General features: G+C 71.5%; 54 protein-coding genes and 2 pseudogenes (1 of these 56 running past the window's edge). 25 read left to right on the forward strand and 31 right to left on the reverse strand.

Going from position 1 to position 55599, the window contains the following annotated elements; all coding sequences use genetic code 11:
- The 5 genes and pseudogenes from ACFY1E_RS20045 to ACFY1E_RS20065 all read right to left on the reverse strand — a co-directional run.
- A pseudogene (locus ACFY1E_RS20045) lies at positions 1-311 on the reverse strand (hypothetical protein); the annotation flags it as partial.
- Positions 308-3139, reverse strand: a complete 2832-nt coding sequence (locus ACFY1E_RS20050; RefSeq protein ID WP_389077586.1) for an SNF2-related protein — start codon at positions 3137-3139, stop codon at positions 308-310. The pseudogene ACFY1E_RS20045 and the gene ACFY1E_RS20050, both read right to left, overlap by 4 nt.
- Positions 3140-3239: 100 nt before the next feature.
- A complete protein-coding gene (locus tag ACFY1E_RS20055; RefSeq protein ID WP_389077588.1) occupies positions 3240-3821 on the reverse strand; it encodes a sugar kinase in 582 nt (193 codons plus the stop codon).
- Positions 3818-4966, reverse strand: a complete 1149-nt coding sequence (locus ACFY1E_RS20060) for an ROK family glucokinase (protein ID WP_389077840.1) — start codon at positions 4964-4966, stop codon at positions 3818-3820. The genes ACFY1E_RS20055 and ACFY1E_RS20060 overlap by 4 nt, the downstream gene beginning before the upstream one ends.
- 142 nt (positions 4967-5108) lie before the next feature.
- Positions 5109-5858, reverse strand: a complete 750-nt coding sequence (locus ACFY1E_RS20065; protein WP_389077842.1) for a GntR family transcriptional regulator — start codon at positions 5856-5858, stop codon at positions 5109-5111.
- A 117-nt stretch (positions 5859-5975) separates the two neighbouring features.
- Between ACFY1E_RS20065 and ACFY1E_RS20070 the strand changes: the two genes are divergently transcribed.
- Entirely contained in the window at positions 5976-6998 is a 1023-nt protein-coding gene (locus tag ACFY1E_RS20070) for a Gfo/Idh/MocA family oxidoreductase (protein WP_389077589.1), read from the forward strand.
- A 31-nt stretch (positions 6999-7029) separates the two neighbouring features.
- Here ACFY1E_RS20070 and ACFY1E_RS20075 read toward each other — a convergent pair whose 3' ends face one another.
- From ACFY1E_RS20075 to ACFY1E_RS20090, 4 genes are all read right to left on the reverse strand, one after another.
- Positions 7030-7530, reverse strand: coding sequence for a hypothetical protein (locus ACFY1E_RS20075; protein ID WP_389077591.1), 501 nt, complete (start codon positions 7528-7530; stop codon positions 7030-7032).
- 32 nt (positions 7531-7562) lie between these two features.
- Entirely contained in the window at positions 7563-8747 is a 1185-nt protein-coding gene (locus tag ACFY1E_RS20080) for a cytochrome P450 (RefSeq protein WP_389077592.1), read from the reverse strand.
- A 70-nt stretch (positions 8748-8817) separates the two neighbouring features.
- Complete coding sequence (locus tag ACFY1E_RS20085; protein ID WP_389077594.1) at positions 8818-9498, reverse strand: response regulator; 681 nt, start codon at positions 9496-9498, stop codon at positions 8818-8820.
- Positions 9499-9545: 47 nt separating this feature from the next.
- On the reverse strand, positions 9546-10799 hold the full coding sequence (locus ACFY1E_RS20090) for a histidine kinase (RefSeq protein WP_389077596.1): 1254 nt from the start codon (positions 10797-10799) through the stop codon (positions 9546-9548).
- Positions 10800-10967: 168 nt separating this feature from the next.
- Between ACFY1E_RS20090 and ACFY1E_RS20095 the strand changes: the two genes are divergently transcribed.
- Positions 10968-11168 carry a hypothetical protein gene (locus ACFY1E_RS20095; RefSeq protein WP_389077598.1) on the forward strand — a complete coding sequence of 67 codons (201 nt, stop codon included), beginning with the start codon at positions 10968-10970 and terminating at the stop codon, positions 11166-11168.
- A 58-nt stretch (positions 11169-11226) separates the two neighbouring features.
- Here the strand turns inward: ACFY1E_RS20095 and ACFY1E_RS20100 are convergent, their stop codons facing one another.
- From ACFY1E_RS20100 to allB, 6 genes are all read right to left on the reverse strand, one after another.
- Positions 11227-11622 (reverse strand): ribonuclease domain-containing protein, encoded by a 396-nt coding sequence (locus tag ACFY1E_RS20100; RefSeq protein WP_389077601.1) that lies wholly within the window; start codon positions 11620-11622, stop codon positions 11227-11229.
- An 85-nt stretch (positions 11623-11707) separates the two neighbouring features.
- Positions 11708-12613, reverse strand: a complete 906-nt coding sequence (locus ACFY1E_RS20105; RefSeq protein ID WP_389077603.1) for a DMT family transporter — start codon at positions 12611-12613, stop codon at positions 11708-11710.
- Positions 12614-12704: 91 nt separating this feature from the next.
- Entirely contained in the window at positions 12705-13331 is a 627-nt protein-coding gene (locus tag ACFY1E_RS20110; protein WP_389077604.1) for a dihydrofolate reductase family protein, read from the reverse strand.
- Between the two features lie 117 nt (positions 13332-13448).
- On the reverse strand, positions 13449-14264 hold the full coding sequence (locus ACFY1E_RS20115; protein WP_389077607.1) for an AIM24 family protein: 816 nt from the start codon (positions 14262-14264) through the stop codon (positions 13449-13451).
- 194 nt (positions 14265-14458) lie between these two features.
- Positions 14459-15574, reverse strand: coding sequence for an allantoicase (alc, locus tag ACFY1E_RS20120; protein ID WP_389077609.1), 1116 nt, complete (start codon positions 15572-15574; stop codon positions 14459-14461).
- Positions 15575-15626: 52 nt separating this feature from the next.
- Positions 15627-16967 (reverse strand): allantoinase AllB, encoded by a 1341-nt coding sequence (gene allB / locus ACFY1E_RS20125; protein ID WP_389077612.1) that lies wholly within the window; start codon positions 16965-16967, stop codon positions 15627-15629.
- Between the two features lie 265 nt (positions 16968-17232).
- On the opposite strand from allB, the gene ACFY1E_RS20130 reads away from it, so the two are divergent.
- Both ACFY1E_RS20130 and ACFY1E_RS20135 read left to right on the forward strand, forming a co-directional pair.
- Positions 17233-18039 (forward strand): IclR family transcriptional regulator, encoded by an 807-nt coding sequence (locus ACFY1E_RS20130; protein ID WP_389077614.1) that lies wholly within the window; start codon positions 17233-17235, stop codon positions 18037-18039.
- A gap of 92 nt (positions 18040-18131) precedes the next feature.
- Positions 18132-18347 carry a hypothetical protein gene (locus ACFY1E_RS20135; RefSeq protein WP_389077616.1) on the forward strand — a complete coding sequence of 72 codons (216 nt, stop codon included), beginning with the start codon at positions 18132-18134 and terminating at the stop codon, positions 18345-18347.
- A 19-nt stretch (positions 18348-18366) separates the two neighbouring features.
- Here the strand turns inward: ACFY1E_RS20135 and ACFY1E_RS20140 are convergent, their stop codons facing one another.
- A complete protein-coding gene (locus ACFY1E_RS20140) occupies positions 18367-18654 on the reverse strand; it encodes a DUF5955 family protein (RefSeq protein ID WP_389077619.1) in 288 nt (95 codons plus the stop codon).
- Between the two features lie 215 nt (positions 18655-18869).
- Here ACFY1E_RS20140 and ACFY1E_RS20145 point away from each other — a divergent pair, with 215 nt between their 5' ends.
- The gene (locus ACFY1E_RS20145; protein WP_389077621.1) at positions 18870-19469 is read left to right on the forward strand and encodes an NTP transferase domain-containing protein; all 600 of its coding nucleotides are present in this window, start codon (positions 18870-18872) and stop codon (positions 19467-19469) included.
- A gap of 202 nt (positions 19470-19671) precedes the next feature.
- Entirely contained in the window at positions 19672-21297 is a 1626-nt protein-coding gene (gene aceB, locus ACFY1E_RS20150; RefSeq protein ID WP_389077624.1) for a malate synthase A, read from the forward strand.
- A 12-nt stretch (positions 21298-21309) separates the two neighbouring features.
- On the opposite strand, the gene ACFY1E_RS20155 is transcribed toward aceB, so the two are convergent.
- Both ACFY1E_RS20155 and ACFY1E_RS20160 read right to left on the reverse strand, forming a co-directional pair.
- The gene (locus ACFY1E_RS20155; RefSeq protein WP_389077626.1) at positions 21310-21600 is read right to left on the reverse strand and encodes a SelT/SelW/SelH family protein; all 291 of its coding nucleotides are present in this window, start codon (positions 21598-21600) and stop codon (positions 21310-21312) included.
- Positions 21597-22511, reverse strand: a complete 915-nt coding sequence (locus tag ACFY1E_RS20160; RefSeq protein WP_389077844.1) for a HipA family kinase — start codon at positions 22509-22511, stop codon at positions 21597-21599. Before ACFY1E_RS20160 ends, ACFY1E_RS20155 begins: the two co-directional genes overlap by 4 nt.
- Positions 22512-22645: 134 nt before the next feature.
- Here ACFY1E_RS20160 and ACFY1E_RS20165 point away from each other — a divergent pair, with 134 nt between their 5' ends.
- Complete coding sequence (locus tag ACFY1E_RS20165; RefSeq protein ID WP_389077628.1) at positions 22646-23218, forward strand: YbhB/YbcL family Raf kinase inhibitor-like protein; 573 nt, start codon at positions 22646-22648, stop codon at positions 23216-23218.
- On the opposite strand, the gene ACFY1E_RS20170 is transcribed toward ACFY1E_RS20165, so the two are convergent.
- The gene (locus ACFY1E_RS20170; RefSeq protein ID WP_389077847.1) at positions 23203-24873 is read right to left on the reverse strand and encodes an IucA/IucC family protein; all 1671 of its coding nucleotides are present in this window, start codon (positions 24871-24873) and stop codon (positions 23203-23205) included. The two genes, ACFY1E_RS20165 and ACFY1E_RS20170, sit on opposite strands and share 16 nt — an antisense overlap.
- A 93-nt stretch (positions 24874-24966) precedes the next feature.
- Here ACFY1E_RS20170 and ACFY1E_RS20175 point away from each other — a divergent pair, with 93 nt between their 5' ends.
- Genes ACFY1E_RS20175 through ACFY1E_RS20185 form a run of 3 tightly spaced genes read left to right on the forward strand, consistent with a single transcriptional unit; the run spans position 24967 to position 28606 of the window.
- Complete coding sequence (locus ACFY1E_RS20175) at positions 24967-26481, forward strand: IucA/IucC family protein (protein ID WP_389077630.1); 1515 nt, start codon at positions 24967-24969, stop codon at positions 26479-26481.
- Between the two features lie 44 nt (positions 26482-26525).
- Positions 26526-27797: a VWA domain-containing protein gene (locus ACFY1E_RS20180; protein WP_389077633.1), complete on the forward strand. Its 1272-nt coding sequence runs from the start codon at positions 26526-26528 to the stop codon at positions 27795-27797.
- Entirely contained in the window at positions 27797-28606 is an 810-nt protein-coding gene (locus ACFY1E_RS20185) for a hypothetical protein (protein WP_389077635.1), read from the forward strand. The genes ACFY1E_RS20180 and ACFY1E_RS20185 overlap by 1 nt, the downstream gene beginning before the upstream one ends.
- Positions 28607-29173: 567 nt before the next feature.
- On the opposite strand, the gene ACFY1E_RS20190 is transcribed toward ACFY1E_RS20185, so the two are convergent.
- Positions 29174-29800 carry a winged helix-turn-helix transcriptional regulator gene (locus ACFY1E_RS20190; RefSeq protein ID WP_389077638.1) on the reverse strand — a complete coding sequence of 209 codons (627 nt, stop codon included), beginning with the start codon at positions 29798-29800 and terminating at the stop codon, positions 29174-29176.
- Positions 29801-29887: 87 nt separating this feature from the next.
- Here ACFY1E_RS20190 and ACFY1E_RS20195 point away from each other — a divergent pair, with 87 nt between their 5' ends.
- The 6 genes and pseudogenes from ACFY1E_RS20195 to ACFY1E_RS20220 all read left to right on the forward strand — a co-directional run bounded on the left by ACFY1E_RS20195 (position 29888) and on the right by ACFY1E_RS20220 (position 34562).
- Positions 29888-31096: a pyridoxal phosphate-dependent aminotransferase gene (locus ACFY1E_RS20195; RefSeq protein WP_389077640.1), complete on the forward strand. Its 1209-nt coding sequence runs from the start codon at positions 29888-29890 to the stop codon at positions 31094-31096.
- Positions 31097-31164: 68 nt separating this feature from the next.
- Positions 31165-32322 carry a serine hydrolase domain-containing protein gene (locus ACFY1E_RS20200; protein ID WP_389077643.1) on the forward strand — a complete coding sequence of 386 codons (1158 nt, stop codon included), beginning with the start codon at positions 31165-31167 and terminating at the stop codon, positions 32320-32322.
- A gap of 62 nt (positions 32323-32384) precedes the next feature.
- A complete protein-coding gene (locus tag ACFY1E_RS20205; RefSeq protein ID WP_389077645.1) occupies positions 32385-32984 on the forward strand; it encodes a histidine phosphatase family protein in 600 nt (199 codons plus the stop codon).
- A gap of 240 nt (positions 32985-33224) precedes the next feature.
- Positions 33225-33338 (forward strand): annotated as a pseudogene (locus tag ACFY1E_RS20210) (histidine phosphatase family protein); the annotation flags it as partial.
- Positions 33339-33429: 91 nt separating this feature from the next.
- Positions 33430-34062: a hypothetical protein gene (locus ACFY1E_RS20215; RefSeq protein ID WP_389077648.1), complete on the forward strand. Its 633-nt coding sequence runs from the start codon at positions 33430-33432 to the stop codon at positions 34060-34062.
- A gap of 77 nt (positions 34063-34139) precedes the next feature.
- On the forward strand, positions 34140-34562 hold the full coding sequence (locus ACFY1E_RS20220; protein WP_389077650.1) for an acyl-CoA thioesterase: 423 nt from the start codon (positions 34140-34142) through the stop codon (positions 34560-34562).
- A gap of 27 nt (positions 34563-34589) precedes the next feature.
- On the opposite strand, the gene ACFY1E_RS20225 is transcribed toward ACFY1E_RS20220, so the two are convergent.
- Positions 34590-35444, reverse strand: coding sequence for an NAD(P)H-binding protein (locus ACFY1E_RS20225; RefSeq protein WP_389077653.1), 855 nt, complete (start codon positions 35442-35444; stop codon positions 34590-34592).
- 96 nt (positions 35445-35540) lie between these two features.
- On the opposite strand from ACFY1E_RS20225, the gene ACFY1E_RS20230 reads away from it, so the two are divergent.
- Both ACFY1E_RS20230 and ACFY1E_RS20235 read left to right on the forward strand, forming a co-directional pair.
- Positions 35541-36338: a helix-turn-helix domain-containing protein gene (locus tag ACFY1E_RS20230; protein WP_389077654.1), complete on the forward strand. Its 798-nt coding sequence runs from the start codon at positions 35541-35543 to the stop codon at positions 36336-36338.
- Positions 36339-36392: 54 nt separating this feature from the next.
- Positions 36393-37007, forward strand: coding sequence for an exonuclease (locus ACFY1E_RS20235; protein ID WP_389077656.1), 615 nt, complete (start codon positions 36393-36395; stop codon positions 37005-37007).
- On the opposite strand, the gene ACFY1E_RS20240 is transcribed toward ACFY1E_RS20235, so the two are convergent.
- The 10 genes from ACFY1E_RS20240 to polX all read right to left on the reverse strand — a co-directional run bounded on the left by ACFY1E_RS20240 (position 36961) and on the right by polX (position 48135).
- On the reverse strand, positions 36961-37581 hold the full coding sequence (locus tag ACFY1E_RS20240; protein ID WP_389077657.1) for a TMEM175 family protein: 621 nt from the start codon (positions 37579-37581) through the stop codon (positions 36961-36963). The genes ACFY1E_RS20235 and ACFY1E_RS20240 overlap by 47 nt on opposite strands.
- A gap of 64 nt (positions 37582-37645) precedes the next feature.
- Complete coding sequence (locus tag ACFY1E_RS20245) at positions 37646-39010, reverse strand: nucleobase:cation symporter-2 family protein (RefSeq protein ID WP_389077659.1); 1365 nt, start codon at positions 39008-39010, stop codon at positions 37646-37648.
- A gap of 217 nt (positions 39011-39227) precedes the next feature.
- Positions 39228-40607, reverse strand: coding sequence for an 8-oxoguanine deaminase (locus ACFY1E_RS20250; RefSeq protein ID WP_389077662.1), 1380 nt, complete (start codon positions 40605-40607; stop codon positions 39228-39230).
- A gap of 139 nt (positions 40608-40746) precedes the next feature.
- Positions 40747-41670: a factor-independent urate hydroxylase gene (pucL, locus tag ACFY1E_RS20255; protein ID WP_099932192.1), complete on the reverse strand. Its 924-nt coding sequence runs from the start codon at positions 41668-41670 to the stop codon at positions 40747-40749.
- Positions 41671-41674: 4 nt separating this feature from the next.
- Entirely contained in the window at positions 41675-42067 is a 393-nt protein-coding gene (gene uraH / locus ACFY1E_RS20260) for a hydroxyisourate hydrolase (RefSeq protein WP_389077665.1), read from the reverse strand.
- Between the two features lie 4 nt (positions 42068-42071).
- Complete coding sequence (gene uraD / locus ACFY1E_RS20265) at positions 42072-42584, reverse strand: 2-oxo-4-hydroxy-4-carboxy-5-ureidoimidazoline decarboxylase (RefSeq protein ID WP_389077667.1); 513 nt, start codon at positions 42582-42584, stop codon at positions 42072-42074.
- Positions 42585-42722: 138 nt separating this feature from the next.
- Positions 42723-43091, reverse strand: a complete 369-nt coding sequence (locus tag ACFY1E_RS20270; protein ID WP_115909993.1) for a helix-turn-helix domain-containing protein — start codon at positions 43089-43091, stop codon at positions 42723-42725.
- Positions 43088-43348, reverse strand: coding sequence for a thiamine-binding protein (locus tag ACFY1E_RS20275; RefSeq protein ID WP_389077670.1), 261 nt, complete (start codon positions 43346-43348; stop codon positions 43088-43090). The genes ACFY1E_RS20270 and ACFY1E_RS20275 overlap by 4 nt, the downstream gene beginning before the upstream one ends.
- Before the next feature lie 187 nt (positions 43349-43535).
- A complete protein-coding gene (locus tag ACFY1E_RS20280; protein WP_389077672.1) occupies positions 43536-46175 on the reverse strand; it encodes a glycosyl hydrolase in 2640 nt (879 codons plus the stop codon).
- Between the two features lie 208 nt (positions 46176-46383).
- On the reverse strand, positions 46384-48135 hold the full coding sequence (gene polX, locus ACFY1E_RS20285; protein ID WP_389077674.1) for a DNA polymerase/3'-5' exonuclease PolX: 1752 nt from the start codon (positions 48133-48135) through the stop codon (positions 46384-46386).
- Between the two features lie 85 nt (positions 48136-48220).
- On the opposite strand from polX, the gene ACFY1E_RS20290 reads away from it, so the two are divergent.
- The 7 genes from ACFY1E_RS20290 to ACFY1E_RS20320 all read left to right on the forward strand — a co-directional run.
- Complete coding sequence (locus ACFY1E_RS20290; RefSeq protein ID WP_389077677.1) at positions 48221-49237, forward strand: lytic transglycosylase domain-containing protein; 1017 nt, start codon at positions 48221-48223, stop codon at positions 49235-49237.
- A 234-nt stretch (positions 49238-49471) separates the two neighbouring features.
- Positions 49472-50485, forward strand: a complete 1014-nt coding sequence (locus tag ACFY1E_RS20295) for a sigma-70 family RNA polymerase sigma factor (RefSeq protein WP_389077679.1) — start codon at positions 49472-49474, stop codon at positions 50483-50485.
- Between the two features lie 554 nt (positions 50486-51039).
- Positions 51040-51987 carry an ABC transporter ATP-binding protein gene (locus tag ACFY1E_RS20300; RefSeq protein WP_389077683.1) on the forward strand — a complete coding sequence of 316 codons (948 nt, stop codon included), beginning with the start codon at positions 51040-51042 and terminating at the stop codon, positions 51985-51987.
- Complete coding sequence (locus ACFY1E_RS20305; protein ID WP_099932182.1) at positions 51984-52754, forward strand: ABC transporter permease; 771 nt, start codon at positions 51984-51986, stop codon at positions 52752-52754. The genes ACFY1E_RS20300 and ACFY1E_RS20305 overlap by 4 nt, the downstream gene beginning before the upstream one ends.
- Positions 52755-52757: 3 nt before the next feature.
- A complete protein-coding gene (locus ACFY1E_RS20310) occupies positions 52758-53561 on the forward strand; it encodes an MlaE family ABC transporter permease (protein WP_389077685.1) in 804 nt (267 codons plus the stop codon).
- Between the two features lie 5 nt (positions 53562-53566).
- Positions 53567-54802, forward strand: a complete 1236-nt coding sequence (locus ACFY1E_RS20315) for an MCE family protein (RefSeq protein ID WP_389077687.1) — start codon at positions 53567-53569, stop codon at positions 54800-54802.
- Positions 54799-55599, forward strand: the 5' portion of a protein-coding gene (locus tag ACFY1E_RS20320; RefSeq protein WP_389077690.1) for an MCE family protein. 237 nt of this gene lie beyond the right edge of the window; 801 of the gene's 1038 nt are visible here — the first part of the coding sequence; it begins with the start codon at positions 54799-54801; its stop codon lies off the right edge, out of view. The genes ACFY1E_RS20315 and ACFY1E_RS20320 overlap by 4 nt, the downstream gene beginning before the upstream one ends.

Below are 55599 nucleotides of genomic sequence, written 5' to 3' on the forward strand. Positions count from 1 at the left end.
GCCTCACGCTCCGCGCTCGCCGCCGCGTCAGTGCCTGGTGTGCCGCTGGACGCGGCGGCGTCCGGCAGAGGGCCGGGGGCGACACGGCGCAAGGCCGCGCGGGCGGCGTCGGCGGGCCTTGCCTCGCTGCCCTGCGAGGCCTGTTCCTGCCCGGGGGGCTTCTGCGTCGCCGGCTCCTGGTCCGCGTCCCGCTCGGCTGCGGGTTCGCGGCCCGCGGTGCTCCCCTGCCCCGGGCCTCCGGTGCCGGACCTCTCCCGTTGCCGTGCCTCCCTCAGTGCCCGGCGGGCCTCGTCGGCCGGGCCCGGGGTCATGTCGGCCTCCGGAGGGTGACCAGGTCGGTGAGTTCGCGGTCGGTCAGTTCGGTGAGGGCCGCCTCGCCGGAGCCGAGGACGGCGTCGGCCAACGCCCGCTTGGACTCCAGCATTTCGGCGATGCGGTCCTCGACCGTGCCCTCGGTGATGAGGCGATGGACCTGGACCGGCTGGGTCTGCCCGATGCGATAGGCGCGGTCGGTGGCCTGTTCCTCGACCGCCGGGTTCCACCAGCGGTCGAAGTGGATGACATGGCCCGCGCGGGTCAGGTTCAGGCCGGTGCCGGCCGCCTTCAGCGACAGCACGAGTACGGGGGTCGCGCCGCTCTGGAAGCGGTCCACCATCCGTTCGCGCTCCGGAACCGGCGTACCGCCGTGGAGCAGGTCCACCGGGACCGCCCGGGAGGCCAGGTGCGCGGTGATAAGGCGGGCCATCCCCACGTACTGGGTGAACACCAGCGCCGAGCCGTCCTCCGCGAGCAGCGTGTCCAACAGCTCGTCCAGGAGGGCGAGTTTGCCGGAACGCACGAGCAGCCGTTCGCCCTGGGCGGCCTCCTCCTTGAGATACAGCGCGGGGTGGTTGCAGATCTGCTTCAGCGCGCCGAGCAGCTTGAGCACCAGGCCCCGCCGTGCGATGCCGTCCGAGGTCTCGATGGCCAGCATCGACTCCCGCACCACCGCTTCGTAGAGGGCGGCCTGTTCGCGGGTGAGCGGCACCGGATGGTCCGTCTCCGTCTTGGGCGGCAGCTCCGGGACGATGCCGGGGTCGGACTTCTTGCGGCGCAGCAGGAAGGGACGCACCAGACGGGCCAGGCGGGTCACCGCCTCCTCGTCCTCGCCGTTCTCCACGGCGCGCGCGTGCCGGGCGCGGAAGGATTTCAGAGGGCCGAGGAGTCCCGGTGTGGTCCAGTCGAGCAGGGCCCAGAGTTCGGAGAGGTTGTTCTCCACGGGGGTGCCGGTGAGGGCCACGCGCGCCGGGGACGGGATGGTGCGCAGGGCCTTCGCCGTTGCCGAGTACGGGTTCTTGACGTGCTGCGCCTCGTCCGCGACGACCATGCCCCAGCGCTGCTCGGCCAGTCGGGGTGCCGCCGTCCGCATCGTGCCGTAGGTGGTGAGGACGAAGCCGTCGGTCAGGTCGTCCAGGGTGCGGTCCGGGCCGTGGAAGCGGCGGACGGGGACGCCGGGCGCGAACCGGGTGATCTCCCGCTGCCAGTTGCCGAGCAGGGAGGCCGGGCAGACGACCAGGGTCGGCTCGCTGCGGGCGCGCTTGAGGTGGAGCGCGATGAGGGTGATCGTCTTGCCGAGCCCCATGTCGTCGGCGAGGCAGCCGCCCAGCCCGAGGGAGGTCATGAGGTCCAGCCAGGCCAGGCCCCGGAGTTGGTAGTCGCGGAGGGTGGCGTGCAGCTCCGGGGGCGGTTCGGCGGGGCGCACCCCGGCCGTCAGACGGTCACGCAGGGCCGCCAATGCGCCGACCGGTACCGCCTCGACCGTCTCGCCGTCGACCTCCGCGCTGCCGCTGAGCGCGACCGAGAGCGCGTCGACCGGGTCGAGCAGGCCCAGTTCGCGCTTGCGGGCCTTGCGAACCAGGGCGGGGTCGACCAGGACCCAGCGGTCCCGCAGCCGCACCACCGGGCGGTGGGCTTCGGCGAGGGCGTCCATCTCGGCCTCGCTGAGCGGGTCGCCGCCGAGCGCCAACTGCCAGCGGAACTGCAGGAGTTCCTCGCTCTCGAAGAAGCCGGTGCCGTCGGTCGCGGAGCCCGGCGCGGGCCGTACCACCGCGGCCGCGCTCAGGTCCTGGGCGAGGTCCCGGGGCCAGTGCACGGCGACCCCGGCGGCCGCGAGCCTCGTCGCCGCCACGCCGAGCAGTTCGCCCAGCTCCTCGTCGTACAGCGGCAGGACGTCGGGCACGTCCTGCTCGGAGAGCCGGTCCAGCGGCGGCCAGATCCGGGCCGCGCGCCGCACGGCGAGGGCCGCGTCCACACGTGCGCGCGGGCCGAACGCCGCGTCCGCCTCACCCGCCCACAGGGCCGCCGCGTCGGTGATCAGTGTGGGGTCGGCGAGGCTGTGCACCTGGACGATCGCGGCGCCCGCGGTGCGCACTCCCTCGTCCCGGTCGAACAGCTCGTACGCCGACAGGTCGAGGCGGAGTGAGATGCGCACGCCCGCGTCCATGCCGGCGGCGACCTCGGCGGCCCAGTCGTGGGCTTCGGGCAGGCGCTGCGGGCGGCGGTCGGCGAAGGGCCTGCCGGAGGCGTGCGGGGCGGCGGGGGTGCGCGGGAGGGTGTCGGCGACCGCGTCCAGGAAGGAGCGCATCAGCGCCGCCGGCTCGGGCAGCCGCAGTGGGCCCGGTCCGGGCAGCGGGACCGCATGGCCCTCGTACGGCAGGGCCGCGGCGACCGACCGGATGTGCGCGATGTCGTCGGGGTCCAGGGGGCCGGCCCGCCAGGCGTCGTGCCCGGTGGGCGTCAGGCCGGGCAGCAGGCGTCCGCGGGCGATCAGCCGCAGTGCGTGCAGTGCGGCCGCGCCCCAGCAGGCGGTGGCGGGGTGGGCGGCCGGGTCGCGCCGGGCGCGAACGAGATGGGGCAGTGCCTCGCCGACCGGGAGGGAGAGCGCGGGCGCGGTCCTGCGCCGTACTCCCGCGCCGTGCGGTCGTACGACCGTGAGCTCGGTGTCCCCGGCGGTCAGCGGGCCGCCCTCCGGGTCCCAGAAGGCGATCCGGCCGTCCCGCGGCAGCGGGGCGGGCAGGAAGACGGCCGCAAGCCGGACGGGCACGGACTCCCCCGCGCCCCGCTCCCCCGCTCGCGCGGCCATCGCGGCCGTGTCGCTCATACGACCTGTCACCTCCCGTCCCGTGAGTCGGATCAGACGTCTTCGACTCTACGGGCGGGGTCTGACAATCCGCTCCGGGGACGGTCCCGGGCCCGCCGCGTCACGGAACCGTGCGGGAGACGACGTAGAAGAACGGGTTCTTCCTGTTACCCAGGCTCATCATCACGTACTGGGTGGGCTTGGGTGCCTTCTGCTCGTGGACCAGGCCGTACCAGGGGCCCGGGCTGGTGAAGTCCCAGCCGGTGATCTTCTGGTCGCGGGCGCTGATGGTGATCTCGCCCCGCTTCAGATCGGCACGGGTGACGCCCATGTCGTGCAGGAAGACGTCGAGGTTGCGCAGGGGGGTCTGGAACTGGACGTAGAGACGGCTGGTCTTCCAGTTGTTCGTCTCATAGCTGGCGACCTTGCCCGAGGGGTGCGGCATCGGCACCTGGTAGAGGCGGCGCTGCACCTGCGACGGCCAGCCCTTGGTCAGACCGGTCGCCGCGTACTTGGCCTCCTTGTCCTTGCCGCTGTCGCGGCTCTGGTTGGCGGAGATCACCAGATAGCCGGCCGGTACGCCGATGAGCAGCACGATGATGAGCAGGGTGAGCGCCCTGCGGCGGATCTTGTGCCGGCGGTCCTCGGCCGGCTTCTGCGGCTCGTCCGGGGGCAGGGCCTGACGCGGCAGCGAGGCGGTCATGCGCTGTCCCGGGCGGAGCGGCGGGTCTCCAGGTACCGCCCGTAGCGCTCGTGCCGCTCGACCCTGCGCCGATTGGCGCGGCGGAAGCGGCGGGCGACCAGCCGGGCGAGGTCGGCGGCGCCGACCATGCCGGCCTCGGGGCCGAGCTGGGCGCGCGCGATACGGGCCTCGGGGCGGTAGCCGCGGCCGGTGAGCTGACGCTTGAAGGCGTCCCGGGCGGGCCCGATCAGCAGGTCGTCGGCTGCCGAGACGCCGCCGCCGATCACGAAGCAGGACGGGTCCAGGGCGGCCGCCAGGTTCGCGATGCCGACGCCCAGCCACTGCCCGATGTCCTGCAGCAGCTCGATGCACATCGCGTCACCCTCGCGGGCCAGCTCGGTAATCATCGGGCCGGTGATGTCGGCGATGTTGCCCTTGACGTGCTCGATGATCCCGTACGCCACCGGGGAGTCGGCGGCGGCCAGTTCCTTGGCCTCGCGGACCAGCGCGTTGCCGGAGCTGTACTGCTCCCAGCAGCCGCGGTTGCCGCACGGGCAGCGGTGGCCGCCCGGCACGACCTGCATATGACCGAACTCACCCGCGACGCCGTACTTGCCGCGCTTGACCTGGCCGTCCTCCAGGATCGCGCCGCCGATGCCGGTGCCCAGCGTGATCATGACGAGGTGGTCCTCGCCGCGGCCGGCGCCGAAGCGCCACTCGGCCCAGGCGGCGGAGTTCGCGTCGTTGTCGACCAGGACCGGTACGGCCAGACGGCCGGCGAGGCGGTCTCGCAGCGGCTCGTTGCGCCAGGACAGGTGGGGGGCGAACAGGATGCGGTTGCGGTCGGCGTCGACCCAGCCGGCCGCGCCGATGCCCACCGCGTGCACGTCGTGCCGGTCGGAGAGGTCCAGGACCAGTTCGACGATGGTGTCCTCGACGACCTTGGGGCTCTTGGACTTGTCCGGGGTCTCCGCGCGGAGCTTCTCCAGGATGTTGCCGTCGGCGTCGACGACGCCCGCCATCACTTTTGTGCCGCCGATGTCGATGCCGACCGTGGGCACGCGGGGTGCGGTCAGGTGGGAGCGGCGCTCCCGGGTGCCGACGGTACGGAGCGCGGGGGCACGCCTGGACCCTATGGGGGCGGTGAAGTTGCCGTAGGTGCTCATCAAGGCCCGATTCTGCCTCACCGTGGGTAAGGGTGCTGTGCGGGGGAGCACAGGGAGGCGCCGTGTGTGGCGAAGGCCGCAGACCCAACGGGTTTGTCCTGACATTGCGACGAACCAGGGCCGGCTCCCGACCCCCGGCCCCTCAGGACCGTACGAGCAACTGGAACTCGAACGAGTAGCGCGTCGGGCGGTAGGTGTGGGTGCCGTACTCGACCGCGCGGCCCGTGTCGTCGAAGGTGACGCGCTGCATGGTGAGCAGGGGGGCGCCCTCGGCCTCTGCGAGGCGGTCGGCCTCGGCGGCCGTGGCGGCGCGGGCACCGATCGTCTGGCGGGCGCTGTGCAGGGTGATCCCGGCGGCGCGCATCATGCGGTAGAGGCCCGTGGCCTCCAGCTGTGCGGTGTCCAGGTCGAGCAGGCCCGGCGGGATGAAGTTGCACAGGTACGCCATCGGCTCACCGTGGGCGAGACGCAGGCGCTCCACGCGGTGGACGTCACTGTCCTCGGCCACGTTGAGGGCCGCGGCGACCTCGGCGGTCGCGGGTACGAGCGTGTTGACGAGCACCTTGGTGGCGGGGCGCTGGCCGGCCGCCTCCAGGTCGTCGTAGAGGCTGGACAGCTCCAGGGGGCGCTTGACCTGGCTGTGCACGACCTGCGTGCCCACGCCGCGGCGGCGCACCAGGAGGCCCTTCTCGACGAGCGACTGGATGGCCTGGCGGACGGTGGGCCGGGACAGGCCGAGCCGGGCGGCCAGCTCGATCTCGTTGCCCAGCAGGCTGCCGGGGGTGAGCGCCCCGTGCTCGATCGCCGCTTCGAGCTGCTGGGACAGCTGGAAGTACAACGGCACCGGAGAGCTCCGGTCCACACTGAGCTCGAGCGACGCGGTCGGGTCCACTTCTGGTTTCGGCACGGGGCGAGCGTAGCTCCACGAGTTGTTGACGGGAAGTTGTGTAGTTCGATTGTCCGGACATATGCATTGACAGCGTACGCACTGAACCCTCACTTTGTTTTCATGCGCATCGGGGTCATCGGTACGGGCCGGATCGGCACCATTCATGCGAAGACGCTCAGCCGCAACCGCGACGTGGGGTCGCTGATCCTCACGGATGTGGATCCGGCGCGGGCCCAGGAGCTCGCGCTCCGCCTCGGGGAGACGGCTGCGCCGGGGGTCGACGAGATCTTCAAGTGGGGCGTGGACGCCGTGGTGATCACGACGGCGACGTCGGCCCACGCCGAACTGATCGGTCGGGCAGCACGCTCGGGGCTCCCGGTGTTCTGCGAGAAGCCCATAGCGCTGGATCTGCCCGGCACCCTGCATGCCATCGGCGAGGTCGAGGCGGCCGGGACGATTCTGCAGATGGGCTTCCAGCGCCGCTTCGACGCGGGATACACGGGCGCGCGCAACGCGGTGCTCGCGGGCCGGCTCGGGCGGCTGCACACCGTACGGACCGTGACGTCCGACCAGGTGCCTCCCGCGCCCGGGTGGCTGCGGCTGTCCGGCGGGCTGTACCGGGACGCACTGATCCACGACTTCGACGCGCTGCGCTGGGTGACGGGACACGAGGTCGTCGAGGTGTACGCGGCCGGGTCCGACGCGGGGCCGCCGATGTTCCAGGAGGCGGGTGACGTGGACACGGGGGCCGCGCTGCTCACGCTCGACGACGGCACCCTCGCCACGGCCACGGCGACGCGGCTGAACGGCGCCGGCTACGACGTCCGCATGGAGCTGGCCGGCGAACGCGACCAGATCGTCGTCGGCCTGGACGACCGTACGCCGATCGCGTCCACGGAGCCGACCGGCCCACCGGCCGCGGACAAGCCGTGGTCCGGCTTCCTGGAGCGCTTCGGGCCCGCCTACGAGGCCGAGCTGGCCGCGTTCGTCGAGGTGGTCCTCGGCCGGCGCCCCAACCCCTGCGACGGCCGCGAGGCCCTGCAGGCACTGCGCATCGCCGAGGCCTGCGAGGTCTCCCGACGGGAGCGCAGACAGGTGGCGCTCGCGGAGATCCCGGGCCGCGCCGAGTCCGCGTTCAGATGAGCGGAGATTCCGGAGCGGGCGGAGCCGGCGTTCAGGTGAGCAGGCGTATCGCGGGAGCCGCGGCGTCCGTCGCCATGAGGGACTCGCAGTGGGCGCACCTCAGTTCGTACGGCCGGACCAGATTGGTCTGGATGCTGTTCGTACCCGACTCCTTGGTCTCCGGGCAGTAGTAGCGCAGGTTCAGACGCACCCAGGGGTGGCTGGTGGGCGCCATCCCCCGTCTGCTGTCCCTTACGTCCTCGAAGGGGGCCCACCAGAAGTCCACCAGGGCCCGCAGTGCGAGCCGCTCGGAACCGGAGGTCGTGTCGTACGCGGCGATCCGGCCCGCGGTGTAGTGGCTGCGGAAACCGCTGCGGCTGCCGGAGCACAGCGCCCGTTCGGCGCCGCGCTCGTAGACCGTGGTGCGGCCGGTCCGCTCGCAGATGAAGCAGTCCACGCTGAACTCGAGCTTGGAACTCCAGTGCAGCTGGTGGACGTTGTCGCCGCCGAGCGGTCCGGTCAGCTCGGCGGTGATCTCCGCGGTGCGCAGCACGCATGCTCCCTGGGAACGTCCGGATCGATGTTCTACCAGCGCACCGGCAGGCTGCGCACCCCGCGCATCAGCATGCCGGGGAGCCAGTCGCCCGGTGGGGCGTCGAGGGCCAGGCCGGGGGCGCGTTGCAGGAGGGTGCGGATCGCCGTGCGGGCTTCGAGGCGGGCCAGGGGGGCGCCGAGGCAGTAGTGGATGCCGTGGCCGAAGGCCAGGTGGCCGCGGGTGTCACGGTGGATGTCGAAGTGGTCCGGGGCTGGGCAGCGCAGTCCGTCGCGGTCGGCGGCGGTGAGGCCGACCATCACGAAGTCGCCCTTCTCGACCCGGGTGCCGCCGATCTCCAGGGGTTCGGCTGCGAACCGGAACGTGGCGTTCTCCACCGGTCCCTCGTAGCGCAGCGTCTCCTCGACCACGCCGTCGACGAGGCTCAAATCGGCGTGTACGGCGGCAAGTTGGTCCCGGTGGGTGAGCAGGGCGTGGACCGCGTTGCCGATCAGGTTGACCGTCGTCTCGTGCCCGGCGATGAGCAGGATGAAGGCCATGCCGCGCAGTTCGCCCGGGGAGAGCCGGTCGCCGTCCTCGGCGGTGGTGCGGATCAGGTCGCTGAGCAGGTCGCCGCTCGGCCCGGCGCACCGCTTGTCCTCGATCAGCTCGGTGAGGTACTCGGCGAGCCGCACGAAGGCGTCGTGCTCGCTGTCCGCGCTGGTCGGCGCGACCGCCTCGGTCGACATCCTGCGGAACTGCGTGCGGTCCATCTCCGGTACGCCCAGCAGCTCGCAGATCACGGTGATCGGCAGCGGGTACGCGAAGGAGTCCACCAGGTCGGCCCGGCCGCGCGGCAGCATCTCGTCGAGCAGTTCGTCGGTGATCTGCCGGATCCGCGGCCGCAGTTCCTCCACGCGGCGCATGGTGAAGGCCCTGGAGACCAGTGCGCGCAGACGCGTGTGCTGCGGCGGGTCGGCGCCCAGGAGGTACTTCCCGATCAGCTCCTCGTCGAGGAACACCATGCCGATCCTGCTGCCGTCCTTGGCCAGCCGCGGGTCGGCGAGCGCCGCGCGTGCCTCCTCGTATCCGACGACGAGCCAGGTCTCGTGGTGCTCGTCGGGCGCGGGCAGCCGCACCCGGTGCACCGGCCCGCGCTCGCGCAGTTGCGCGTACACGGGATGCGGGTCCTCGCGGAAGCCGTCGCCGAACTCCCCCAGGTCGATCACTTCCACCATGCTCTCCCCGTCCCGCCCCGTCCCCCGTCCGGGATCGCCCCGGTGCACCGACAACGCCCGGCGGACGCCGTCAGTGCCCGTTCCCCTCCGATTCCTCCAGGAGACCCGCGTCGTACGCCAACAGGGCGACCTGCACACGGTTGTTGAGGTCGAGCTTGGCCAGGATGCGGGAGACATGGGTCTTGACGGTGGCGACGCTCATGAAGAGCGTGGCGGCGATCTCGGCGTTGGACAGGCCGCGGCCGACCGCGACGGCGACCTCGCGTTCGCGGTCGTTGAGGGTGTCGATGCGCACGCGCGCGTGCGTGCGCCGGGTATCGGCTCCGGAACCCGCGGCGTGCTCCATCAACTGCCGCGTGACCGTGGGCGAGAGCACGGGGTCGCCCACCGCGACCCGGCGCACGGCGTCGACGATCTCGGCGGGCGGGGTGTCCTTCAGGACGAACCCGGCGGCACCCGCGCGCAGTGCGCGCAGCACCTGTTCGTCGGCGTGGAAGGTGGTGAGGACCACGACCTGCGGGGCGTCCTTGCGGTGCCGCAGCCGTTCGGTGGCCGTGAGGCCGTCCACCGACGGCATCCGGATGTCCATGAGGACCACGTCGGGGCGGGTGCGGTCGACGAGTTCCTCGACCTCGGCGCCGTCGGCGGCCTCGCCGACGATCTCGATGTCCTCGGCGCCGCCCATCATCAGGGACAGCCCGGCCCGCACCAGGGGGTCGTCGTCGACGAGGAGCAGTCTGATCGCAGTCATGGGCCTTACGTAATCACGGTGGGCGGGGCCGCCGCGCCCGGGTCGCGTCATCCCCAGGGCAGCCAGGCCCGCACCCGGAACCCGCCGTCCGGCTCCGGCCCGTGCTCGAGCCGGCCGCCGGTCAGGGTGGCCCGTTCCGTCAGCCCGATCAGCCCCTGCCCGGAGCCGGGCACGGCGGGCACCTCCCCCTCCGGGGCGGGATTGCGTACGTCCACGACGAGACCCTCGCCCGGGGCTCCCGTGACGGAGACGGTGACCTCGGTGCCGGGGGCGTGTTTGCGGGCGTTGGTCAGGGCCTCCTGGGCGATGCGGTACGCGGTGCGGCCGACGGAGGAAGGGACGTCGGCGGGGTCGGTGACGCGGCTTGCGAGGGTGACCTTCATGCCGGCCTCGCGGCACTCGGCGACCAGCCCGTCCAGCGCGGCGAGCGTCGGCTGCGGGCGGCCCGCGTCGTCGGGCTCGCCCGCCCGCAGGACGCCGATGATCTCCCGCAGGTCCTGGAGGGCCTCGTGCGCGCTCTCCCGGATGACGCCGGCCGCCCGCGCGACCTCCTCCCGGGGCGCGTCGGGCCGGAACTCCAGGGCGCCCGCGTGCACGCTCAGCAGGGTCAGCCGGTGCGCGAGGACGTCGTGCATCTCGCGGGCGATGGCCTCGCGGGCCAGCCGCTGCGCCTGCTCGGCGCGCAGCTGCGCCTCCGTCTCGGCACGCCGGGCGCGGTCGCGCAGGCTCACCATGAGCTGGCGCTTGGACCGTACGAACATGCCCCAGCCGATGACGGTGAGGGTGAGCAGCTCGGCGAACGCGACCGCGCCCGCGTACGGCAGGTCGGGGTCCGGGCGCATCCAGAAGAACAGCGGGATCAGCGCGAGGGAGATGCCACCGATCCAGGCGACGTACCGGAAGGGCCGGTGCACGGCGAGGGTGAAGACGGCGACCATCCCGGCGCCGCCCGCCGTGTTCGACAGGAGGCCGACGGGGATCATCGCGACGGCCAGCCCGAGCGGCCACCGGCGGCGCGCCCACACCGCGGCGCAGGCCAGCGCACCGAGCAGCTGGTCGACCACGGCGAGGGCGTGCGGGGTGTGCGTGTCGCGGTGCAGGGTGTCCGCGGCCGCCAGACCGATGGCCACGGCGAGCAGGAAGCAGGTGAAGTCGACGACCCAGTCCCGCGCGGTGCGCCGGGGCCGCCCGGACCGCCCGGCGTCGAGGTCGATCTCGTGCAGCAGCGCCGACGGGAAGAGCCATCTGCGGCCGATGACCCCCGCGGCCGGTGTCGGCTTGTCATCCCTCACGGTCGACAAATCTACGCAGTGCGGCGCGCCGCCACCCCTCCGCGCGGAGGATCCCCGACCAAAGTTGCACCACCGGAGACTTTCGGCGCGCGCCGCCGCTGGACGGTGGACTTCCGGCAGGCACGACTCGCCCCGCGGCCGATGTCTGTGGGGGGTCCGCGGGGCGAGGGTCGGAGGATGAAGCAGCTGCTGGAGCTACTCGGATTCATCGCCCTGGTGCAGGGCGGGCTGGGCCTGGTGCACGAGTTCACCCACTGGCATGTGGGCCTCGTGCAACGGCTCGGCTTCCTCGACGGCTACGGGGTCTACGCGAGCGTCGCTCTGGTGGTGCCGGCGCTTGCGCTGTTCGCCGCCGCGGAGAGCCGGAAGTCCGGATGAGCGCGGACCGGACCTCCGGCGCACCCTTGCCTCGGAGCGACCGAGCGGGGGAAGTCGCTCAGCAGCCGAAGTCGATCAGGTCGAACGTGGCGTAGTGGTCCGAGGTGTAGTAGTCCTCCTGGGTCTCCTCACCGGTCACGATGCGGCGGGCACCGCGCGTGGACGAGCCGGGGGTGATGACCGTGTACTCGTGGTAGTAGCCGGAGGGCTGGCTCGGCAGGACGCCTTCACGGTTCGAGAAGACGGTGCCGTCCTGCGAGTACGGGTAAGGCCCGCCCTGGTCGATCAGGTCGAGGGTGTCGTGCGCCTGGGAGGGCAGCGAGTTGTAGCAGATGCTGCCGACGGAGTCGGCCGCGGCGTCCGCCGTGGTGGCGGTGACGGCGCCGCCCACGAGGAGGGCGGACAGCAGAACGGCTGCGGCACCGATGCGAGTGGTTCGTGTGGGGGATGTCATGGCCTCATGATGACGCGCGTAGACAGTGGCATGTCAATGTCAAGTCCGGAGATTTTCCCGTCACGCCCGATGAGTTTTCCGCGCGTTAACCTGCGGTCCTGCGTCCCCACGCGGTCCCCACAAGCACCAGCGCACCGCCCGCCAGGCCGAGGGCCCCGAGCCGTTCCCCGCCGAGCGCGATGCCGCCCGCGGCGGCCCACAGGGGCTCGGTGCCGAGCAGGAGGCTGACCCGCGAGGGAGAGGTCCGGCGCACGGCCCACATCTGCACGAAGAACGCGAACAGCGTGCAGCACACGGACAGGAACAGCAGCCCGGCCCACTCGCGCACCCCGAAGCCGGCCGCCGTGGCCCACGGCGTGGCGTCGGCGCCGGCGGACAGGACCGCGAACACCGCGACGGCGGCGCCCAGTTGGACCGTGGTGAGCGACAGTGCGTCGGCGCCCTGGACGGCCTTGATGCGGGACATGGCGAGGACGTGCACGGTGCGGGCGAGGGCGGCGAGCAGCACCAGCAGGTCACCGAGGGAAGGACGGGTGAAACCGCCGCCCTGGGTGAGCAGGACGACGCCGAGCACGGACAGGCCCGCCGCCGCGAGGAACGCCCGCTGGGGCCGGACGCGCGTGACGGCGGCCTCGGCGAGCGGGGTGAAGATCATGGTGAGGCTGATGATGAGACCGGCGTTCGTCGCCGAGGTGTGGACGACGCCGTACGTCTCCAGCAGGAAGATCCCGCCGAGGATCAGCCCGAGCAGAGCGGCACCGCGCCACTGGGCGGCGGTGAGGGCGCGCAGGGAGCGCCGCGCGACGACGGCGAGCACCGGCAGGACCACGGCGAAGCGCAGGACGAGGACGGCGAGCACCGTCCGGGCGGTCGTGATGTCCTTGGCGGCGAGGTAGCTCGCGCCCCACACGACCGCCACGAACAGCACGGGCAGATCGGTGAGCCAGGCTCGGCGGGGCGCCAACGGGCGCGGTACGGCGATCGACGACATGCGGGCGGCTCTCCCGGTCTCCGACGGGTGTGCGGAGACATCGGCGGCTCCCACGGGCAGCGATCACCGTACCGGCGCGGCGGATCTCCGGCTAGGCGTTTTCCGGGAGCTCGTACGAGCCGTAGTCCGGCCGGCCTGCGACGTCGTACGACTGGATGGACACCCCGGCGGGGGTGGTACGGCCGCCCGTGTGGCGGAACTTGGTCGGCACCGCGCCCTCCCTGAAGAGACGGAGGCCGGTGCCGAGCACCACCGGAAACGTCACCAGGTGGACGGTGTCGAGGAGGCCGAGGTCCAGCAGGGACTGGACGAGGGCGCCGCTGCCGTGCACCTGGAGTTCGCCGTCGGTGCGCTCCTTGAGGGCGGTGACCTCCTTGGCGAGGTCGCCGCCGATCACCGTCGTGCCGGACCAGGCGGGGTCGCTGAGGGTGGACGACGGGACGTACTTCGGCAGCGCGTTCAGCTGGGAGGCGATGCGGTTGGCGGGGTCGGTCACCTTCGGCCAGTACGAGGCGAAGATGTCGTATGTACGGCGGCCGAGGAGGAACGCGGCGGGGCGCTCGAAGACCTCGCCGACGAACCGGCCGAAGTCCTCGTCGCCGTACACGAAACTCCAGCCGCCGTGCTCGAAGCCGCCCCGGGTGTCCTCCTGGGGGCCGCCGGGGGCCTGGTAGACGCCGTCGAGGGTGACGAAGATCGTGGAGACGAGCTTGCCCATGGTGGGTGCCTGCTTCCTGGTGCGGGGTCTGTTGTCATCACCTCAGACCCCACCGGCGCCCGCAACTCATCGGTCGGTCCCGCGGCACCTCACCAGACGTGCGTCATCCGGCGGGCATCACCCGGCGTTCGTGGAGAACAGGCCGCCCGTCGGGCCCTGCTTGTCGCCGCCCTGTGCCTTCTTCAGGGCGTTCGCCAGGCTCTCGATGGTGAGGGACTGCAGGATCACCCGGCCGTTGCCCTCCAGGGTCGCCAGGGACAGGCCCTCACCGCCGAAGACGGCGTTCATGATCCCCTGGCGGTTGAGCCCGCCGACGCGCTGGACGCCGTACTGGATCCCCTCCTCGAAGGCGACGACGCAGCCCGTGTCGACCTCGATGCGGCCGCCGAAGTCGGCCGGGTTCAGGTCGATGAAGTTGCCGGCGCCCGCGATGATCACCGTGCCGTACCCGGTGAACTTCTCCAGGATGAAGCCCTCGCCGCCGCTCATGCCGGTGCGGCCGCCCTGGAAGGCGATGCCGAAGTCGACGGTGGACTCGGCGGCCACGAAGGCGTCCTTCTCGGCGAACCACGCGCGCGTGCCGTCCAGTTCCAGGGCGCGCATCTCACCCGGGAGCACGCCCGCGAAGCCGACGGTGCCCTCGCCGCCCTGTGCGCTGAAGTACTGGAACGCCATCGACTCGCCCGCGAGCATGCGCTGGCCGACCTGCATGGCGGTGCCCATGGCCTGGCGCAGCATGCCGCCCATGCCGCCGCCTCCGCCCCCCTGGGACTGCCCGCCGCTGTTCGACGGACCGGAGAGGCGGGTCTCCATGGTCACGTTTACCGTCTTGAACAGGAACTTCCCCGCCTCGCAGTAGACGGTCTGGCCGGGGCTCAGGTTGACGACCGCCATCTGCATGGCGTTGCCGACGATCTCTTGCTGAAGTGTCACGTGGGGAGAACGCGGGAGGTGGAGGAAAGAGTTCCAGCCTGGTCCGGAGAGGTTTTCGCCCCCGCCGCCCCTTCCCATTCCCGTCCCCTGGGGGCTGCCGCCCCCAGACCCCCGCGTTCGGCCTGAACGGCCTCGTCCTCAAACGCCGGACGGGCTGAAGGATCAAACCCCGGCCGGCGAAAATCAGCCCCCTGTCAGCCGCCCAGTTCCTGGTGACGGGCCGCCAGCGTCGTTGCGCCGGCCTCCGTCAGCGATCCGTACAGCCGCAGGCGCGAGATGCCGCCGTCCGGGAAGATGTCCACGCGCGCGTGGGTGCCGACCGCCGGGTTCGGCAGGACGAAGCGGTGGTTGGTGTCGGGCTGGAGGCGGGTGCGCGGCAGGATCTCGCGCCAGTCGCCGTCCTCGCCGTCCTTCACGGACACCGACGCCCAGCCCGCGCTGTTCCCCTTCAGATACGCCGTGTCGATCTCGATCGCGCGGATCTGGGACTGCGCCGCGAGGCGATAGCGGATCCAGTCGTTGCCCTGGTCGCGGCGGCGGCGCGTCTCCCAGCCGTCGTCCATCTTGCGGGAGCGGCCCGGCTGGATGGTGTTGGTGGCCGGGGAGTAGAAGAGGTTGGAGGCGTCCTCGGCCTGGCCGCCGTTCTCCAGGGCGACCACGTCGAAGGTGCCCAGGGTCGCCAGCCACTCCGGGTCGGGGACGACCTCGCCGTACACGCGCAGGCGTGCGATGCCGCCGTCGGGGTGCTGGTTGACCCGCAGGTGCGTGAAGCGCTGCTCGACGGAGACGGCGAAGCCGTTGGCCGCGTGGCCGCCGACCGGGGTGCGCGGGACGAGTGTCGTCCACTTCACGTCGTCGCCCAGGAGTTCCTCCGGGGAGGGGGAGCCCGGTACCGAGGTGCCCTCGACCGAGACCGCCTGCGGGTAGTTGCCGCGGAAGTGGGCCGTGTCGACGACGATCCCCCGTACGACACCCGGCGCTCCCAGCCGGACCAGCGCCCAGTCGTGGTCCTCGGCCGTGGGCCAGGGGTGGTCGGCGGAGGCGCCGCGGCGGCGGCGGGTCTCCCAGCCGTCCATGATCTTGCCCTTGTGCCCGAAGTGCTCGGGGTCGAACTCGGCCCGCTCGGGCACCAGCAGGTTCTCGCGCTGGGCGAAGAACTCGTCGTTGGCGGCGATCACGCCGGCCCCGAGGCGCCGGTCGGCGAGGTTGGCGTACTGGGTGAAGGGGAAGTCGGCGGTGCGGTAGTCGGCGTACGGGTCACCGCCTCCGTACGGGTTCGCGTCGCCGGTGAAACTAGGTATCGCCGTCACGGTGATCAGGTCGTCCTTTCGGGGTCGGCCGCTGCGGGTGCGGGAGGGTCGGTCAGTGGTCGCGGGTGAGCAGCTGCCCCTTCGGCTCGGTGAACTCGCCGTCCGCGACGATGCGTTCACCGCGCAGCCAGGTCGACTTCACGACGCCGTACAGGGTCTTGCCCGCGTACGCCGTCACGCGGTTGCGGTGCTGGAGGGCCGCCGGGTCCACGGTGAACGTCTCGTCGGGTGCGAGGACCGCGAAGTCGGCGTCGCGGCCGGCCTCGATGGCGCCCTTGCGGGTGTCCAGGCCCACCAGTTCCGCCGTGCGCGAGGACATCCAGCGGACCACGTCCTCCAGGCCGTGCCCGCGCCTGCGCGCCTCGGTCCACACCGCGGCCAGGCTCAGCTGGAGGCCGGAGATGCCGCCCCAGGCGGTCGCGAAGTCGTCCGTCTTGAGGTCGGCCGTGGACGGGGAGTGGTCGGTGACCACGCAGTCGATGGTGCCGTCCGCCAGCGCCTGCCAGAGCAGGTCCTGGTTGGCGGCCTCGCGGATGGGCGGGCAGCACTTGAACTCGCTTGCCCCGTCCGGGACTTCCTCGGCCGTCAACGTCAGATAGTGGGGGCAGGTCTCGACCGTGATGCGCACGCCCTCGGCCTTCGCCTCGGCGATCAGCGGGAGTGCGTCGCTCGACGACAGGTGCAGGACGTGCACGCGCGCACCCAGGCGTTTCGCCTGGCCGATGAGCTGGGCGATCGCCGTGTCCTCGGCGTCGCGCGGGCGGGAGGCGAGGAAGTCGGCGTACCTGGGGCCGCTGTGCTGGGGGGCCGCATCGAGGTGGTGCGGGTCCTCGGCGTGCACGATCAGCAGGCCACCGAAGGAGGCGATCTCGGCCAGCGACTGGGCGAGTTGGTCGTGGTCGAGGTGCGGGAACTCGTCCACCCCGGACGGCGACAGGAACGCCTTGAAGCCGAAGACGCCGGACTCGTGCAGCGGGCGCAGATCCTTGACGTTGTCCGGCAGGGCGCCGCCCCAGAAGCCGACGTCGATGTGCGCCTTGTCGGCGGCGACCGCCTGCTTCGTACGGAGGTTGTCGACCGTCGTGGTCGGCGGGATGGAGTTGAGCGGCATGTCGACGAGGGTGGTGATGCCGCCGGCCGCCGCCGCGCGGGTGGCGGTCCAGAAGCCCTCCCACTCGGTGCGTCCGGGATCGTTGACGTGCACGTGCGTGTCGACCAGGCCCGGCAGCAGGACGTCGTCGCCGAAGTCCTCCAGACGGGCGTCCGAGGGTACGGCGGCCTCGTACGGGAGCACGGCGGTGATCCTGCCGCCCGCGACCGTGACCGTGGCGGGACGCGTCCCCTCGGGTGTGATGACTCGCGTCGAGCGCAGCACCAGCTCTGTGTCGGACACCCGGACCCCTCTCAGCCGCCGCGATGACTTCCACGCGATTTACTTCCGCGTAACGGAATTCAACTTTCTGTTGAAGGAGTCTTCACTCCCGATTCCGCGCCGTCAAGGGCACACTTCTCCACAGTGCACCCCCTGCGCCCACTCTGGACGTTTCCACAAAGCGGAATTACAATTCCAGCAAGCAGAACGTAGCTATGCACAAGCAGGGAGTCAACCGACCGGCGGGTAGGCTTCTGCCCTTCCCGCCAGTCCCGAAAGGAACGCCGTGCCGAGGTCCAGCGCCAGCGACGCCCCCGCAGTAGACGCCGCCAAGTCCAACGGCGGTGGCGTCCAGTCCCTCGAGCGCGCCTTCGATCTGCTGGAACGGATGGCGGACGCGGGCGGCGAGGTGGGGCTCAGCGAGCTCTCCGCGAGCAGCGGGCTGCCGCTGCCCACCATTCACCGACTGATGCGCACGCTGGTGGCCTGCGGATACGTCCGCCAGCAGGCCAACCGCCGGTATGCGCTCGGCCCGCGTCTGATCCGTCTCGGCGAGTCCGCCGCCCGGCTGCTCGGCACCTGGGCGCGCCCCTATCTGGCCCGCCTGGTCGAGGAGACCGGCGAGACGGCCAACATGGCGCTGCTCGACGGCGACGAGATCGTCTACGTGGCCCAGGTGCCGTCCAAGCACTCGATGCGGATGTTCACCGAGGTCGGCCGCCGGGTGCTGCCGCACTCCACGGGCGTCGGCAAGGCGCTGCTCGCGAACACCCCGGACGACGAGGTGCGCGCCCTGCTCTCCCGCACCGGCATGCCCGCCGCGACGGACAGGACGATCACCACGCCGGAGGGCTTCCTGGCCGCCCTGGAGGACGTGCGCCGGGACGGCTACGCGGTCGACGACAACGAGCAGGAGATGGGGGTGCGCTGCCTCGCCGTCTCCGTGCCCAACTCCCCCACCGCCGCCGCCATTTCGATCTCGGGCCCGGCGGGCCGGGTCACGGAGGCGGCCACGGACAAGATCGTGCCGGTGCTGCAGCAGGTGGCGGTGGAGCTGTCGGAGGCACTCGCGAGTTCGGGGCCCGCGGCCTAGCTCCGCCGGTTGCGCGGTGATGCCGTATCACCATGCGGCTCTGCCGCGGGCGCGGGCCGGTGGGGCTGGTCGCGCCCACGCGGCGGAGCCGCATGTCGAAACAGCCCCGCGCCCCTACGGGGTGCGGTACCGCACCGAACCCCGCCGAGGCCGCCCAGACCCACCGCCCCGAGCGGAGACCTGAGGAACCTGTCGCGCCCTCCGGCGCGCAGCAGGACTCCGACGCCCCCAGGAAGCGCCTGGACACCGTCTGCACCCTGTACGAGGGCCTGCAGAGCAGCGGCTACGAACTGGTCGTCGAGATCTGAGCGGGCCCTGAAAGGCGGCTCAGCGGCGCGGTGGTTCCCCGAACAGGTCCACCGCGTTGCGTACCTCCGACAAGCCCCTGGCCAGCGCGCTCACGGACCCGATCGCGCCGGCGATCAGCAGCAGCGAGCGGCGCAGGCGGGGGATTTCGGGGGCGCCGTCGAACGTCATCGCGGCGAGGGCGGCGAGTTCGTCCTCGGCTATGCCGCGGTCGGGGAACTCGGCGGGGTGCGCGGCGAGTTCGCGGCGCAGCCGGGACACCGCGGTCCGCAGTTCCGCCACCCTCGGGTCCTCGTCGCTGCCGGTCACTGGCCTCTGCCCCAAGCTCCGCAACACAGCTCTCCCCCTCGCACGCCCTCGTGCGCAGTTCCTTCTTGCTCCCGTGGTGCAGCCCCGTGGCGGTGGTCGGGCGCCGGGGGACGCGGGTCAGTAAACGCCACCCGATGCCCCGTGCGCCACTGCGCGGACCGAAATTCAGCCCCCGGAAACCGGGCGCTCGCCCTGGCGTCAGGTATGCAGGACGCATGACGGAGAACGAACAGCAGGTGGCCGGGCTGGTCCTGGCCGCCGGCGGCGGCCGGCGCCTCGGCGGGCACCCCAAGGCGCTGCTTCAGCACCGTGGACGGCCGCTGGTCGAGCACGCGGTCGGCGTGCTGCGCGCGGCCGGCTGCACCCGCGTCCACGTGGTCCTGGGGGCGCGGGCCGACGCCGTACGGGAGCGGGCCGAGCTGGAGGGGTGCGTGCTCGTGGAGAACCCGGAGTGGGAAGAGGGCATGGGCACCTCACTGCGGGCCGGACTGGACTCGCTCGCCGGGACGGGGGCACGGGCGGCGCTGGTCTCGCTCGTCGACCAGCCCGGGATCGGCCCGGAGGCGGCAGGGCGGGTGCTGGCCGCGTTCCGGGACGAGACGTCCCTCGTCTCGGCCTCCTACGACGGCGTACGCGGCCATCCCGTCCTCTTCGGCAGCGCGCACTGGGCGGGCATCGCCGAGACCGCGACCGGGGACCGCGGGGCCCGCGCCTATCTCAAGGCGCACGAGTCGGCGGTCACGCTCGTCGAGTGCGGGGACGTGGCACGGCCGTACGACATCGACACGGAAGCCGATCTGGGCCACCTTGAGTGAAGGTTGAACTTTGAGTGACCGGGGTGGCACCGAGCGCCACCTTCCCTCGACCCGGAGAATCTCGATATCAACAAACCATTGAACTTCCACAATGAGGAAACTAGTATCCACTGTTCAGAAGCGCCCTCCCGCTCCAAGGGCGCCGCTCGCCGTACCCGGTTCGACTGGCACCCGGTGCCACCGCTGAAGGAAGTGACAGCTCATGTCCGCACCAGCGCCGTCCCCGCTGGCCATCGTCGACGCCGAGCCGCTGCCGCGGCAGGAGGAGGTCCTCACGGAGGCGGCCCTGGCCTTCGTGGCCGAGCTGCACCGGCGGTTCACGCCCCGGCGTGACGAACTCCTCGCCCGCCGCGCGGAGCGCCGCGCCGAGATCGCCCGCACCTCCACGCTCGACTTCCTGCCGGAGACGGCCGCGATCCGCGCGGACGACTCCTGGAAGGTCGCCCCCTCCCCCGCCGCCCTGAACGACCGCCGGGTGGAGATCACCGGCCCCACCGACCGCAAGATGACCATCAACGCCCTCAACTCGGGCGCCAGGGTCTGGCTCGCGGACTTCGAGGACGCCTCCGCGCCGACCTGGGAGAACGTGATCCTCGGCCAGGTCAACCTGGCTGACGCGTACACCCGCAACATCGACTTCACCGACCCGGCGAGCGGCAAGTCGTACGCCCTGCGCCCGAACGAGGAGCTGGCGACGGTCGTCATGCGCCCGCGCGGCTGGCATCTGAACGAGCGCCACCTCGTCGACGCCGACGGCACCCCCGTCCCGGGCGCCTTCGTCGACTTCGGCCTGTACTTCTTCCACAACGCCCAGCGCCTGCTCGACCTCGGCAAGGGCCCGTACTTCTACCTCCCGAAGACCGAGTCGCACCTCGAGGCGCGCCTCTGGAACGACGTGTTCGTCTTTGCGCAGGACTACGTCGGCATCCCGCAGGGCACCATCCGCGCCACCGTCCTGATCGAGACGATCACGGCGGCGTACGAGATGGAGGAGATCCTCTACGAACTCCGCGACCACGCCTCGGGGTTGAACGCGGGCCGCTGGGACTACCTGTTCTCCATCGTCAAGAACTTCCGGGACGGCGGAGCCAAGTTCGTCCTGCCGGACCGCAACGCGGTCACGATGACGGCGCCGTTCATGCGGGCGTACACCGAACTCCTCGTCCGCACCTGCCACAAGCGCGGCGCGCACGCGATCGGCGGCATGGCGGCGTTCATCCCCTCCCGCCGGGACGCCGAGGTCAACAAGGTCGCCTTCGAGAAGGTCCGCGCCGACAAGGACCGTGAGGCGAACGACGGCTTCGACGGCTCCTGGGTCGCGCACCCGGACCTGGTGCCGATCGCCATGGAGTCCTTCGACAAGGTCCTCGGCGACAAGCCCAACCAGAAGGACCGGCTGCGCGAGGACGTCCACGTCGAGGCGGCCGACCTGATCGCCGTCGACTCCCTGGACGCGAAGCCGACGTACAACGGCCTGGTCAACGCCGTTCAGGTCGGCATCCGTTACATCGAGGCCTGGCTGCGCGGGCTCGGCGCGGTCGCCATCTTCAACCTCATGGAGGACGCGGCCACCGCCGAGATCTCCCGCTCGCAGATCTGGCAGTGGATCAACGCGGGCGTCGAGTTCGAGAACGGCGAGAAGGCCACCCCGGAACTGGCCCGCAAGGTCGCCGCCGAGGAGCTCTCCAACATCCGCCAGGAGATCGGTGAGGAGGCCTTCGCGGCCGGTCACTGGCAGCAGGCCCACGACCTGCTGCTGCAGGTCTCCCTCGACGAGAACTATGCGGACTTCCTCACGCTGCCCGCGTACGAGCAGCTCAAGGGCTGACCTACTGCCGAGCTAGTCCTGCGACGCCTTGTCCGAGTGGCCCAGGGACCTTCCCGGGGCCACTCGGTCGCGTACGGCCTGCTTCACGGCCGTCGGCTCCGGGAAGCCCTGTTCGCGGCGGTCCCAGACCACCTCGTCGTCGACCCGGACGACGAAGACGCCGCCGGTGCCGGGCTTGAGCGACAGCTCGGTCAGCTCCGCCTCGAAGGTGGTGAGCAGCTCCTGTGCCAGCCAGGCCGCGCGGGGCAGCCAGCGGCACTGGGTGCAGTACTCGATCTGGACGACAGGGTTCACGGGGCTCATCCGAGGTGCACCGACCAATCCTGTTCCGCCGCCGGTTTGCCGTGCAGGTCGGGGACCCGCTTCAGCCAGTTCGGGCGGCCTTGCTGGGTACGCGCCGTCCGGAGGGCCTCCTCGGCGGCGAGTTCCTCCCGGGTGGGGAAGTCGGTGGGGAGCCAGTCGGCGGAGGCCTGCACGCGCGCGTGGAGGTAGTCCACGTACGCGGCCCGGATGTCGTCGGGGGTCGCGAAGCCCTCCTCTCCGGCCAGCCAGGCGTCGGGGACCTCGGCGGCGATGTCCCGCAGCAGCTCCCGCGTCACCTTCGGTGCCAGCTCCGCGTCGGCCGCCCGTACGTCGGGGGCATAGTGGCCGAGGGCGTGATGCCGGAAGTCGTACGCCTTGGTGGGGTCCGAACCGTCCCAGCGGTGGTGGAAGACGAGGGCCGCCCCGTGGTCGATCAGCCACAGTCGCGGGGGCGCGATGCCGAGCGTCGGCCAGACCATCAGGTTCGAGCTGTGGACCGTGCGGTCCACGTTCACGGTCAGCGCGTCGAGCCAGACGATCCGGCCCGCCTCCAGCGCATCGACCGGGAACGACTTCGCGACCTCCGGGGTGAAGTCCCGCGCGCCCGGCAGGTAGTCCATGCCGAGGTTGATCCCCGCGCTGGCGCTGTGGAGTTCCCGCACCTCCTGGTGGGGCTCGCCGTCGGCGATCGCCGGGTCGAAGTGCACCAGCACCAGCTCGGGAAAGCGCAGCCCGAGCGCCCGGGCCAGCTCGCCGACGATCACCTCCGCGACCAGCGCCTTGCGGCCCTGCGCGGACCCCGTGAACTTCACCACGTACGTCCCCAGGTCGTCGGCCTCGACGACTCCGGGGACGGAGCCGCCGGACCGCAGAGGGGCGACGTAGCGGGTCGCGGTGACCTCTCTCATCATCTTCAAAGCCCCCGCGTCTCGTTTGCCTCAGGCTACGCCACCACGGTTTTCCCCGCCCGCAGTCCGAAATGTTCCTGTGCGAACCGTCGCGGTCCCCGTGTATAAGGATCGAAATCCACCACGAGGAGCAACTCATGGCTGTGCTGGGCAAGTTGCTGAAGAACAAGCGGGCCGGGGACGAGGGCCTCGCCTGGAACGCGCCGAACCTGGCCGGCGAGAACACGCTGGAGCTGAGCAGTCCCGACTTCGCGCACGGGGCGACGATCCCGACCCTGCACGCCGGGAAGCGCCTCGGTGGAAAGGATCTCTCCCCGGCCCTGACCTGGAGCCCGGCGCCCGCCGGAACGGTCCAGTTGCTGCTGGTCATCGAGGACCCCGACGCACCCACGGCGTACCCGTACAACCACGGCGTCGCCCTGCTCGACCCGTCCCTGACCGCTCTCCCCCAGGGCGGCCTCGACGCCGGGACCCCCGCGGACGGAGTACGGCTGCTGAGTTCGGGCTCCCGCCGCGGCTACCTCGGACCGGCGCCGATCAAGGGCCACGGACCGCACCGCTACGTCTTCCAGCTGTTCGCCCTGGGCCGACCGCTGACCCTCGGAAAGAGCGTCTGCGTGCCGGACACCGCCAAGCCGCGGGCCGTGCTCGCCGCCGCGAAGGAGGTGCTCGCGCGCGGCCGCCTCGACGGCTTCTACGAGCGCGTCTGACCTGCGGCCAGCGGGTTCGGCAGCGGCAGATAGCGGGCGTCCGCTCCGTCCGCGCCGGTCCAGCGCAGGAGCAGGTTCGTCTTGCCGGGGAGGGTCGGGGAGGTGAGCAGGGCGGCCGTCTCGGGGAGGTCGTGGCGGACGAGTTCGCGGCGGGCGGCGGGCCAGGGGTCGAGGCCAGGATGGCGTTCGGCCAGGGTGGCGGCGATCTCGGTGAGGTGGTTGACGACCAGGCAGTAGACAAGCCGTTCCCAGCCGGCCGCGCGCGACACCTCCGGCAGCAGCTTCACGCCCTCGGCGTCACGGAACAGCGCCTGCACCGGGGTGCCGTCCGTGTCGACGGCGACCAGCGTGTTCTGCAGATGGGCCTCGAGTACGACGCCGTGGTCGGCGAAGGCGGTCAGGGCCGGGGGTACGACGGCCCTCAGGTACGCCTCCCACCAGGCCTCCGGGTCGCCGGCCCCGTCGAGCGGGCTGCCCCCGAAGCCCTCCACCAGGCCCGCGGCGAGCAGCGGGGTCGCGCCGGGCAGCACGTGGCCGTCCAGCCCGTCGCGAACCAGGACGGCGAGCTCCTCGAAGGCGAAGTCGGCGGTGCGGTAGCCGCGGTCGCCGAGCCAGGCCGCCGGGCCCTCCATGGCGGCGAAGGCGGCGGCCGCCGCCTTGTCCGTGCGGCCGAGTTTCAGCAGGTCGTGGCGCCACAGCCGGCGGATGTCGTTGGTGATGCGGACGTCGAGGCTGAACTTCAGGAAGAGGTCGTGCTCGGGGGCGTAGAGGGTGCGGATCGCGGCCGTGGGCCAGGCCTCGAAGGCGGTCGTGCCCAGCCGGATCAGGCGGCCGTCGGCGAAGGCGGCCGCGAGGTCCACGAGATCCAGCTGCCAGGGGTGGGCGGGCAGCAGCCGGTAGCCGGGCGGGGCCTCGCCGAGGGCGTCCAGCGCCGAGGTGTCGCCCTCCTTGACGACCAGGTCCTCGCGCACGCCGAGCAGCACCAGCGGAAAGCGGGCGTGGGCCTCGGGGGCGTACGGCAGCCAGCCGGCGACCGGGCCGCCGCCGCGTGCCTTGGGGGCCGGATGGTAGGGGTGTCCGGTGATCAGGGACTGCTCGGAGCGCTGGTACGGATCCTCGGGCGCCGTCGCCCTGGCGCGGGCGGCCAGCAGTGCGGCCACGGCGTCCCGGCTGTCGATCATCTCGGCGGGGAGTTCATGGTTGGACAGGCCCGTGTGGCGGCGCAGCTCCTCGGCGACGAGCTTGACGAGTTCGGTGTGGCCGATGGGGTGCCAGTGGCCGCCTGCATGGACCTCGGGGCAGGCCGGCCGGCGTTCGCCGCGCACCCGGAGGAGGCGGCCGGTGCCGGGCAGCCGGTACGTGCGGAAGGGGCGAGCATCCGTCCCCGACGGCGCGGGCTTGCCGTGCGCGCCGGAATCCGGGGCGGAAGGCCCGGACGTCCCCCGAGCGCCGGAGTCCGTGCCCTCCAGCCCGGGCGCGCCCGGGGCGCCGCGGTCGAGACCGAGTGCCCTGGGCTCGGCACACGCGTCAGGGTGCTCCGCCGGCTCCGCCACCTCGCGCAGCAGGCAGTTCAGGAGCGGTGCGGCCGCGTATGCGTCGGCACGGCCGGCGGGGTCGTCACCGGTGTGCGGGGGGATGAGATCCACGCGATCCACTCGTTCCCTGAGGTCCGTTCGGGCGGAGACGATCAGTATGTATGCCGTCACCTCCCGTCCGTGACGCCCTACTCGTACCCGAGGAGCCCGCCCGTGCACCGTCCCCACCCCGCGGAGGCCGAGGTCGCCGACGAGCTGGCCGCCGTACGCCCCGCGCTTCTGTCACGGTACGCGGCCGAGCTGCCGGGCGCCCGGGCGGCCGTGCTGACGCGGCTGTGGCGGGCGCTCGCCCATGAGCCGCTGCCGTGGATCACCGCCCGGCACCCGGACCGGGAGGGCCTCACCGTGCGCCTTCGCGACGGGCGGCGGCTGCACGGGCCGGCCGCGGATCCGTACGCCACCGCCGCCTACGTCACCGCCGTACACCTCGACGGCGTGGCGTACGACCATCCGGCGCGGCTGATGACCGACCTCGCGGTGCCGCACTGCGTCGACTTCGCGTTCGAACTCGGGCACAGCGTGGCCTCTTTGGCGCTGTCCCGGGCCGGTCAGGAGCGCCACCCGGACGAGTGGCCCGCGCAGGACTGGGAGTGGGAGCAGCGGGTGGTGGACGGGCATCCCTTCCATCCGGGCTGCCGTTCCCGGCCCGGTTTCTCGGTGGCCGAGCAGCTGGCCTACGGGCCCGAGCACCGGCCGCGGGTCGAGCTGGGGATGCTGCCGGTCCGGGCGGACGAGTGCCTGGTGACGGGGGTGTGGCCGGACGACATGCGGGACGGGGAACGGCTGTTGCTGCCGGTGCACCCGTGGCAGGCGGCGCATGTGCTGAAGCGGACCTGTGAGGAGAAGCTCACCGCACACCCGCTGATGTCCCTGCGCACGCTCGCGGTGCCCGGCGGGCCGCATGTCAAGACCGCGCTGAGCGCCCGGCTGACGTCCTCGGTGCGGGACATCTCGCGCTACTCGATCGCGCTGTCGGCGACGTTGTCGGCGTTCGCGGAGTCACTGGCGGCGCGCGCCGACGGCCTGCTGCACGTCACACGCACCTGGGGAGCGGCCACGGCCGAGTCCGCGGACCTCGCCGCGGTGGTGCGGGAGTCGCCGCAGACGTACGCCTCGACGGCCCGTGGCGAGCGGGTCGTGCCGGTGGCCGCGCTCGCCACCACCGCGCTGCCCGAATCCCCCGCCTGGCTCGCCGACTTCACCTGCCTCACCCTCACCGTCGGCCTGCGCCTGCTGGAACTGGGAGTGGCTCTTGAGGCGCATGGCCAGAACCTTCTGGTCGTCCTCTCGGCGACGGGTGCCCCGCTGCGGCTGGTCTACCGCGATCTCGCCGACATCCGCGTCAGCCCGGCGCGGCTGGCCCGGCACGGCATCCCGGTCCCCGATCTTCTGTCCGGACGGCTCGTCACGGACGATGTGACGACACTGCGGCGCAAGCTGTTCGGGTCGCTGGTGGCGGGCGCCCTCGCCGGTACGGCGGGTTCGGCGCCGGCCCTCGGGGCGGCCCTGGAGACGGCCGTACGGGAGCTGCCGCGCACCCCCGACCTGGCCGCGCTGCTCGAAGAGCCGCTGCCCACGAAGGCGCTGACGCTGATGCGGATGTCGCCCGGGACGCCCGGCGACCAGTGGGCCGCTCTGCCCAATCCCCTGCGTCCACCGGCCCGCTGACGCTCGTTTTGGAGCCCGGCACATCTGATCAATAAGATCCGCCGATGATCAGAAGACAACGGCTGGCGGCAGGAGTGTGTGCCCTGCTCGCCGCCCTGGCGGCGGGGATGGCGTTCCCGGCCGCGGCGAACGCCGGCGAACCCACGGGCGAGCCGACCGCGAAGGTCGATCTCGTCCTCGACGTCAGCGGTTCCATGCGGACCCGGGACATCGACGGCGGGACCCGGATGGCCGCGGCGAAGCAGGCGTTCAACGAGGTGCTCGACGCGACGCCCGAGGAGGTGCAGCTCGGCATCCGCACGCTCGGCGCCAACTACCCGGGCAACGACCGGAAGACGGGCTGCAAGGACACCGCGCAGCTCTACCCGGTCAGCACGCTGAACCGCACCGAGGCGAAGACGGCGGTCGCGACCCTCTCGCCCACCGGCTGGACCCCGATCGGCCCCGCCCTCCTCAAAGCGGCCGACGACCTCCAGGGCGGCGACGGCTCCAAGCGGATCGTGCTGATCACCGACGGCGAGGACACCTGCGCCCCGCTCGACCCGTGCGAGGTGGCCCGCGAGATCGCCGCCAAGGGCATCGGGATGACCATCGACACCCTGGGCCTGGTCCCCGACACCAAGCTGAACAAGCAGCTCAGCTGTATCGCCGAGGCGACCGGCGGCACCTACACCTCGGTCGAGCACACCGGCGAACTCACCGACAAGGTCAACCAGTTGGTGGACCGGGCAGCGAACCCCGTGGTGACTCCGGTCGCCACCGATGGCGCCGCGCAGTGCACGGACGCGCCGACCCTGAAGTCCGGTCTGTACACGGACCGCGAGGAGTTCGGGCAGCAGCGCTGGTACCGCGTGGAGGTCATGGCGGGCCAGGAGCTGCGCGCCTCGGTGAGCGTGGCGGCCGACCGGGCCGTCGGTCCGGACTACGGGGCGCTGCTGCGGGCCGTCACCGTGCACGGCCGCGAGATCGTACGCGGGGAGGCCGCGGGCAACGGTCGTACCGACGTCATCTCCACCGGGCTGCGCTACCCCAAGCCCGAACGGGACGACGACAGCGACAAGCCCACCGCGGAGACGGTCTGCCTCCAGGTCACCAACTCCTTCTCGGCGGCCTCCGGCGTGAAGACCACGCCCGGTCTGCCGCTGGAGCTGACCGTGGACGTGGTGGACGGCCCGTCCCACTCCGGCGACGTGGCCTCCTTCGGCCTCGGCCGCGGGTGGTGGCTGCTCGGCGTACTGGTGCTGGTCGGCTTCCTGGCCGGTCTGATCTGGGGCTGGCTGTCACGCTGGCGGGTCGCGGTCTGGAGGACCAACTGATGCGGATCACACGTGTGTTGAGCGCGGCCCTGCTGACACTGGGCCTGGCGGCCGCTCCTGCGGCGGCCGACTCCTCGCCGTCGCCCAGCGCCTCCGAGGGCAGCTCGGCGCCGACCTCGGCGGGGACCTCCTTCCGTACGGCGACGGAGTTCGAGCAGGGGCAGCAGGCCACGGCGGTCGGCTCCACGGGCGACTACCTGTACTGGTCGTTCCCCGCGGACGCCGGTCAGCGCCCCACCGTCGAGGCGACGGTGAAGCTGCCGGACACGCATGCCGCGCAGACCTGGCAGATCGACGTGTACGACGGACTGCGGCGCCGCCAGGCCTGCCAGTACGGGGCGCAGACGCGCACCGCGCCCCAGGGCGCGGCCAGGATCGACCTGGCCTGCACCCTGCGTACCGTGCGCGCCTGGTCGGAGCCGTGGGCCGATGACCCGCTGCCGGGGACGTACTACATACGGCTGACCGTGGTGAACCTGGCGACGGCCGACCTCGGCCAGCCGATCCGCGCCTCGGTCCGGGTGGGCTCCAAGGACATCGGCGGCTCGGCGGCCGTGGACGGCTCGCTGGCGAAGCCTCTGGTGCCGGGGATCGCGGTGGCCTCCGAGTCCGAGGCGGACGACGGGAGTTCGTCGAAGTCCGCCGTGTTGTCGAGCATCGAGCCCGAGGACGGCTGGGCGTCCGGCTGGTGGTCGGACCGGTGGGTGTGGACCGCGATCGGCGGCGTACTGGCCGCGCTCGCGGGCGTCGGCGGCTACGCGCTGACACGCGGCACGGGACGCCCCTCACGGGTGCCGCCGAACGCCTGACGCTCCCCAGAAGGCCCGCACCCGGCGGGCCTTCTGCCGTCTCACCCCTCGCGCAGCACCTTCGCCACAGCGCCCTCGCCGATGACGGCGACCGCCTCTGCCGGCACCGCGCCCCGCGAATACGCGCTGACGCGCGGGTCGGAACAGCCTCCATGGGTGCCGCGAGCGCCTGACACCCTCACAGAAAGCCCGCGCGCCCACGGCCCTCGCCCTCACACGCCTCGCGCACCACCGTCGCCGTTGCGCCCTCGCAGATGACGGCGACCGCCCCTGCCGCACCACACGCGCTGACGGCGGGTCGGAACAGCCCTCACAGATGCGCCGAGCGCCTGATACCCCCCCCCACAAAGCCCGCCCCCCCCCACGGCCCTTCTGCCCTCTCGCACCCCGCCCAGCGCCTTCGCCACAGCGCCATCGCCACAGCGCCGTCGCCGACGACGGCGACCGCCCCTGTCGGCACCGCCTCGCGAATACGCGCTGACGCGCGGGTCGGAACAGCCCTCACGGGTGCGCTCGGATGCCTGACGTCCCCTCAGAAGGCCCGCGCCCGGCGGCCCTTCTGCCCGCTCACGCCTCGCGCAGCACCTTCGCCAGGGTGCCCTCGCCGATGACGGCGACCCGGCCGTGCCGTACTGCCTCGGTCAGGCTCAGCTCGCCGCGGGCGAGGGCCGCGCCCGTTTCGGCGTCCAGGGTCAGTCGCGCGTCGGGTTCGCCGGGGGCGGGACCGTCGCCGTACAGCGGGCCCTTCTCGGCGCCGACGTAGAGGTGGAAGTTCCCCTCCTCCAGCCGGACCTCGACGAGCCCCTCCCCCTCCAGCGAGCGCAGCAGGGGCAGTGCGAACCAGTGGGCGCGCAGGGCGTCCGTGGGGCGCCGCTCCCCCAGCTCGTCCTGGCCCCACACGCTCAGCGCCTGGAGCACCGGCAGCAGCTCCCGTCCCCTCGGGGTGAGTTCGTAGACGTAGGCCGCGCCGGGCGGTGGCAGCCGGCGGCGCGTGCTGAGCCCGTCCCGCTCCATGTCCTTCAGCCGTGAGGCGAGTACGTCCGTGCTCACACCGGGCAGGTCCGCGTGCAGGTCCGTGTAGCGGCGAGGCCCGGCCAGCAGCTCCCGGACGATCAGCAGGGTCCAGCGGTCGCCGACGAGGTCGAGGGCGCGGGCGGCGGAACAGTACTGGTCGTAGCTTCGGCGTCGTGACATGCGACGCAGTCTAGACATGTTGTTGGACTTTCCAAGCTCGAACTTGGTAAAACCAAGCAACACACGAAAGCGGAGGGGCGAGCGAGCATGGAGTTCCGGCAGTCGAACAAGCTCAGCGAGGTCTGTTACGAGATCCGCGGCCCGGTGATCGAGCACGCCAACGCGCTGGAGGAGGCGGGCCACAGCGTGCTGCGCCTGAACACCGGCAACCCCGCGGTGTTCGGCTTCGAGGCGCCGGAGGAGATCCTCCAGGACATGATCCGGATGCTCCCGCAGGCACACGGCTACACGGACTCGCGCGGCATCCTCTCCGCCCGCCGTGCGGTCGCCCAGCGCTACCAGACCCTGGGCCTGGAGGTCGACGTCGACGACGTCTTCCTCGGCAACGGCGTCTCCGAGCTGGTCTCGATGGCCGTACAGGCGCTGGTCGAGGACGGCGACGAGATCCTCATCCCCGCCCCGGACTTCCCCCTGTGGACGGCGGTGACGACCCTCGCGGGCGGCAAGGCCGTCCACTACCTCTGCGACGAACAGGCCGACTGGTACCCGGACCTGGACGACATGGCCTCGAAGATCACCGACCGCACCAAGGCCGTCGTCATCATCAACCCGAACAACCCCACCGGCGCGGTCTACCCCAAGGAGATCATCGAGGGCATCCTCGACCTCGCCCGCCGCCACGGTCTGATGGTCTTCGCCGACGAGATCTACGACCAGATCCTCTACGACGACGCCGTGCACCACTCGGCCGCCGCGCTCGCCCCCGATCTGGTGGTCCTCACCTTCTGCGGTCTGTCGAAGACGTACCGGGTGGCCGGCTTCCGGTCGGGCTGGCTGGTGGTGACGGGCCCGAAGCAGCACGCGAAGAACTACCTGGAGGGCCTGACGATGCTGGCCTCCATGCGGCTGTGCGCCAACGCGCCCGCCCAGTACGCCATCCAGGCCGCGCTCGGTGGCCGCCAGTCGATCCGCGAGCTGACCGCGCCGGGCGGCCGCCTGCACGAACAGCGCAACGTCGCCTGGGAGAAGCTGAACGAGATCCCGGGTGTGTCCTGCGTGAAGCCCAAGGGCGCGCTGTACGCGTTCCCGCGCATCGACCCCAAGGTGCACAACATCCACGACGACGAGAAGTTCGTCCTGGACCTGCTGCTGCGGGAGAAGATCCAGGTGGTGCAGGGCACCGGCTTCAACTGGCCGACACCGGACCACTTCCGGATCCTGACGCTGCCGTACGCGGACGATCTGGAGGCGGCGATCGGGCGGATCGGGCGGTTCCTGAGCGGGTACCGGCAGTAGCGGGAATGCCGTGCCACGGCCCCCTGTTGGTGGATTCCGTATCCGATCACCGAACAGGGGGCTTTGCTATGTCGCAGGACGTACAGGGAACGGTGTCCGAGGGATTCGAGGGCGTGCGCGAGGAGTTCGCCGCCTTCCTCGCCGGGGAGCGGCACGAGCCCGGCGCGCAGCTCGTGGCGTACCACCACGGGCGGCGGGTGGTGGACCTGTGGGCCGGGGAGGGAATCGACGGGGACTCGCTGACCAGTCTGTTCTCCATCACCAAGGGCGCGGCGCATCTCGTCGTCGCGCTGCTGGTGCAGGACGGCGTGCTGGACCTGGACCGTGAAGTGGCCGCGTACTGGCCCGAGTTCGGGGTGGAGGGCAAGGAGCGGCTCACGCTGCGCGAGCTGCTGGAGCACCGGGCCGGGCTGGTCGGCATCCCCGACGGCGGTTTCAGCACGGAGGAGTTGGCCGACGACCGGCTGATGGCGGCACGCCTCGCCGGGCAGAAGCCGCTGTGGGACCCGGAGAGCGGGTACGGCTACCACGGGCTCGTCATCGGCGCGCTCACCGGCGAGGTGGTCCGCCGGGCCACCGGTAAGTCGATCCAGGAGCTGTACGAGGAGCGCATCCGGGCGCCCTACGGCCTCGACTTCCACCTCGGCCAGCCCGAGGCGCTGGAACCTCGGTGGCGGGAGGTGCAGCCGCTCCTGCCCACACCCGAGGAGGCCGCCGCGCTGGCGGCACGGGCGGCCGCCCCCGGCAGCATCCGGTACATCGCCTTCAACCTGAACGCCCCCGAGCCCACCGACCTGCTCGCCTTCGCGAACGACCGCCGTACGCGGGCCCTCGGCCCGGCGTCCTCGGGCGGTGTCGGCAACGCGCGCGGGGTGGCCGGCATGTACGCGGCCGCGATCAGCACGGTGGACGGCAGGGCGCCGCTGCTCACCCGTGAGACGGCGGCCCTGTTCGGCGGGCTGCGGACACCCGGCCCCGACCTGGTGACCGGCGGCGACGACCACTTCGCGGTGGGCTTCGAGTACCTGGCCGGCCGCTATCCGCTCCTCGGCGAGGACTCCTTCGGGCACAGCGGCGCCACGGGTTCGCTGGCCTTCGCCGACCCGGCGAGCGGAGTGGCCTACGCCTACACACGGCGCCGCTTCGCCTTCCCCTCGGGCGTCGGCGCGTCCCCCGAGAACGGCCGTCTGGCGGATGCCGTACTGCGGGCGGCCTCGGCCTCGTGACACGGTGAGGGGAAGACCTGCACGGCCGTGTCCGGCGGGTCCGAACGGGAAGGGTGCGCGGCATGGGCGACGTGTTTCTCGTGCGGCACGGTGAGACCGAGTGGTCGCGGTCCGGGCGGCACACCGGCTGGACGGACGTGCCGCTGACGGAGCGCGGCCGCGCGGAGGCCCGGCGGCTGGTGCCGCTGATCCGCTCGCACCGGATCGGCGCCGCGTTCGCCAGCCCGCTGCAGCGGGCCCGGGAGACGGCGGAGCTGATCGGGCTGCGGGACGTGCGGGTCGACCCGGATCTGCGGGAATGGGACTACGGCGGCTACGAGGGGATCACCACGGTCGAGATCCAGCGCACCCGGCCGGGCTGGTTCCTGTTCCGGGACGGGGTGGAGCCCGGGCCTCCGGACCACCCCGGGGAGACCCCCGAGCAGGTCGGCGAGCGCGCGGACCGCGTGCTCGCCGAGGTGGACGCCGCACTCGCCGACACCGAGGGCTCTGTGGTCCTGGTGGCGCACGGCCACTTCCTACGGGTGCTGACGGCCCGACGGCTCGGCCTGCCCCCCTCGGGCGGGGCCCTCTTCCAGCTCGCCACGGGGACGGTGTGCCGGCTGGGGACGGAGCACGGGCGGCCGGTGATCGCGGAATGGAACATGCGGCCCGGGGCGTGAGCGCCGGGCACCGGGCGCTGTCAGACCTGCGTCGTAGCCTCTCAGGAGGTGGGAGACGGGGCCCGGCGGCTGCGGCTGCGCCCGTCGGGCACGGCCCTCTTCCAGCTCGCCACGGGGCGGTGTGCCGGCCGGGAACGGAGCACGGGCGGCCGGTGATCACGGGAGGGAACGTGTGGGCCGGGGCTGAGCACCGGGCGCTGTCAGACCCGCGTCGTAGCCTCTCAGGAGGTGGGAGACGGGGCCCGGCGGCTGCGGCTGCGCCCGTCGGGCACGGCCCTCTTCCAGCTCGCCACGGGGACGGTGTGCCGGCTGGGAACGGAGCACGGGCGGCCGGTGATCACGGGAGGGAACGTGTGGGCCGGGGCTGAGCACCGGGCGCTGTCAGACCCGCGTCGTAGCCTCTCAGGAGGTGGGAGAGGGGGCCCGGCGACGGAAGGAGCATGCCGTGACGCGACCGCCGACCGCCGCTCAGCGGCGTGTGATCGATGCCGCCGATCCGGTGACGGGGCGGCTGAGGGGTACGGAGGCGCAGCTGGCGGCGCTGGTGAAGTGGGGGTTCGCCTTCCGGCATCCGCGGCCGCCGCACGACCACTTCCTGACGCCGGCCGGGCATCGAATACGGGAGGCCGGGGAGGCGGAGAGGGCCGCGCCCGAGAGCGAGGCGACCGCCGCCGGCGGTGTGTTCGCCGCGCGCGTCGGCGGTGAGGAGGAGCCGCCGGAGGCCGGTCCGGCCCGCGCGCGTGAGGTGCGCAGCGCCTGGCAGGGCTTGCTGGAGCTGCGGCGGATGACCAATCCGGACGGGGCCGTGGACCGGCCGTGCGGCTGGGAGCGTACGCATCTGGTGCAGGCCGCGGCGCTCGCCCTGGAGGCGGCCGGTCACCGCCCCGCCGGTGCGGACCTGGCCGGATACCGGGTGCGGGCCACCCCGCAGCCGGAGGCCGTCGCCGTGCACGAGCCGGATACGGCGGCGCTGCGGGCCTGCGCGGCCACGCTGGAGTCGGCGGGATGGCAGGTCGGCGAGCACAACGACCCAAGGTCCAGGGCGCGTTATCTGCTGGCGTCACCCCGCCGCGCATAGCGGGGCATGCCAAGATCGGTCGGTCACATCGTCCATCAGTACGAGCTGTACTGCGAGCTGTACGAGGAGAGGGAGCAGTGACCGAACCGTTTTCCGTCCCGGTGACCGTGCGCGGGTACGAGACAGATGTGCTGGGGCACCTCAACCAGGCCGTGTACCTGAACTACGCGGAGCACGCCCGCTGGTCGTTACTGCACGCGGCGGGGGTGACCCAGGCGACCCTGGTGGCCAAGGGCGTGGGCCCGGCGGCCCTGGAGACCACCCTGCGCTTCAGGCGGGAGCTGGTCGCCGGCGACGAGGTCGAGGTGACCTGCGCCTTCGAGTGGGGCGGCGGCAAGACCTTCCACATCGAGCAGACGATACGGAAGGCCGACGGCACGGTGGCGGCGGAGGTCACCGCGGTCGTCGGCCTGATGGACCTGAAGCAGCGACGGCTGGTCCCCAACCCGCGGGAGTTCTTCAAGGAACTGTCCACGGACCCGACGCTGTTCGGGCTGTGACGCCCCGCGCGGCCCACACCCCTTGTCTCAGGCCTCCCCGAACGCCCCCTTGTGGTCCTCGGCCCACTCCCGGTAGGTCCGCGCCCGCCGCCCCAGGACCTGCCGTACGTCCTCGGTGACGACGTCGTTGCCGCCGTCCTCGATGAAGCGGGCGGCGGCCACGAGGCTGTCCGCGTACGTCTCGCCCAGGCCGGCCGCGAGCGCCTGTTCGCGGCGAGCGGCGGGCGAGAGGTCGTGGAGGGGCACGGGACGGCCGAGGACCTCGCCGAGGACTGCGGCCTGCTCGTGGGCGCTGAGGGTCTCGGGACCGGTCAGGGTGTACGTGCGCCCCGCGTGCCCGGGGTCGAGCAGTGCGGCCACCGCGATCTCGGCCACGTCTCGCGGGTCCACGACACCCTGCTTGCCGCCGCCCATCATGTTCGGCGCGGGCGTGCCCTCGCGGATGGCCGCGGCCCAGGCCAGGGTGTTGGAGGCGAAGGAGGAGGGGCGCAGCACCGTCCACTGCAGACCGCTGTCCCGTACGGCCTGCTCGCCGGGCAGATGCCAGGTCGCGAACACGCCCAGGTCGGGGTCGCCGGTGCCGATCGAGGAGAGCTTCACGATGCGCCGTACGCCCGCGGCCCGCGCCGCCTCCACCAGCCCGCGGTCGTGCTCGGCGTCGTCCGGCCCGAACACCCCCACGAGGAAGGCGGCTTCCGCGCCCGTCATCGCGGCCTCGACCGAGGCCCGGTCGCGGTGGTGGCCCGGCGCGGTCTCCACGCCGGACGGCACCCGCGCCCGCGCCGGCTCCCGGGTCAGGGCGCGGACCTTCTCGCCGCGTGCCGCGAGCTGTCGTACGACGTCACTGCCGATGGTGCCCGTGGCACCCGTCACAAGGATCATGTCCACCACGGTGGGCCGCGGGCGGCCCGGAACTCTTGGAAATTCCGGCACGGTTGCGGAGCCCGGGCGGCCACCCGGCGCGCTTACGGTGGAGGGGTGACCAACATCGTGTCCCGAGAGGTCCTGCCCACGCCCGAGGTGCTGCGCCCGTGGATCGCGGGCATCGGATCCGTGACGGTCGGCGACGTGCCGACGGAGCCCTTCGTCCATCTCCCGGAGGCCACCACCAAGGTGGTCGTGCGCACCGGGGAACACGGCATCCGCAGTGCCCTGGTCGTGGGCCCGCGCGCCCGTGCCTCCTACCACCGGGGCAAGCGTCGCGCGTCCTGCGTGGAGCTGCGGCTCGCTCCCGGCACCGTCCGCCCCCTGCTCGGCGTTCCGGCCCTCGATCTCGTCGGCCGTGCGGTGCGGCTGGCTGAACTTCCCGGCCCCTACGCCCGCCAACTGGCCGAGGCCCTGCAAGGGTTGGAGCCCGAGGAGGCGGTGAACCGTCTCGCAGAGGTGCTCCCCGGGCGACTCGCGGCCGCCGCGGACCGTTCCCGCACCGAGCTGGTGCGCGCCGGCGTCGACGCGATGTCGGTCCGCACCGGTCGCACTCCCGCCCCGGTGGGCGACGTGGCGCGCGAACTCGCCGTCAGCGAGCGGCAGTTGCGGAACCTGTTCGCCGAGGGCGTCGGCCTCTCCCCCAAGCACTACGCCCGTATCAACCGGGTGCGCACGGTACTGGACTTCGCCGGCACCTGCTCGTGGGCCGAGCTGGCGGCCGCGATCGGTTACTACGACCAGTCCCACATGACGACCGACTTCCGCACCCTGATGGGCGTACCGCCCCGCTCGTACTTCACCGGCCGCCTGCCGGACGCGACGCCCTGCCAGGCGATCCGCCGGGGCTGAGCGGGGTGGAAACCGGATGCGGGCGACCCCGCCCGCCTGCGATGCTCCACCCTCATGGCCGCACGACGTATCAGACCCAGCCGCTACATCTCCGTCGACATCGAGGCCGACGGTCCCATCCCCGGCCCGTACTCGATGCTGAGCTTCGGCGCGTCGGTCGCGGGGACGCAGGATGCCGACGGGTTCACGGCCGTCGACCCGCAACGGCAGACCTTCTACCGCGAACTGCGCCCGATCAGCGAGGAGTTCGTCCCGGAGGCGCTCGCGGTGAGCGGCCTCGACCGGGAGCGCCTGAAGAGCGAGGGGGCCGAACCCGCCGTCGCGCTGGGCGAGTTCAGCGACTGGGTGCGCGAGGTGAGCGCGGGCGCGCAGCCCGTGATGTGCGGTTACCCGGCGTCCTACGACTGGACGTTCCTGTACTGGTACCTGATCCGCTTCACCGGGGCGAGCCCCTTCGGCCACTCCGGCTGCCTGGACATGAAGACGCTGTACGCGACGAAGGCGGGGCTGCCGCTGCGCGCGGTCGCCAAGGGCAGCATGCCTCGCCATCTGCTGTCCCGGCGGCGGCACACCCACCAGGCCCTGGACGACGCGATCGAGCAGGCCGAGATGCTGGCCAACCTCATGAACTGGACGGGGCCTGACGGGTCGGCACCGGTACCTGGTTGAAGCCGTAGTACAGGGCGAGCAGACCGTGGGCCGCCAGGGTCAGCGGGGCCGAGACGAAGGCGAGGCCCACCGTGACCGGGTAGCCGAGGGAGCCCAGCGCGAAGCGTGCGCGGGTGGCTCTGGCCGCCGGGACGTCGACACGGGAGTCGAAGAGGTGCCCGGTGCGGGTCAGATGCCACCACAGGGCCTGGAAGGTGAGCGCCATCAGGACCATGACCAGACTGTAGACGGCCGCCGCCACATGGGAGGCCGTGTCCTCGCGCAGATACTCCGCGAGCATCGCGGTCGGCCACGGCACCGCGGCCACCACCATCAGCACCAGCAGGTTCAGGAACATCAGCGTGCGGTCGACGTGGGCGACGTAGCTGAACAGCTGGTGGTGGTTGATCCACATGATGCCGATGACCAGGAAGCTCACCACATAGGCCGCGTACGAGGGCCACTGGGCGCCCAGCGCGTGCCACAGGCCTCCGTGTTCGCCGACCTCGGGGACCTTGATCTCCAGGATGAGCAGGGTGATGGCGATGGCGAACACGCCGTCGCTGAAGGCCTCGACGCGGCCGGACTCATTCATGGGAGACAGACTGCCTCATCGCCGGTGCGGGGCACGGCCATTGCCGTGCCCCGCACCTGGAGGATCAGTGGGCGGCGGCGATCTGCTCGCCGGCCTCCATGGGATGGGTGACGTCCTGGTCGTCACGGTTCCTGCCGAGGTGGTTGAAGACCAGGTTCAGCAGGACCGCCGCCACACAGCCCGTGGAGATGCCCGAGTCGAGGACGATCTTCGCGGTCTGCGGGAAGGCGTGATAGAAGTCCGGCGCGGTGATCGGGATCATGCCGACGGCCAGCGACACCGCGACGATCAGCACGTTGTTGTCCTTGTCCAGACCGGCCTTGACGAGAGTCTGGATACCACTGGCCGCGACCGAGCCGAACAGGACCACGCCCGCGCCGCCGAGCACCGGGCGCGGTACGACGGCGATGAGTGAGGCGGCCATCGGGCACAGGCCCATCAGGACCAGGAAGCCGCCGCCGGTGGCGACGACGTAGCGGCTGCGGATCCTCGTCATCGCGACCAGACCGATGTTCTGGGCGAAGGCGCTGCACATGAAGCCGTTGAACAGGGGGCTCAGCGCCGAGCCGAGGGTGTCGGCGCGCAGGCCGGCCGCGATCGTCTTCTCGTCCGCCGGGCGTTCGACGATCTCGCCGAGCGCCAGCATGTCCGCGGTGGACTCGGTCATCGAGACCACCATCACCACGCATGAGAGGATCGCGGCGAGCTGGAACCGGGGCGCCCCGAAGTGGAACGGCGTGGGGAAGCCGATGACGGCCGCGTCCGTGACGGGCCCGAAGTCCGTGACCCCGAAGGGGATCGCGAGCAGGGTGCCGGCGATCAGGCCGAGCAGCACGGCGATCTGTTTGACGAAGCCGCGGGTGAAGCGGCGAAGGACCAGCACGATCAGGAGCGTTGCGGCGGCCAGGCCGAGGTTGGTCGTGGAGCCGTAGTCGTCGGCGGTGGGGTGGGGTCCCTGCGCCCAGCCGAAGGCGACCGGCAGCAGGGACACGCCTATGAGGGTGATGACGGTGCCGGTGACGACCGGTGGGAAGAAGCGGACCGCCTTGCTGAAGAACGGGGCGGCGATGAAGCCGAGCAGGCCCGCGACGATGACCGCGCCGAAGATGATCGGCAGGGCGTCGGACTTGTCCTTGGTGGAGGCGACCACCGCGGTCATCGGGGCGACACCCGCGAAGGTGACGCCGTTGACGAAGGGCAGCCGGGCGCCGATCTTCCAGATGCCGAGGGTCTGCAGGAAGGTGGCGAGGCCCGCGGTGAAGAGGCAGGCGCCGGTGAGGAAGGTGAGTTCGGTGCCGGTCAGGCCGATGGCCGCGCCGACGATCAGGGGCGGGGCGACGACCCCCGCATACATGGCGGCCACGTGTTGCAGGCCCGTGGTGGCCATTTTGAGCGCGGGGAGCTTTTCGTCGACGGGGTGGGCGGTCACGGCGGTTCCTCCGGGTCAGCTAACACGTCGGCTCTGACGTGGGTTTCTTGGAGGTGGTGCGCGGTCGTGCGGGACCGGGGATGCCTGTAAGGAAGTGACGGTGACCGTTCCGGGGCGCGCACGTCCATGCGCGCCCCGGAGACGGCCGCCGTGGAACCACTGGGGTCCACGGCTACCGGTCGAGGGCCGTCCCCCTCGACCGGAGATCTTCGACCGCTCAGGCCCGTGCGGTGATCTGCGCCAGGCGCTGGGCCTCGGCCCGTGTGGAGCGGGCGATGGCGTCCTCGTCGACGTGCAGCAGGCGGCCCGCCTCGACGATCTGCCGGCCGTTGACGAAGGAGGCGGTGACCGGGGCGGCCGCGCCGAAGACCAGCGCGGTGACCGGGTCGGCGATGGAGGCGTGAGCGAGGGTGTCCAGCTTCCACAGCACCAGGTCGGCCAGCTTGCCGGGCTCCAGGGAGCCGATCTCGGCGCTGCGGCCGAGGACCTGCGCGCCGCCGTAGGTGCCGAGGCGCAGCGCCTGGCGGGCGTTCAGGGCGGCCTCGCGGTGGGCGCCGAGGCGGTTGATGAGCAGGGCGTTGCGCAGCTCGGTGTGCAGCTCCCCGGACTCGTTGGACGCCGTGCCGTCGACGCCGAGGCCGACCGGGACGCCGGCCGCCAGCATGTCGGGGACACGGGCGATACCGGCCGCGAGACGGGCGTTGGACGAGGGGCAGTGGGCGACACCGGTCTTGGTACGGGCGAAGGCGGCGATGTCGGAGTCGTTCATGTGGACGCAGTGCGCCATCCACACGTCCTCGCCGAGCCAGCCGGTGGACTCGAAGTAGTCGGTCGGGCCCATGCCGAACAGCTCCTTGCAGAACTGCTCCTCCTCGACGGTCTCCGAGCCGTGGGTGTGCAGGCGCACACCGAGACGGCGGGCCAACTGGGCGCCCTCGCGCAGGAGTTCGGTGGAGACGGAGAAGGGCGAGCAGGGCGCGACGGCCACCTGGGTCATCGCGTCGAAGGAGGCGTCGTGGTGCTCCTTGACGGTGGCCTCGGTCGCGGCGAGGGCGCCTTCGAGGGTCTCGACGGCGAAGTCCGGGGGCAGGCCGCCGTCCTTCTCGCTGCGGTCCATGGAGCCGCGGGCGAGGGTGAAGCGGACGCCCATCTCGCGGGCGGCGCGGATGATGGCGCCGGACAGGTCGCCGGAGTCCTTCGGGAAGACGTAGTGGTGGTCCATGGCCGTGGTCACGCCACCGCGGGCCATCATGCCCAGGGAGCCCTGGGCCGCCGAGTAGCACATCTGCTCGTCGATGCGCGCCCACGTCGGGTACAGCGCGACCAGCCAGTTGAACAGGTTGTGGTCGGTGGCCAGGCCCCGGGTGATCCACTGGTAGAAGTGGTGGTGGGTGTTGACCAGGCCGGGGGTCACCAGGTGACCGGAGGCGTCGATACGGCGTACGACGTTCTCCAGGCCCTCGGGGGCCCTGCCCGCGCCGAGCGCCTCGATGCGGTTGCCGGCGATGACGACGTACCCGTCGGCGTACTCGGTGTCGTCGGCGTCGACCGTGGCGATCGAACAGTTCTCGATGACGATGCGCTGGGCTGCTGCCATGATTCGTCCTTTTCGCTCAGTGGACTTTTGCGGAGAGGGCACGGCAGGACCCTAGGAGTTTTGAGTGCCGTGACCGGGGATGCGGGGAGGCGGGTTCCCCCGGTCACGGGTGCCGAATGTCGAGCTGCCCGGAAGGTGCTCAGAGGTTGGTGAGGTCCACCGGGATCTTCGGCTCGCAGCCGTCCCGCAGGATCGTCGCCTCGATCAGGCCGTAGGGGCGGTCGGCGGCGAAGTACACCTCGTTGTCGTTCTTCAGCCCGAAGGGCTCCAGGTCGACGAGGAAGTGGTGCTTGTTCGGCAGCGAGAAGCGGACCTCGTCGATCTCGCTGCGGTTGTTGATGATCCGCGAACCCATTTGGTACAGGGTCTGCTGCAGGGAGAGCGAGTACGTCTCGGCGAAGGCCTGGAGCATGTGCTTCTTGGTCTGCTCGTAGGACTTCTCCCAGTTGGGCATCCGCTGCTCGTCGTCGGTCCAGTTGAACCGCCAGCGGGCCGACACCGACGTGGCCAGGATGCGGTCGTACGCCTCCTGCAGCGTCGTGTACTTGTCCTTGACGTAGCCCCAGAACTCGGAGTTCGTCGAGTTCATCACCGTCAGGTCCTTGAGCCCGGAGACGACCTCCCACGACGAGCCGTCGTAGGTGATCTGGGTCAGCCGGGTCTCCTGGCCCTTGCGGACGAAGGAGTGCTTGACCTCGTCAGCGCCGATGAACTGGGAGTTGGCGTCGGAGGCGGCGATCCGCTCCCAGGCGTACTCCTCGATACGGATGCGAGCCGTCTTGATCGGCTCCTGGCTGGTCACGAAGTGCCTGGCCAGGTGGATGCCGAACTGCTCGGCCGACTCGATGCCGTGCTCCTTGGCGAACGCGTACACCGTGTTCTTGGTGGTGTCGGTGGGCAGCACGTTGGCGTTGGAGCCGGAGTAGTGGACCTCGTCCATGTCGCCGCTCAGCGCGACGGACACGTTCAGGTCCTTGATGTGGTGGGTGGCGCCGTCCCGCGTGATCTTTACGACTCGGTTCTCGGCCTTGCCGTACTGGTTCTGTCCCAGGATGGTCGGCATCTAGCTAGCTCCCTCGGTAAACGGAGTAGCCGAACGGGTTGAGCAGCAGCGGTACGTGGTAATGCTCCCCGGGCTTGACGGCGAAGGTGATCGCCACCTCGGGGAAGAACACGGCACCGCTGTCCCGATTCGCGGGGGCGTCCTGCTGCGCATCGGCTTGCTTCTTCTCGAAGTACGGTTCGACGGCGAAGTCGAGCCGTACGTGTGTGGTCCCTTCCGGCAGGGCCGGCAGGTCCTTGCACCGTCCGTCCGCGTCGGTCGCGGAACCGCCGAGCGTCTGCCACGCGGCATCCCGCCCCGTGCGGGCGGAGAGCTCGACGGCGACGCCCTCGGCGGGGCGGCCGATGCTGGTGTCCAGGATGTGCGTGGACACGGAGGCGGTGGTGCTGGTGCTCATGGTGTCAGGCTTCCTCTTCGACGAGTCGGGCCAGTCGGATGCGGTTGATCTTGCCCAGCTCGGTGCGGACGATCTCCCGCTCCTGCTCCGGCGAGTTGCCGATCCGCTCCTTGACCGCGTCCCGCATCTGCTCGCCGGTCCGGCCGGTGGCGCAGATGAGGAAGACATGGCCGAACCGCTCCTGGTAGGCCAGGTTCAGTTCGAGCATCTCCGACTTCAGTTCCTCGGAGGCGCCGGCCATGCCGCGCTGCTCCCTGGCCGAGGTGGGGTCCCCCGGCTTGGGGCGGCCGATCGGCGGGTGCCCGGCCATCGCCTCGGCCAGGTCCTCGGCGCTCAGCTCGGCCATGGCGGCGTCGCTGGCGGCGAAGAGGTCCTCAGCGGTGGCGTAGGGGCGGGCGGCGAGCAGCCGGCGCGCCCAGGTGGTGGAGGCACACGCCTCGTGGAGGGCGGCGAGGGCCGCGTGCTCCTCCAGTACGTTGAACCGGGCCAGGCCCGGGGGCGTGGAAGTCGACGTCACGGGTGCCTCCGTGGCCGCGAGAACGGCCTTCGTGCTGAACTGGCTGCCGTTAGCTAACGCCCCCACGCAACGTCGCGTCAACACTTTGTTGAAAATTCGGGGTAACAAACCGGGCCGGACGGCGACCCCACGCGGCCCTCAGCCCTCCTTCTCACGGTTCAGATAGTTGTAGACCGTGAACCGGCTGACGCCGAGTGCGCCCGCGACGGTCTCCACGCCGTGCCGTACGGAGAAGGCGCCGCGCGCCTCGAGTATCCGTACGACCTCCTGCTTGGCCTTGCGGTCCAGGTCGGCCAGGGGCTTGCCCTGCTTGCGCTCCATGGCGGCGAGGATGTGGTCGAGGGAGTCGGCGAGCTGGGGCAGGCGTACGGCGACCACGTCGGCGCCCTCCCAGGCGAGCACGACGTCCTCGGGGCCGGCCTCGTCGGGCGGGAGCAGCTCGCCGCCCATGGCGTCGACGAGTGGTTTCACGGCCGTGATGAACGGCTCGTCCCCGGTGCCGGTCACTGTGCGCCCTCCCCGGCCGCGCCGACCACGTTGACCTGCAGCGATACCCGGGTGGCACCGGCCTGGAGCGTCTGGCGGAGCAGCGCGTCCACGGCACTCAGCACGGCGTCGGCGGCGCCCTCCGCCGTGTTGCCGAACGGGCCGACGTCCACCTCGTCCAGCTCGGCCGCCTCGATGACCTGGCGGGCGACCACCGCGTGCGCGGGCGCCTCGTCGAGATCGAAGGGCTCGGTCGTGAACTCCACTCTCAATCGCACTGTGCCCCCAGAGCACCACCACGGGCCGACAAAATCACTGCGCCGGAGCCGGTTCGTCCGCCACGAGCCGACCCTAACCGACCAGGGCATCCCTGCGCCCCAGAACGGAACGCGATCGGCTGAGGCTCTGAAACGGGAGGGGCGCCCCCCGGAAGCCGGGGGCGCCCCTCTCACCATGCGATGTGCGTCAGCCGCAGTCGCGCACCTTGATCGTGTAGATGCCGCGGCCGTGAGTGGCCGCGTACAGGGTGCTGCCGTCGGGACCGAGCTTCAGCTGGAGCACGGCGACCGCCGGGAGGTCTCCGACCCGCTGCCACCTGGTGTGGCCCGGGGCGCGGTAGACGACGCCCAGGTCGGTGGCGACGGCGAGACCGCCGTTCGGCGTGACGACCGCCGAGTTGGTCGGCACATCGGGCAGGTTCGCGGAGATGTCCTTCCAGGTGGTGCCGCCGTCGGTGGACTCGAAGACATGGCCGACGCCGGCGCCGGGGCCCTCCGTCCAGTGCCGGGAGAAGCCGTTGACGGCGAGGAAGACGTGGTCGGCGTTCTTCGGGTCGATGGCGAAGCCGCTGAGGTAGCGGTTCGGTACGGTCCCGTCGGCGGGCAGGGTGATGTCGTGCCAGCCGGTGCCGTCCGCGTTGCCGACGGAGATGCCGCGGGCGAAGCCCTGGTTGTTGCAGGGTCCGCACCAGGCCGCGTACACCTTGCCGCCCGATGCCGCCACGGCGGTCGCGGTGCGGCCTGCGCCGAGGTCGTACAGGCTCGTCCACTCCTTGCCGCTGCGGATGGCGTAGCCATGGGTCTGCACCCACACGTGCCGGCCGCCCGCGATCCACGTCGAGGAGCTCTTCAGGTCGGTCGCGAGCGGGGCGATGAAGCGGGCCTCGTTGGTGGCGTTGTCGGCCGGGGCGACGTTGTACGAGGTGGCCTTGGTGGCATCGGTGATCCAACTGCCGTCGTTCACGGCGCAGTTCTGGGTCACCTGGATCGCGAGGTAGACGTACTCCTCGGCGATGTTGCAGCCGTTGGCGGGATCGGTGAGCGTGTCGCCGCCGTCGCCGCCGAAGTTGGAGCCCATCACCTTGTCGTTGCTGCGCAGCACGGACTGGCCGTTGTCCTGCAGACCGCCGGTGACCGAGACGCCGCCGTAGGCCAGGTCCTTGCCGATGCCCACCGAGTAGTACTGGAGGGTGTCGATGGTGCCGTCGTTGAGGGAGGTCCAGTCGGTGGCGTGGCCGGAGGCGTCCTGCGAGCCGTCGACCGGGCGCCTGTAGACGCCGCCGTCGTTGCCGACGTAGACGAAGCTCTTGCCGTGGTAGCTGCCGATCGCGACGCCGTGCTGGTCGGAGTGGGTGGTCGGGTTGCAGTCACCGGTCTGCTTGGCCGTGTCGATGGACCAGCAGGAGAAGTTGAAGTTCCAGTAGGGGCCGACGGTCGACCAGGTGGTGCCGCCGTCCTTGGTCTCGTAGACCTCCTCCAGGCCCGCGTAGACGTGCTTGGGGTCGCTCGGGTCGACGGTCAGGAACTGGTTGTACCAGGCCTGTACGCCGGGCATGTAGCCGCTGGTGGTCAGCGCGGAACCGTCGGCGGCCAGGCCCTTGTAGTCGGCGATCTTCGTCCAGGGGCCGAACGGCGAGGCGGCGCTGTAGATGCCCTCCAGGCCGCTGTCCGGGTTGGTGTTCAGCTGCTCGGGCGACTGGTCGATGGCGTAGTAGCGCGAGCCGTCGGCGGAGCGGGCGAAGGTGACGTTGCCGACGTTGTCCGCGTCGGTCGGCAGATCGCCGAAGCCGCTGGTGATCCGCGTCCAGGCGCCGCCGGCGCCCTTGGTGTAGAAGCCGTTGTAGTCGTCACCGCTGCGCCAGCCGACCGCCAGGATCACCTTGGACGGGTCCTTGGGGTCGATGGCGATGTCGTTGGCGATGTTCTTGTAAGGGGCCGACGGGTCGCTCGCCTTCGAACCACCGGGGAGGTAGTCCGGGTTGGGCGCGTACTCCAGCTTCCAGGCGCCCTTCAGGGTCTTCGTGGAGTGGCTCCACACGCCCTTGCTGGTCGCCGCCCACACCTTGCCGCCGCCGAAGCGCAGTTCGTGGATGGTGGTGGACTCCAGCTCGTCGCCGCCGACCCGGCTGCGGGCGGAGAAGGTGCCGTGGTGCGGGTGGGACAGGACGTAGACGCCGCTGCCGAGGTAGGCGTCCGCGTTGGTGGTCGCCTCGCCGGTGCCCAGCCACAGCCGGCCGCCGCCGTCCAGGGCGAGCGCACCGGTGGACTGCGAGGGCAGCTCGTCGCTGATGGGCTTCCAGTTCCCGCCGCCCCGCTTGGACCGCCAGACGCCGCCGCCCGCGCTGCCCGCGTACACATACCCGTCGTCATCGGCGGCGAGCGCGGCCATCCGGCCGGTGACATTGCCCGAGCCGCCACTGGAGTTGGAGTCGATGTCGCGGTAGCGCGGGTCGTCGGAGTTGTACGGCAGGTCGGTGATGTTGCGCCAACTGCCGCCGGTGCTCGGCAGGTTGGTCAGGCTTGTCCAGGCGGCGCCGTAGGCGCCGGGGGCGACGATGCCGGGGGAGGTGCGGGCCTCGGCGTACTGGTCCGCGCCCTCGGCTATCTCGTCCGCCTCATTGCCGTCGTCGCCGTCCTCGCCCTTCAGCCGCGGGCTCATGGTGCCGACCGACTGCGTGCGCGCGGCGGCCAGTTGAGCGAGGGTGCGGGCGCCGAACGGAGCCTTCGTTCTGCCGGACGCCGCGCCTGCGGGTGTCGTGACGAGTGCGGCGGATGCGGTGATGGCACAGATCGTGAACCATCGTCTCTTACGGGTTGGTGCTGACACCAGATCCTCCCGAACGGGTGGTTGTACAGCCGTCACAGGAGACCCGATCAGTGAGCGGTGGAAGACGGCCGCTTTTTGGACAAGCCTTGACCAGAACCTGCCATCCAAGGGTCGTGGACCACCGTCACCAGGCCGGGTCTCCCCGCACCGCGCCACGGGTCAATCCCCCACGGGCCACCGGGAATTGACGCCTCTTAGTCCCTCCCGGTCACCGCTCCGTCCGCCGGCCCTTCCGCAGGAAGCCCCGCAGCCGGCGCTCCGGCCAGGTGTTGATCACGTCCTCCCGGGTGAGCCGGCCGCGCTGGGCGGTGCCGATGCCGTAGCGCATGTTGGCCAGGTGGGGGACGGCGTGGGCGTCGCTGTCGACGGCGAACTTCACGCCGTGCCGCCCGGCCCGCAGGATGTCCTCGTCGCGCAGGTCGAGGCGGTCCGGATGGGCGTTGATCTCCAGGGCCGTGCCGGTGCGGGCGCAGGCGGCGAAGATCGCGTCGAGGTCTGCGTCGATGCCGGGCCGCTTGCCGATGATGCGGGTGGTGGGGTGACCGATGATGTTGACGTACGGGTTCTCACAGGCCCGTACGATCCGCCGGGTGAGGGCCTCGCGCCCCTGGTTGAAGTGCGAGTGGACGGACGCCACGCACAGGTCGAACCCGGCGAGGAACTCCCCGGGCCAGTCCACCTCGCCGTCCGGGCCGATGTTCAGCTCGACACCGTGCAGCAGCCGCAGACCGCCGCGCCTGCCCCGGGTGGCGCAGCTCCCGTCGAGCTCGCGCACCCGCTCGCGCTGGGCCAGCATCCGCTCGTCGGTCATGCGCTGCATCGCCATGTCCGGGCCGTGGTCGGTGATCGCGTAGTAGGCCCAGCCGCGCTCGGCGGCGGCCTGCACCATCTCCTCCAGCGGGGCGAGGCCGTCGGTGAGGTCGGTGTGGGAGTGCAGATCGCCGCGCAGGTCCGCCTCCGTCACCAGGTCGGGCAGTTCGCCGTGCAGCCCGTCCTCGATCTCCCCGCGGTCCTCACGCAGCGTCGGCGGGATCCAGGGCAGCCCGAGCCGGGCGTACACCTCCTCCTCGGTCTCGGAGACGATCTTCTTGCCGCTCTCGACGTCGAAGAGCCCGTACTCGGAAAGCTTCAGCTTCTGGTGCACGGCCAGTTCGCGGGTGCGGATGTTGTGCGCCTTGGAGCCGGTGAAGTACTGCAGCGCCGCGCCCCAGGAGTCCGGCGGTACGACCCGCAGGTCGACGTTGAGGCCCTTGCTGGTGCGCACGGACGTCTTCTTCTCACCCGTGCCGATCACCTCGGTGACGTACGGCAGCTCGGTGAACGCCCGCATGATCGGCGCCGGTTTCGTGGCCGCGGCGAGGATGTCGATGTCGCCGATCGTCTCGCGCATCCGCCGCAGTGACCCCGCGTAGGCGCAGCGCAGGCAGCCCGGCACGGCCGACAGGCCGGTCACGATGTCGTCGGCGAGGTCCATGGCCAGGTCGATCTGGACGCGGCCCCCTGCGGACTGCAGGAGCGAGATGCCGTGGAGGATGTTCTCCTCCGTCTTCGGTCCGAAGCCCTTGAGGTCGCGCAGCCGCTCCTCGTGGATGGCGTCGGCCAGTTCCTCGACCGAGGAGATGCCCAGCTCCTCGTAGACCGTCAGTGCCTTCTTCGGGCCGAGTGTGGGGATGGCGGTCAGCCGGCGCACCCCGGCGGGGATCTTCGCGCGCAGCTCCTCGACGGCGGAGACGCTGCCGTGGTCGAAGTACTCCAGCACCTTCTGGGCGATCGACCTGCCGACGTTCGGGATCTGCTGGAGGCCCTTGAGGTCGAGCGTGGCGACGTCGGCGTGGTGGCCGCCGACCGACCGGGCAGCCTTCTCGTAGACGCGTGCCTTGAACGCGTCTCCTCCGGTGATCGAGATGAGGTCCGCGTACTCCTGCAGCAGCGCGGCGACCTCGTCGTTGGACCGGGCCACATCTTCAGGGTAGGCATGCCGCGACGGACGTGCCGTCCTCCCCCGTAGAGCAGATGACAGGAGTTCTCAGGGAGGGGACCGCAAGGTGACAGGGCGCAGGGTCAGGCGGGTCAGGGGTACGGCGGTGGCAGCGGCGGCGATGGCGGCGCTGACCGCGTCGCAGGCGCCGGGGACGATCCCGGCACGGCCGGATGCGCCGGTGGCGCAGCCCGCCGGGCACGGGCCGAGCGTGTCCGGCGACGCCCCGTACCGCACGGAGCTGCCCCCGCTCACGCGCAAGCACACGGGCCACGAGGACGGGGCACCGGCGGTCGCGGGCGGCGCGGTGCCCGCGACGGTCTTCGCCGCGTACCGCCGTGCCGAGGCGGAGCTCGCTCGCACCGCACCCGGCTGCGGGCTGCGCTGGCAGCTGCTGGCCGCGATCGGGCAGGTCGAGTCGGGGCAGGCGGAAGGCGGACGGGTGAGAGCGGACGGCACGACCGTGACGCCGATCCTGGGCCCGCGTCTGGACGGCGGTGCCTTCGCCGTCGTAGCGGACACGGACGGTGGCGCGTACGACGGGGACGCGGTGTACGACCGTGCGGTGGGCCCGATGCAGTTCATTCCGTCCACCTGGGCCCGCTGGGGAGCGGACGGCAACGGCGACGGGCGGGCCGACCCGGGCAACGTCTTCGATGCGGCGCTCGCGGCCGGGCGCTATCTGTGCGCGGCCGGAGGGGACCTGTCCGAGCCGGCGGGGCTGGACCGGGCGATCCTCGGCTACAACCACTCGGAGGCCTATCTGCGCACGGTGAAGGCCTGGTACGCGTACTTCCTGGAGGGGCACACGGTGGTACCGGACGGCTCCACGGGCTCGTCGGTACGGCCCTCGACGCGTCCCGGATCCTCGCACTCCGCGAAACCCACCCCGACCCCGAAACCGACGCCGAAGCCGTCCCCTCGGCCGGCCTCCACCCCGTCCGTGCCCGCCTCTCCGTCCCCGTCCAACTCCCACCCGACAGCCGGTACTTCACCCCAACCCCTCACCCCGATGCCCACCCCGTCCCTCGCCCTGCCGACCGACAACGTGCTGCCCAGCGGCCTCCCGCTGACCGGCGGCTGACCAGTAACGGCGCGGACTCGATGCCCGCTCCCCCCTCCACAACCGCCGCTACCGGGCGGTAATGTCGCCATCCGCCGGGCTGGGACGAGAACCCGGTGGGTGCGCCTGTCATGTCACCGGCCGGATCAGCGGACGGCGTCTGGTGCGTGCGATCGCGACGCGGCGAGCGTGCGTGCCAGGTGTCACGCGCCCGGCCGGGGAGGCGACACAGGCGGTGAGCGCAAAGGGGCCCTCATGGCGACGGAGATGCCTGCGGAGGCAAGAGCTGCCGACGAGCGTTGGCGACGCATGTGGAGCCACCGTGAGCAACTGCTCAGGGTGGCCCGGCGCAGGTCGATGAGCCAGGAGGACGCCGAGGACGCGGTGCACGAGGCGATGCTGCGGGCTGCCGAGCGGCCGGATCTGGACGACGAGCGGCTCGGGGCGTGGCTGACGACGGTCACCATGCGGTTGTGCGTCGACCGGTACCGGCAGGTCAACCGGGAGGCCGAGGTCCGCACCAGCCCTACGCTGATCGCGCCCGGGCCGGTCCCGGTGGAGGAGGCCGTGTGCGACCGGGCGGAGGCCAGGTGGCTGGCGGTGCGCAGCGGTGAGCTGCCCGCACGGCAGGCGGAGGCGCTGCGGCTGAAGTCCGAGGACCTGGACGTGAGCCAGGTCGCGGTGCGGATGGGGCTCAGCTACCGGACCGTCGAGTCGCTGCTGGCCCGGGCCCGGCGGACGCTGCGCGCCTCGCTGGCCGGGACGCTCGGCTTCGTGCTGTTCCTGTTCGGGCGGGGGCGGCTGCGGGCGGGTGGCAAGGCCCAGGCGGTGGCGGCCGCGTCGACGGCGGCCACGCTGGCGGTGGCGGGTTTCGTCCTGCCGTACGCCCTGGAGGGCGGCCACCCGGCCACGACTCCCCCGCCGGCCGCGTCCCCCGCCCCCGGGAAGGCCGCCGAGACGGTACGCCCCGCAAGCGCCGGGCGCACGCCCACCGCGAAGGCTCACGAACGGTCGACGGCATCGACACCGCCGACCGGCACAACCCACAAGGGCTCCCTGCTCCCCCTGTCGGTCCCGCCCCTCCCGAAGGCATCGCTGTCCCCGGTCCCCGCCGTCCCCGAGGTCCCGAGCCTGCCGAGCACCCCCGCCCTGTCGGCCCTACCGGCCGTCCCCACCCCGACGACGACCCTGCCCAGCCTCCCGAAGACTCCCACCGTCCCGTCCACACCGCCCTCGCTCCCGGCACCGACACCGACCGGGCTGCCGTAACAGCAGCAGCTGCACCGCCGGAGCGGACTTGACTGCGGGCAGCCGTGCCACCGCACCCCCGGGAAGCCGCGCCGCCGACGCCGACGTAACTACGCTCGTGCCGCCGTCGCCGTCCATGCCGCCCTGGCCGCGACCAGTCACACCACCGTCGCCGTCCATGCCCCCGTAGCTGCGGCCAGCCGCGCCGCCATCGCCCACCGTCCCGCCCTGGCTGCGAGCACTCGTGTGCCAGTGCCAGTCCATGCCGCCCTAGCCGCGATCAGTCGCACCACCGGCACCCCCCATCCCGCCCCAGCTGCGGGCAGTCGTGCCGCTGGGGCGGCACGGGTGGGCGCAGCGGCAGCGTCCCACGCGGACCCCCCACCCCGACGCCCAACCGCCGGCCCCCCAGCCCCGAGCGCCCCAGGACCCGCCGACCGCGCCCCGCCCCGCCCAAGGCCGCCGCAGGCACCCGCACACCCCTGAGAAAAAAATCCACCTCCCCGCGACGGACCCCCCGCCCCTCCCCGTAGAGCAGATGTCGGAGCTGCTCCACGGGCCGAGAGGTGGACCGGATGGGTGTCGAGATCTGTGTGGAAGGGCTGACCAAGTCCTTCGGTCACCAGGTCATCTGGCAGGACGTGTCGCTGACGCTGCCCGCCGGGGAGGTGTCCGTCATGCTCGGCCCCTCCGGGACGGGCAAGTCGGTGTTCCTCAAGACGCTCGTCGGGCTGCTGAAGCCCGAGCGGGGCAGCGTGAAGATCGCGGGGCGGGACATCACCCGGCTGCGCGAGCACGAGCTGTACGAGGTGCGGAAGCTGTTCGGTGTCCTGTTCCAGGACGGCGCGCTGTTCGGCTCGATGAACCTCTACGACAACATCGCGTTCCCGCTGCGCGAGCACACCCGTAAGTCCGAGAGCGAGATCCGGCGCATCGTGCTGGAGAAGATGGACATGGTCGGACTCATCGGCTCGGAGCAGAAGCTCCCCGGTGAGATATCCGGGGGGATGCGGAAACGGGCCGGGCTAGCCCGCGCCCTCGTCCTCGATCCCGAGATCATTCTCTTCGACGAGCCCGACTCCGGGCTCGACCCCGTCCGCGTCGCCTATCTCAACCAGCTCATCGTCGACCTCAACGCCCAGATCGACGCGACCTTCCTGATCGTCACCCATGACATCGCCTCCGCCCGCCAGGTACCGGACAACATCGGGCTGCTGTTCCGCCGCGAGCTGGTCATGTTCGGGCCGCGGGAGGAGCTGCTGACCAGTGACGAGCCGGTCGTCAGGCAGTTCCTGAACGGGCGGATGCAGGGCCCGATCGGCATGGCGGAGGAGAAGGACGCCGCCCAGGTCGAGCAGGAGCTGGCCGCGCTCAGCGGCAGCGAGACCGCGCAGACACCCGGCAGCCAGGCTCTGACTCCCCGCCTGCTGCCGGGGCCGGGCATCACCCGGCCACCACGCTGGGAGGCGATCGCCCGGCGGGAGGCGGAACTGCGGCGCCGCAAGGCGGTGGCGGACGTATGAGACTGTCGCCGACCGGAGCACTGCGGCAGTCGGGGAACCTGTTCGCGATGGCGCTGGACGTCGTCCGTACGATGCCGCGACGGCCGTTCCAGGCCAGGGAGTTCATCCAGCAGGCCTGGTTCGTCGCCAGCGTGACCATCCTGCCGACCGCGCTCGTGTCCATCCCCTTCGGGGCGGTCATCGCCCTGCAGATCGGCAGCCTCACCCGGCAGCTCGGCGCCCAGTCCTTCTCGGGTGCCGCCTCGGTGCTCGCCGTACTGCGCGAGGCCTCGCCGATCGTCACCGCGCTGCTGATCGCGGGCGCCGGCGGCACCGCCATCTGCGCGGACCTCGGGGCCCGGAAGATCCGCGAGGAGATCGACGCCATGCAGGTCCTCGGCATCGATCCCATCCACCGGCTGGTCGTACCGCGGGTGCTGGCCTCGATGGTGGTGGCGGTGCTGCTCAACGGGCTGGTGTCGGTGGTCGGTGTCGCCGGCGGCTATTTCTTCAACGTCGTCCTGCAGAACGGCACCCCGGGCGCCTACCTCGCCTCCTTCACCACCCTCGCCCAGCTCTCCGACCTGTGGGCGGCCGAGATCAAGGCGCTGGTCTTCGGGGCGATCGCGGCGATCGTCGCCTCGTACAAGGGACTGACGGCGAAGGGCGGCCCGAAGGGTGTGGGCGATGCCGTGAACCAGTCGGTGGTGATCACCTTCATGTTGCTGTTCGTGACGAACTTCGTGATGACCGCGGTGTATTTCCAGGTCGTCCCGCAGAGGGGTTGAGGCATGGCGCTGTTCAGCAGTCTGGAGGAGCTCGGCCGTCAACTCTCCTTCTACGGACGTTCGTTGGCGTGGACGGGCCGTACCGTGCGCCGCTACAAGAAGGAGGTCCTGCGGCTGCTCGCCGAGGTGAGCTTCGGCCGCGGCGCCCTCGCCGTCGTGGGCGGCACGGTCGGCGTGATCGCCTTCCTGTCCTTCTTCACCGGCACCGAGGTGGGCCTCCAGGGGTACGCGGCGCTCAACCAGCTCGGCACCTCCAACTTCGTGGCGTTCCTCTCGGCGTACTTCAACACCCGTGAGATCGCCCCGCTGGTCGCCGGACTCGCGCTGTCCGCGACCGTCGGCGCGGGCTTCACCGCCCAGCTCGGCGCCATGCGGATCAGCGAGGAGACCGACGCCCTGGAGGTCATGGGCGTGCCCTCGCTGCCCTTCCTGGTGACCACGCGGATGATCGCGGGGTTCGTGGCCGTGATCCCGCTGTACGTGATCGGGCTGCTGTCCTCCTACCTCGCCGCCCGCACGATCACCACCGGCTACTACGGGCAGTCGGCGGGCACCTACGACCACTACTTCCAGCAGTACCTGCCACCGGTCGACGTGCTGTGGTCCTTCGGAAAGGTACTGGTCTTCGCCGTCCTGATCATCCTCGTGCACTGCTTCTACGGCTACTACGCGAGCGGCGGCCCGGCGGGCGTCGGCGTCGCGGTGGGCCGGGCGGTGCGGACCTCGATCGTCGCGATCAACGTCCTTGATTTCTTCCTCTCGTTGGCCATCTGGGGCGCCAACACGACCGTACGGATTGCGGGGTGAACCGTATGAGGGTGTGGAGACTGCGGTTGTACGGCGTGGTGTTCCTCGCCGTACTCGCCCTGCTGCTGTCGTTGTCCGTCGCCGTGTACCGGCAGGCGTTCACGCCGGTCGTACGGATCAGCCTGGAGGCCGACAGCCTCGGCAACCAGCTCGACCCGCGCGCCGACGTCAAACTGCGCGGCCTGCTGGTCGGCGAGGTGCGCTCGGTGCACGCCGACGGACACAAGGCGACGCTCGACATCGCGCTCAAGCCGGAGTACGCCGCCGACATCCCGTCCGACGTGCGGGCCCGGCTGCTGCCGAAGACGCTGTTCGGCGAGAAGTACGTCGACCTGGTCGCACCCGCCCGATCCTCGGCCCGGCCCATCCGCGCCGGTGACGTCATCACCCAGGACCGCACCCGCGTCGGCATCGAGCTGCAGCAGGTGATGAACGACCTGCTGCCGCTGCTGCGGACCGTGCAGCCCGGCAAGCTCAACGCCACGCTCTCCGCGTTCGCCACCGCCCTGGAAGGCCGCGGCGACCGGATCGGCGACAACCTCACGCGTGTGGAGGACTATCTGCACCGCCTCAATCCCCATCTGCCGTCCCTCACCGAGGACTTCGCCCGGCTGGCCGACGTCGCCCAGGTGTACGGCGACGCGGCGCCGGACCTGATGGAGATCCTCCGCAACACCGTGACCACCAGCCGCACGCTGGTCGCGGAGCAGGACAGGCTCGCCTCGGCCCTCACCACGACGGCCGGCGCCGCAGGCACCGCACAGGACTTCCTCGACGAGAACGGCGACCGGTTGATCACCCTGGGGCAGGTCTCCCGCCCGACCCTCGAACTCTTCGCCCGCTACTCCCCTGAGTACCCGTGCCTCTTCGCGGGCCTGGTCCACGAGGAGCAGGCCTCCGAGCAGGCGTTCCGGGGCGGCAAGATGCACATCACGCTGGAGGTCGTACGGCAGCAGGGGGCCTACCAGCCCGGTGAGGAACCGCGCTACGCCGACCGGTCCGGGCCGAACTGCCGTGATCTGCCGCATCCTTCGGTGCCCGCGCCGGGGTTCCACCTCAACGACGGCTCCAGGAAGGGCAGTTCGTCCGGCCCGCAGGGTGTCTCCGCCACCCGGGCCGAACAGCGGGCCGTCGGCTCGCTGGTGTCGCCCGTGCTGGGGGTGCCCGCCGACGAGGTGCCGCCGGTCGCGACGCTGTTGTTCGGGCCGATGGCGCGCGGGACGGCGGTGAGCGTCGTATGAGGACCTCGGCAGCGCGGCAGACCGCCGCTCCCCTCATCAAGTTCAGCCTCTTCGCACTGGTGACGATCGTGGCGACGGCCCTGCTCGCCGCCACCATCGTCAACCTCTCCTTCACGCCCGACCACACCTACCGTGCCGTCTTCAGTGATGTCACCGGCCTCGAGAAGGGCGACGACATCCGGGTCGCCGGAGTGCGGGTCGGGCAGGTCCAGGGCATCCGGATCAAGGACCGTACGCTGGCGGAGATCACCTTCACCGTCGGCGGCGACCGGCCGCTGCTCACCAGCACCCACGCCGTCATCCGCTACCGCAACCTGGTCGGGCAGCGGTACGTGGCCCTGACGGAGGGCGCGGGCGACGGCACCCCGCTGAAGCCCGGCGGCACCATCCCGCTGCGGCGGACGCAGCCCGCGCTCGACCTCAACGCCCTGCTGAACGGCTTCAAGCCGCTGTTCGCGGCGCTCAGTCCGCAGGACGTCAACCAGCTCGCCACCGAGATCATCAAGACGCTGCAGGGCGAGGGCGGCACCGTGAACAGCCTGCTGGCGCACACCGCTTCGCTCACCACGACCCTGGCCGGCCGGGACAAGCTGATCGGCTCGGTGATCGACAACCTCAACACCGTGCTGGCGACGCTGGACAAGCGCGGCACCCGCTTCTCCGAGCTGATCGGGCAGCTGCGGCGGGTGATCTCCGGGCTGTCCGCCGACCGGAAGCCCATCGGCCAGTCGCTTGCGAGCATCGGCGATCTGACGGACGCCACCTCGGGGCTGCTGAAGGACGCGCGGCCGCCGCTG

Source organism: Streptomyces sp. NPDC001604 (genome assembly GCF_042893475.1).
Lineage (GTDB): Bacteria > Actinomycetota > Actinomycetes > Streptomycetales > Streptomycetaceae > Streptomyces.

Bases quoted from the DNA above. Each gene is read 5' to 3' on its own strand.
- ACFY1E_RS20235 (WP_389077656.1), top strand. From the start codon at position 36,393: ATGGCCGCACGACGTATCAGACCCAGCCGCTACATCTCCGTCGACATC.
- ACFY1E_RS20240 (WP_389077657.1), bottom strand. From the start codon at position 37,581: ATGAATGAGTCCGGCCGCGTCGAGGCCTTCAGCGACGGCGTGTTCGCC.
- ACFY1E_RS20055 (WP_389077588.1), bottom strand. From the start codon at position 3,821: ATGACCGCCTCGCTGCCGCGTCAGGCCCTGCCCCCGGACGAGCCGCAG.
- ACFY1E_RS20205 (WP_389077645.1), top strand. From the start codon at position 32,385: ATGGGCGACGTGTTTCTCGTGCGGCACGGTGAGACCGAGTGGTCGCGG.
- ACFY1E_RS20315 (WP_389077687.1), top strand. From the start codon at position 53,567: ATGAGGGTGTGGAGACTGCGGTTGTACGGCGTGGTGTTCCTCGCCGTA.
- ACFY1E_RS20305 (WP_099932182.1), top strand. From the start codon at position 51,984: ATGAGACTGTCGCCGACCGGAGCACTGCGGCAGTCGGGGAACCTGTTC.
- ACFY1E_RS20085 (WP_389077594.1), bottom strand. From the start codon at position 9,498: ATGACTGCGATCAGACTGCTCCTCGTCGACGACGACCCCCTGGTGCGG.
- ACFY1E_RS20250 (WP_389077662.1), bottom strand. From the start codon at position 40,607: ATGGCAGCAGCCCAGCGCATCGTCATCGAGAACTGTTCGATCGCCACG.
- ACFY1E_RS20190 (WP_389077638.1), bottom strand. From the start codon at position 29,800: ATGTCACGACGCCGAAGCTACGACCAGTACTGTTCCGCCGCCCGCGCC.
- ACFY1E_RS20145 (WP_389077621.1), top strand. From the start codon at position 18,870: ATGACGGAGAACGAACAGCAGGTGGCCGGGCTGGTCCTGGCCGCCGGC.
- ACFY1E_RS20225 (WP_389077653.1), bottom strand. From the start codon at position 35,444: ATGATCCTTGTGACGGGTGCCACGGGCACCATCGGCAGTGACGTCGTA.
- ACFY1E_RS20310 (WP_389077685.1), top strand. From the start codon at position 52,758: ATGGCGCTGTTCAGCAGTCTGGAGGAGCTCGGCCGTCAACTCTCCTTC.
- ACFY1E_RS20165 (WP_389077628.1), top strand. From the start codon at position 22,646: ATGGCTGTGCTGGGCAAGTTGCTGAAGAACAAGCGGGCCGGGGACGAG.
- ACFY1E_RS20060 (WP_389077840.1), bottom strand. From the start codon at position 4,966: ATGAGCACCTACGGCAACTTCACCGCCCCCATAGGGTCCAGGCGTGCC.
- ACFY1E_RS20295 (WP_389077679.1), top strand. From the start codon at position 49,472: ATGGCGACGGAGATGCCTGCGGAGGCAAGAGCTGCCGACGAGCGTTGG.
- ACFY1E_RS20200 (WP_389077643.1), top strand. From the start codon at position 31,165: ATGTCGCAGGACGTACAGGGAACGGTGTCCGAGGGATTCGAGGGCGTG.
- aceB (WP_389077624.1), top strand. From the start codon at position 19,672: ATGTCCGCACCAGCGCCGTCCCCGCTGGCCATCGTCGACGCCGAGCCG.
- ACFY1E_RS20070 (WP_389077589.1), top strand. From the start codon at position 5,976: ATGCGCATCGGGGTCATCGGTACGGGCCGGATCGGCACCATTCATGCG.
- ACFY1E_RS20185 (WP_389077635.1), top strand. From the start codon at position 27,797: ATGCGGATCACACGTGTGTTGAGCGCGGCCCTGCTGACACTGGGCCTG.
- ACFY1E_RS20110 (WP_389077604.1), bottom strand. From the start codon at position 13,331: ATGGGCAAGCTCGTCTCCACGATCTTCGTCACCCTCGACGGCGTCTAC.
- ACFY1E_RS20195 (WP_389077640.1), top strand. From the start codon at position 29,888: ATGGAGTTCCGGCAGTCGAACAAGCTCAGCGAGGTCTGTTACGAGATC.
- uraH (WP_389077665.1), bottom strand. From the start codon at position 42,067: ATGAGCACCAGCACCACCGCCTCCGTGTCCACGCACATCCTGGACACC.
- ACFY1E_RS20155 (WP_389077626.1), bottom strand. From the start codon at position 21,600: ATGAGCCCCGTGAACCCTGTCGTCCAGATCGAGTACTGCACCCAGTGC.
- ACFY1E_RS20180 (WP_389077633.1), top strand. From the start codon at position 26,526: ATGATCAGAAGACAACGGCTGGCGGCAGGAGTGTGTGCCCTGCTCGCC.
- ACFY1E_RS20080 (WP_389077592.1), bottom strand. From the start codon at position 8,747: ATGGTGGAAGTGATCGACCTGGGGGAGTTCGGCGACGGCTTCCGCGAG.
- ACFY1E_RS20160 (WP_389077844.1), bottom strand. From the start codon at position 22,511: ATGATGAGAGAGGTCACCGCGACCCGCTACGTCGCCCCTCTGCGGTCC.
- pucL (WP_099932192.1), bottom strand. From the start codon at position 41,670: ATGCCGACCATCCTGGGACAGAACCAGTACGGCAAGGCCGAGAACCGA.
- ACFY1E_RS20050 (WP_389077586.1), bottom strand. From the start codon at position 3,139: ATGAGCGACACGGCCGCGATGGCCGCGCGAGCGGGGGAGCGGGGCGCG.
- ACFY1E_RS20100 (WP_389077601.1), bottom strand. From the start codon at position 11,622: ATGACATCCCCCACACGAACCACTCGCATCGGTGCCGCAGCCGTTCTG.
- ACFY1E_RS20135 (WP_389077616.1), top strand. From the start codon at position 18,132: ATGTCGAAACAGCCCCGCGCCCCTACGGGGTGCGGTACCGCACCGAAC.
- ACFY1E_RS20095 (WP_389077598.1), top strand. From the start codon at position 10,968: ATGAAGCAGCTGCTGGAGCTACTCGGATTCATCGCCCTGGTGCAGGGC.
- ACFY1E_RS20105 (WP_389077603.1), bottom strand. From the start codon at position 12,613: ATGTCGTCGATCGCCGTACCGCGCCCGTTGGCGCCCCGCCGAGCCTGG.
- ACFY1E_RS20300 (WP_389077683.1), top strand. From the start codon at position 51,040: ATGGGTGTCGAGATCTGTGTGGAAGGGCTGACCAAGTCCTTCGGTCAC.